This window comes from Nodosilinea sp. FACHB-141 (assembly GCF_014696135.1).
In the GTDB taxonomy this organism is placed as follows: Bacteria; Cyanobacteriota; Cyanobacteriia; order Phormidesmidales; family Phormidesmidaceae; genus Nodosilinea.
This window is the reverse complement of record NZ_JACJPP010000010.1, coordinates 1-57671: the sequence shown is the minus strand read 5'-3', so window position 1 is coordinate 57671 and position 57671 is coordinate 1. Positions and strand designations below refer to the sequence as shown.

The 57671-nt window shown below is 57.1% G+C and carries 51 protein-coding genes, 1 tRNA gene, 1 pseudogene and 1 riboswitch (1 of these 54 running past the window's edge); of the genes and pseudogenes, 42 read left to right on the top strand and 11 right to left on the bottom strand.

The features are described from left to right. From H6F59_RS08265 to H6F59_RS08240, 6 genes are all read left to right on the top strand, one after another. Positions 1 to 442 carry the 3' portion of a DUF3891 family protein gene (locus H6F59_RS08265; protein WP_190520401.1) on the top strand. The gene continues 293 nt to the left of window position 1, outside the view, so the window shows 442 of its 735 coding nt (coding positions 294–735); the start codon falls outside the window, past its left edge; it ends in the stop codon at positions 440 to 442. 338 nt (positions 443 to 780) lie between these two features. Continuing rightward, positions 781 to 1902 (top strand): iron-containing redox enzyme family protein, encoded by a 1122-nt coding sequence (locus H6F59_RS08260; RefSeq protein ID WP_190697600.1) that lies wholly within the window; start codon positions 781 to 783, stop codon positions 1900 to 1902. 45 nt (positions 1903 to 1947) lie between these two features. Then, positions 1948 to 2691: an SAM-dependent methyltransferase gene (locus H6F59_RS08255; RefSeq protein ID WP_190697597.1), complete on the top strand. Its 744-nt coding sequence runs from the start codon at positions 1948 to 1950 to the stop codon at positions 2689 to 2691. 400 nt (positions 2692 to 3091) lie between these two features. Then, complete coding sequence (locus H6F59_RS08250) at positions 3092 to 4207, top strand: acyl-CoA dehydrogenase family protein (RefSeq protein WP_242021357.1); 1116 nt, start codon at positions 3092 to 3094, stop codon at positions 4205 to 4207. Continuing rightward, positions 4201 to 4962, top strand: a complete 762-nt coding sequence (locus H6F59_RS08245) for a PIG-L deacetylase family protein (protein WP_190697591.1) — start codon at positions 4201 to 4203, stop codon at positions 4960 to 4962. Before H6F59_RS08250 ends, H6F59_RS08245 begins: the two co-directional genes overlap by 7 nt. Then, positions 4959 to 5543, top strand: coding sequence for a trans-aconitate 2-methyltransferase (locus tag H6F59_RS08240; protein ID WP_190697586.1), 585 nt, complete (start codon positions 4959 to 4961; stop codon positions 5541 to 5543). Before H6F59_RS08245 ends, H6F59_RS08240 begins: the two co-directional genes overlap by 4 nt. Here the strand turns inward: H6F59_RS08240 and H6F59_RS08235 are convergent. From H6F59_RS08235 to H6F59_RS26980, 7 genes are all read right to left on the bottom strand, one after another. Further along, positions 5494 to 6777, bottom strand: a complete 1284-nt coding sequence (locus H6F59_RS08235) for a glycosyltransferase family 2 protein (RefSeq protein ID WP_190697582.1) — start codon at positions 6775 to 6777, stop codon at positions 5494 to 5496. The genes H6F59_RS08240 and H6F59_RS08235 overlap by 50 nt on opposite strands. Positions 6778 to 6998: 221 nt before the next feature. Next, positions 6999 to 8249, bottom strand: coding sequence for a cytochrome P450 (locus H6F59_RS08230; protein ID WP_190697579.1), 1251 nt, complete (start codon positions 8247 to 8249; stop codon positions 6999 to 7001). A 114-nt stretch (positions 8250 to 8363) separates the two neighbouring features. Beyond that, positions 8364 to 9224, bottom strand: coding sequence for an SDR family oxidoreductase (locus H6F59_RS08225; protein WP_190520393.1), 861 nt, complete (start codon positions 9222 to 9224; stop codon positions 8364 to 8366). A gap of 439 nt (positions 9225 to 9663) precedes the next feature. Next, the gene (locus H6F59_RS08220) at positions 9664 to 11301 is read right to left on the bottom strand and encodes a sodium:proton antiporter (protein ID WP_190697576.1); all 1638 of its coding nucleotides are present in this window, start codon (positions 11299 to 11301) and stop codon (positions 9664 to 9666) included. Between the two features lie 85 nt (positions 11302 to 11386). Beyond that, a riboswitch (Fluoride riboswitch) is annotated at positions 11387 to 11463 on the bottom strand. A gap of 211 nt (positions 11464 to 11674) precedes the next feature. Next, positions 11675 to 12166: a phycocyanin subunit alpha gene (gene cpcA, locus H6F59_RS08215; protein ID WP_190697573.1), complete on the bottom strand. Its 492-nt coding sequence runs from the start codon at positions 12164 to 12166 to the stop codon at positions 11675 to 11677. A gap of 170 nt (positions 12167 to 12336) precedes the next feature. Then, the gene (locus tag H6F59_RS08210) at positions 12337 to 12858 is read right to left on the bottom strand and encodes a phycocyanin subunit beta (RefSeq protein WP_190697570.1); all 522 of its coding nucleotides are present in this window, start codon (positions 12856 to 12858) and stop codon (positions 12337 to 12339) included. A 470-nt stretch (positions 12859 to 13328) separates the two neighbouring features. Then, on the bottom strand, positions 13329 to 15638 hold the full coding sequence (locus H6F59_RS26980; RefSeq protein ID WP_190697567.1) for an FAD/NAD(P)-binding protein: 2310 nt from the start codon (positions 15636 to 15638) through the stop codon (positions 13329 to 13331). A gap of 162 nt (positions 15639 to 15800) precedes the next feature. On the opposite strand from H6F59_RS26980, the gene H6F59_RS08200 reads away from it, so the two are divergent. From H6F59_RS08200 to H6F59_RS08095, 22 genes are all read left to right on the top strand, one after another. Next, complete coding sequence (locus H6F59_RS08200; RefSeq protein WP_190697564.1) at positions 15801 to 16718, top strand: TauD/TfdA family dioxygenase; 918 nt, start codon at positions 15801 to 15803, stop codon at positions 16716 to 16718. A 214-nt stretch (positions 16719 to 16932) separates the two neighbouring features. Continuing rightward, positions 16933 to 17127, top strand: a complete 195-nt coding sequence (locus H6F59_RS08195; protein WP_190697560.1) for a DUF2795 domain-containing protein — start codon at positions 16933 to 16935, stop codon at positions 17125 to 17127. A 162-nt stretch (positions 17128 to 17289) separates the two neighbouring features. Then, on the top strand, positions 17290 to 18933 hold the full coding sequence (locus H6F59_RS08190; protein WP_190697557.1) for an ATP-dependent DNA helicase RecQ: 1644 nt from the start codon (positions 17290 to 17292) through the stop codon (positions 18931 to 18933). A 150-nt stretch (positions 18934 to 19083) separates the two neighbouring features. Beyond that, positions 19084 to 19860 (top strand): class II glutamine amidotransferase, encoded by a 777-nt coding sequence (locus H6F59_RS08185; protein WP_190697554.1) that lies wholly within the window; start codon positions 19084 to 19086, stop codon positions 19858 to 19860. Between the two features lie 450 nt (positions 19861 to 20310). Further along, positions 20311 to 21387 (top strand): sulfonate ABC transporter substrate-binding protein, encoded by a 1077-nt coding sequence (locus H6F59_RS08180; protein WP_190697551.1) that lies wholly within the window; start codon positions 20311 to 20313, stop codon positions 21385 to 21387. Positions 21388 to 21422: 35 nt separating this feature from the next. Further along, positions 21423 to 22535, top strand: coding sequence for a sulfonate ABC transporter substrate-binding protein (locus H6F59_RS08175; protein WP_199325703.1), 1113 nt, complete (start codon positions 21423 to 21425; stop codon positions 22533 to 22535). 122 nt (positions 22536 to 22657) lie between these two features. Then, entirely contained in the window at positions 22658 to 23800 is a 1143-nt protein-coding gene (ssuD, locus tag H6F59_RS08170) for an FMNH2-dependent alkanesulfonate monooxygenase (protein WP_190697549.1), read from the top strand. An 11-nt stretch (positions 23801 to 23811) separates the two neighbouring features. Beyond that, positions 23812 to 25113, top strand: a complete 1302-nt coding sequence (locus H6F59_RS08165; protein WP_242021354.1) for an acyl-CoA dehydrogenase family protein — start codon at positions 23812 to 23814, stop codon at positions 25111 to 25113. 24 nt (positions 25114 to 25137) lie between these two features. After that, positions 25138 to 25743, top strand: a complete 606-nt coding sequence (locus tag H6F59_RS08160) for a peroxidase-related enzyme (protein ID WP_190697545.1) — start codon at positions 25138 to 25140, stop codon at positions 25741 to 25743. A gap of 174 nt (positions 25744 to 25917) precedes the next feature. Beyond that, complete coding sequence (locus H6F59_RS08155; RefSeq protein WP_190697732.1) at positions 25918 to 26916, top strand: aliphatic sulfonate ABC transporter substrate-binding protein; 999 nt, start codon at positions 25918 to 25920, stop codon at positions 26914 to 26916. Positions 26917 to 27034: 118 nt separating this feature from the next. After that, complete coding sequence (locus tag H6F59_RS08150; RefSeq protein WP_190697542.1) at positions 27035 to 27859, top strand: ABC transporter permease; 825 nt, start codon at positions 27035 to 27037, stop codon at positions 27857 to 27859. A gap of 148 nt (positions 27860 to 28007) precedes the next feature. Beyond that, on the top strand, positions 28008 to 29072 hold the full coding sequence (locus H6F59_RS08145; RefSeq protein ID WP_190697540.1) for an ABC transporter substrate-binding protein: 1065 nt from the start codon (positions 28008 to 28010) through the stop codon (positions 29070 to 29072). An 11-nt stretch (positions 29073 to 29083) separates the two neighbouring features. Next, the gene (locus H6F59_RS08140) at positions 29084 to 29920 is read left to right on the top strand and encodes an ABC transporter ATP-binding protein (RefSeq protein WP_190697537.1); all 837 of its coding nucleotides are present in this window, start codon (positions 29084 to 29086) and stop codon (positions 29918 to 29920) included. A gap of 128 nt (positions 29921 to 30048) precedes the next feature. Further along, positions 30049 to 30855 carry an ABC transporter permease gene (locus tag H6F59_RS08135; RefSeq protein WP_190697533.1) on the top strand — a complete coding sequence of 269 codons (807 nt, stop codon included), beginning with the start codon at positions 30049 to 30051 and terminating at the stop codon, positions 30853 to 30855. A gap of 160 nt (positions 30856 to 31015) precedes the next feature. Further along, positions 31016 to 31765, top strand: a complete 750-nt coding sequence (locus H6F59_RS08130; protein ID WP_190697531.1) for an ABC transporter ATP-binding protein — start codon at positions 31016 to 31018, stop codon at positions 31763 to 31765. A gap of 82 nt (positions 31766 to 31847) precedes the next feature. Beyond that, positions 31848 to 32396: an NADPH-dependent FMN reductase gene (gene ssuE, locus H6F59_RS08125; protein WP_190697528.1), complete on the top strand. Its 549-nt coding sequence runs from the start codon at positions 31848 to 31850 to the stop codon at positions 32394 to 32396. Positions 32397 to 32439: 43 nt separating this feature from the next. Next, the gene (locus tag H6F59_RS08120) at positions 32440 to 33645 is read left to right on the top strand and encodes an acyl-CoA dehydrogenase family protein (protein ID WP_190697526.1); all 1206 of its coding nucleotides are present in this window, start codon (positions 32440 to 32442) and stop codon (positions 33643 to 33645) included. 65 nt (positions 33646 to 33710) lie between these two features. Next, a complete protein-coding gene (locus H6F59_RS08115) occupies positions 33711 to 35090 on the top strand; it encodes an LLM class flavin-dependent oxidoreductase (protein WP_190697523.1) in 1380 nt (459 codons plus the stop codon). Continuing rightward, positions 35087 to 36151 carry an aliphatic sulfonate ABC transporter substrate-binding protein gene (locus H6F59_RS08110; protein ID WP_190697520.1) on the top strand — a complete coding sequence of 355 codons (1065 nt, stop codon included), beginning with the start codon at positions 35087 to 35089 and terminating at the stop codon, positions 36149 to 36151. The genes H6F59_RS08115 and H6F59_RS08110 overlap by 4 nt, the downstream gene beginning before the upstream one ends. A 62-nt stretch (positions 36152 to 36213) precedes the next feature. After that, positions 36214 to 37023 carry an aliphatic sulfonate ABC transporter permease SsuC gene (ssuC, locus tag H6F59_RS08105; RefSeq protein ID WP_190697517.1) on the top strand — a complete coding sequence of 270 codons (810 nt, stop codon included), beginning with the start codon at positions 36214 to 36216 and terminating at the stop codon, positions 37021 to 37023. Positions 37024 to 37201: 178 nt separating this feature from the next. Continuing rightward, positions 37202 to 37957 carry an ABC transporter ATP-binding protein gene (locus H6F59_RS08100; RefSeq protein ID WP_190697514.1) on the top strand — a complete coding sequence of 252 codons (756 nt, stop codon included), beginning with the start codon at positions 37202 to 37204 and terminating at the stop codon, positions 37955 to 37957. 83 nt (positions 37958 to 38040) lie between these two features. After that, positions 38041 to 38178 (top strand): hypothetical protein, encoded by a 138-nt coding sequence (locus H6F59_RS08095; protein WP_190697511.1) that lies wholly within the window; start codon positions 38041 to 38043, stop codon positions 38176 to 38178. Positions 38179 to 38357: 179 nt separating this feature from the next. Here the strand turns inward: H6F59_RS08095 and H6F59_RS08090 are convergent, their stop codons facing one another. Continuing rightward, the gene (locus H6F59_RS08090) at positions 38358 to 38987 is read right to left on the bottom strand and encodes an RraA family protein (RefSeq protein WP_190697508.1); all 630 of its coding nucleotides are present in this window, start codon (positions 38985 to 38987) and stop codon (positions 38358 to 38360) included. 726 nt (positions 38988 to 39713) lie between these two features. Between H6F59_RS08090 and H6F59_RS08085 the strand changes: the two genes are divergently transcribed. The 4 genes from H6F59_RS08085 (at position 39714) to H6F59_RS08070 (ending at position 41842) form a co-directional block, all read left to right on the top strand. Next, positions 39714 to 40562: an aldo/keto reductase gene (locus H6F59_RS08085; protein WP_190697505.1), complete on the top strand. Its 849-nt coding sequence runs from the start codon at positions 39714 to 39716 to the stop codon at positions 40560 to 40562. 373 nt (positions 40563 to 40935) lie between these two features. Next, on the top strand, positions 40936 to 41226 hold the full coding sequence (locus tag H6F59_RS08080; protein WP_190697502.1) for a hypothetical protein: 291 nt from the start codon (positions 40936 to 40938) through the stop codon (positions 41224 to 41226). A gap of 74 nt (positions 41227 to 41300) precedes the next feature. Then, on the top strand, positions 41301 to 41621 hold the full coding sequence (locus tag H6F59_RS08075) for a DUF4258 domain-containing protein (RefSeq protein WP_199325702.1): 321 nt from the start codon (positions 41301 to 41303) through the stop codon (positions 41619 to 41621). Then, the gene (locus H6F59_RS08070) at positions 41618 to 41842 is read left to right on the top strand and encodes a type II toxin-antitoxin system MqsA family antitoxin (RefSeq protein WP_190697499.1); all 225 of its coding nucleotides are present in this window, start codon (positions 41618 to 41620) and stop codon (positions 41840 to 41842) included. The genes H6F59_RS08075 and H6F59_RS08070 overlap by 4 nt, the downstream gene beginning before the upstream one ends. 117 nt (positions 41843 to 41959) lie before the next feature. Here the strand turns inward: H6F59_RS08070 and H6F59_RS08065 are convergent. After that, positions 41960 to 42033, bottom strand: a tRNA-Pro gene (locus tag H6F59_RS08065). Between the two features lie 362 nt (positions 42034 to 42395). On the opposite strand from H6F59_RS08065, the gene H6F59_RS08060 reads away from it, so the two are divergent. Together H6F59_RS08060 and H6F59_RS08055 are read left to right on the top strand one after the other, a co-directional pair. Beyond that, on the top strand, positions 42396 to 43859 hold the full coding sequence (locus tag H6F59_RS08060; protein WP_190697496.1) for a phosphoglucomutase/phosphomannomutase family protein: 1464 nt from the start codon (positions 42396 to 42398) through the stop codon (positions 43857 to 43859). Positions 43860 to 44050: 191 nt separating this feature from the next. After that, positions 44051 to 45055 carry a protochlorophyllide reductase gene (locus H6F59_RS08055; protein ID WP_199325701.1) on the top strand — a complete coding sequence of 335 codons (1005 nt, stop codon included), beginning with the start codon at positions 44051 to 44053 and terminating at the stop codon, positions 45053 to 45055. A gap of 315 nt (positions 45056 to 45370) precedes the next feature. Here H6F59_RS08055 and fusA read toward each other — a convergent pair whose 3' ends face one another. Next, positions 45371 to 47464 (bottom strand): elongation factor G, encoded by a 2094-nt coding sequence (gene fusA / locus H6F59_RS08050; protein WP_190697489.1) that lies wholly within the window; start codon positions 47462 to 47464, stop codon positions 45371 to 45373. Positions 47465 to 47970: 506 nt separating this feature from the next. Here fusA and H6F59_RS08045 point away from each other — a divergent pair. The 5 genes and pseudogenes from H6F59_RS08045 (at position 47971) to H6F59_RS08025 (ending at position 50897) form a co-directional block, all read left to right on the top strand. After that, a complete protein-coding gene (locus H6F59_RS08045; protein ID WP_190697487.1) occupies positions 47971 to 48276 on the top strand; it encodes a hypothetical protein in 306 nt (101 codons plus the stop codon). A 271-nt stretch (positions 48277 to 48547) separates the two neighbouring features. After that, complete coding sequence (locus H6F59_RS08040) at positions 48548 to 48775, top strand: hypothetical protein (RefSeq protein WP_190522502.1); 228 nt, start codon at positions 48548 to 48550, stop codon at positions 48773 to 48775. A gap of 20 nt (positions 48776 to 48795) precedes the next feature. Further along, entirely contained in the window at positions 48796 to 49257 is a 462-nt protein-coding gene (locus H6F59_RS08035) for a hypothetical protein (protein WP_190697484.1), read from the top strand. Between the two features lie 479 nt (positions 49258 to 49736). Next, a pseudogene (locus H6F59_RS08030) lies at positions 49737 to 50081 on the top strand (DUF2267 domain-containing protein); the annotation flags it as partial. Positions 50082 to 50261: 180 nt separating this feature from the next. Continuing rightward, entirely contained in the window at positions 50262 to 50897 is a 636-nt protein-coding gene (locus H6F59_RS08025) for a DUF4142 domain-containing protein (RefSeq protein ID WP_190697481.1), read from the top strand. Between the two features lie 88 nt (positions 50898 to 50985). Here the strand turns inward: H6F59_RS08025 and H6F59_RS08020 are convergent, their stop codons facing one another. Continuing rightward, complete coding sequence (locus H6F59_RS08020; protein WP_190697478.1) at positions 50986 to 51459, bottom strand: hypothetical protein; 474 nt, start codon at positions 51457 to 51459, stop codon at positions 50986 to 50988. 412 nt (positions 51460 to 51871) lie between these two features. Here H6F59_RS08020 and H6F59_RS08015 point away from each other — a divergent pair, with 412 nt between their 5' ends. The 3 genes from H6F59_RS08015 (at position 51872) to ggt (ending at position 57496) form a co-directional block, all read left to right on the top strand. Continuing rightward, positions 51872 to 54763, top strand: coding sequence for a response regulator (locus tag H6F59_RS08015; RefSeq protein ID WP_190697476.1), 2892 nt, complete (start codon positions 51872 to 51874; stop codon positions 54761 to 54763). Next, positions 54747 to 55763, top strand: coding sequence for a PleD family two-component system response regulator (locus tag H6F59_RS08010; protein WP_190522490.1), 1017 nt, complete (start codon positions 54747 to 54749; stop codon positions 55761 to 55763). The genes H6F59_RS08015 and H6F59_RS08010 overlap by 17 nt, the downstream gene beginning before the upstream one ends. Before the next feature lie 140 nt (positions 55764 to 55903). Further along, the gene (gene ggt, locus H6F59_RS08005; RefSeq protein ID WP_190697473.1) at positions 55904 to 57496 is read left to right on the top strand and encodes a gamma-glutamyltransferase; all 1593 of its coding nucleotides are present in this window, start codon (positions 55904 to 55906) and stop codon (positions 57494 to 57496) included. Positions 57497 to 57671: the final 175 nt, after the last annotated feature.

Below are 57671 nucleotides of genomic sequence, written 5' to 3'. Positions count from 1 at the left end.
TTCTATGCACCTGTGTTTTTTAAATCAGGCCAAGGGAGAAGAAGACCCAGAAATGGCGAATTTTTTGAAGGAGCAGCGCCAGCGTCAGGCCCAGTGGCAGGCTGAACTTGGCGTTACCCAAGAAGACGCTGAAAAAGCTTATACCTTCATGCGGTGGTGCGATCGTATGTCGCTGATTTTGTCTCAGCGCCAGATACCCGCAGCCGGCCGTCAGCTTGAGATCACCAAGGGCCCTGATGGCAAGCAATACAACGTTCATGAGCTAGACTCTGGCGATTTGTGCGTTACGCCGTGGCCATTTTCCTGCGACAAGTTTACGGTTATGGTTGATGCCTCCTACCTATCACAGCTTCAGTTCAAATCTAATGAAGAATTAACTAAAGCTTTAATGGAGGCTCCACGCAAAACCTTAGCCTGGACTCTAAGGAAATCTGACGATTGATAAAGGCAAGGTCTTAAAATAACTTTGTAGCGTTCTGCTATCTTTCATCACTGAAGAAAGATAGCAGAACGTTTTCGGCAAAAATTGGATTTATAGAAATGTCTTTAGGTTAGATTGAGCTTTAGAGATTGAGAATATCTCAACCTCTAAAGCCATACCTTAGAAGACAAGTAGTCTTTCCCTTAAAAAAAGGGAAAGACTTTATGCTGAAAAAATGCCTTTGTACCGCGTCAAGGACAGATGAAACAGACAGAACAAGATTCTGCCCAGAGACGGATAGGTTATTTTCACTTGATCGTTAAAGTTTATGTATAAGATAGAGATTCTTAAGGAGATCCATGTTTTCCGTTATAAACAATCGCGACTTGAGGACAGAAAACGAAGTACATGGCTCCTCAACAGTCAAAGATTTTAACTTTGTCGCCGCTGAAGAACAGCTAATCAAGCTGCTAAACCTGGAAAATCTTGATCAGCAGGTCACCCAAGTTCCCAACTGTACCCAAGAGCTAGAAGCTGCTATTTCGGCGGCGCTTCCCCTAGCCTATGGGGATCCTTCTGAACCTGGTGATGACTCCGCCCATCTGTTTTTACAGCGCGTTTTGTACCGAATTAATCGCCTCAATCTTTTTTGGTACGACGATTTATCTCACTACAAAAACGAGCGCTCTCTATATTTGCAGTGGGTGCGCGATCGCATTGAGTCGATCTGGCAAGCTTGGGAGTTAGGGCAAATAGATGTCAAATCTCTTCAGCAACAGAATGTAGAGCAGACCCTGCGAGATTGGTATGAGGCAGACTTAAATCCACCCGTTACCGAAAACAGACGCTTCCTGCGAGAAGATCTAGACCGAGAGGGCTATCGACGTTTGCTGGCGATCGCTTCTTTAGATGGCTTAGTGGAAGCTAGCCGCATGTCTCGCATTTTAGGCGGGGCGAGTAACGAAGTTCAGGCCATGCTGATCCGTGTTTTGATGGAGGAGTACGGCAACGGTCGCCTGGCCCGAAAGCACTCGACCTTTTTTGCTAAAATGATGGCCGAAATGGACCTAAACACCAAGGCGGAAGGGTATTTTGACCTTGCCCCTTGGCAGCTCTTAGCCAGCATTAACCACAATTTTTTGCTAACCGAATGTAAGCGCTATTTTCTGCGTTACAACGGCGGGCTCACCTACTTTGAAATTGTTGGCCCTTCAATTTACACTGACTATCTGATAGCGGCTCAACGGTTGAGCCTCAGTGAAGAGTCATCGGGATACTGGGAATTGCATATTCGCGAAGATGAGCGTCACGGTCTGTGGATGCTGCAAGATGTAGCGCTCCCCCTAGCAGAGCAGTACGCCGACAATGCCTGGGAAATTTTGCTGGGTTATGCCCAGGAAAAATTCATTGGAGACCGGGCTGGCGATGCGATTATTCAGTGCATCAAACAGGCAACTGCTCCTTTGCCCAAATTTCTCTAGCCTGACGCTTCAATCTACTCCTCACCTACTTATCCTTTTCTTGCTATGAACAAAACTGTGTTAGCCTCTGATGCTGCGATCGAGGTTAAGTCTCCTAATCAGGTGTTTTTCTGCCCTGAAGAGTCTCAATTTTATGCCCAGTGTTTAGAGAAGATGGTGCTATCGCAAAGCACTTCAGCGGACACCATCATTGAATTTGGTTCCGGCGATGGTAGCCCTGTAATTCAAGCCCTGCTCAGAAGTGCCTTTGATGGAACAATTCAAGGATATGAGCTAAATGCAGACTCCTATAAGCTGGCGAAGCTTAGAATTGAGCAGTATGGTCTAACACCTTATTATCAAGTTCATAACAACTGCTTCTTTAACAGCTCCCCAGAAAAAGCGCGTTATCTGATCGCAAATCCTCCTTACCTGCCAGCTCCAGACAACAATTTGTATATGCCGTCTCTGCACGGTGGTGCCGATGGGGCAGGTATTACTAATCAGCTCTTGACGTTAGGTTGTGAGCAGGTGATGTTGATGATTTCAGCCTATTCAAACCCCGTTGACACTATTAACCACGCTAAACAACTTGGTTATGATGTGGTCGACTTTATGGTCACTCCCCTCAAGTTTGGCTACTACAGCTCAGAACCTAAGGTCAGGAATACCATCACGGAGCTTCAGCGCCGTCGCCAAGCATTTTTCTCAGAAAGAATTTACTTCTTAGCCGGGGTACTCTTCCGTCAGAAGAGTGCATTGACCTCGTGCCTGTCAGAGGAATTCTTGAAGGTAATGACCGCGCTGTAGCGCTATCTGCATTCAAGCTCGCCTAAAGCACCTCAAACTCTTCTAAGAAGCAGTTCGAGGTGCTTTGCTGCACAGTTTAGTCAGTCTTAGAAGTTCAATTACCCTGTTCTACAAAGTTGGTTGCAAGAATTTGCTGTCTTGTCTTCGCACTATTGGCAGCTTTTTGACGGCCTCTTGTCTGTTCAAGTTGGCCTTTGAAGGATTTAGACATCAATCTTTACAAATATCTCAAAGGGTAGAGGGGCACAAGTCAGGCCATCTGCCATTCTTAGGAGCATTACCAGCGTCGTAGCTGCTTACAGTGCCTTTCCCAGGAGGTGTCCCTATCACTGCTGAACTTTTAACCCTGCCGCTAACGCCTAAACCTGCGATCGCAGAGCTACTTCAACTGGCTGTACAGATGGCCGATGACTTTGCAGCTCAGGCGGCGGCAGTCGACGAGCCGGGGGCATTTCCAGCGAATGAGTTTGAGCAGTTGGCCAAGGCAGGGTTTTTAGCTGCTCCCCTGCGCGTTACCCTAGGCGGCTATGGCCTTGGCATTGAGGCCGCTTCGATCCACGATCTGCTGAGGCTGCTCAAACACATTGGCCGAGGCAATTTGGCGATCGGGCGGGTGTATGAGGGGCATGTGAATGCACTGCAGCTGATTCAAACCTTTGGCACGGCGGAGCAAATTGAGCGCTACGGCCGAGAGGCGCGAGATCAGCACAAGCTGTTTGGCGTTTGGAATGCGGAAGATGCCGAGGGCCTGCATTTGGTGCCTATTGGCCCAAACCGCTACCGGATGGAGGGAGCTAAGACCTTTTGCTCGGGGGGCGGCTACGTGGAGCGCCCCTTTGTGAATGGCAAGCTGCCCGATGGGTCGTGGCAAATGTGCATTGTGCCTATGGATGAGGTGAGAACGGCCTGCGATCGCACCTGGTGGCAGCCCATGGGTATGCAGGCCACTGCCAGCTACAAGATTGACTTTACCGGCGTAGAGCTAGGGGCCGAGGCGTTGATTGGCCAGCCGGGCGACTACCTGCGACAACCCTGGCTGACCGCCGGGGTAGTGCGCTTTGCTGCGGTGCAGCTGGGCGGTGCCGAGGCGCTATTTGACCTGACGCGGCAGTATTTGCAGGGTCAGCAACGCACCGAGCATCCCTACCAGCAAGAGCGGCTGGGCCAGATGGCGATCGCCTTGGAAAGCGGCAATCTCTGGCTGCGCGGAGCCGCCGATCGCTTAGCTGATTACGACGTGCAGTTTGGTGGCACCCCCCAGGTAGTGCATCCTCACCAGGCGCGGCTGGTGGCTTATGCCAACATGATGCGCACCGCCATTGAGCAAATTTGCATAGACACCATGCAGCTGTGCCAGCGTTCGGTAGGCACCCGAGGACTACTGTCGCCCCACGCTATGGAGCGGGTGATTCGCGACTTGACCCTTTACCTGCGGCAACCCGCTTTTGACGCCGCCCTGGCGGGGGTAGGAAGCTATGCCCTAGCTGAAACGACTCCGGCCAGTCGTCTATGGTGAGTCTGGATGTTTCACCGGCCTCGTCGCCTTTTGCGGCGGCGGCGCTACCTCTGCAATTGTTTAGTCTCAAAGCGCCGGTACTGGTGGTAGCCCCCCACCCCGACGACGAAACCCTGGGCTGTGGTGGTGCTATTGCCCAACTGCGAGCCATAGGTTGCCCGGTGTATGTGCTGGTGATCAGCGACGGCACCCGTTCCCACCCGCGATCGCAGCAGTATCCGCCTCCAAGGCTACGGCAGGTGCGCCAGGCCGAAACTCTGGCAGCCCTGGCGTTGCTCCAAGTAGACGCCGACTGCGTCACGTTTTTAGGCCTGCCTGACGGGGAGGTACCCCATTTATCGCGCCCCGGCGATCACCCTGTCGCTCAGGCAGCCCTAGAGCTGTGTCAGACCTACCTGCGGCAAACAGCTCCCCAAACGATTTTTGTGCCTTACCAGTTTGACCCTCACCGCGACCATCGGGCGAGTTGGCAGCTAGTGCAAGGAGCGATTGCTAACCTTCCCCAGCCGCCTCGACGGCTCGAATACCCAATTTGGGACTGGGACCCTCGCCAGCGTCAGCCCCTGGCCGAGGGCTACCGGGCCTGGCGGCTCGATGTGGCGGCCCAGGTTGAGCTCAAGCGGCAAGCCATCCACTGCTACCGCTCCCAAACCACCGATCTGATTGCGGATGACCCCACCGGGTTTCGCCTATTGCCCGAGATGATCGCCAACTTTCTCCACCCCTGGGAAATTTATCTAGAGCAAACTCCATGACCGAGCAATCCCTCGCCGCCGACTTTTTTGACACCCTCTACCAAGCTGACCCCGACCCCTGGCGGTTTGAAACCAGCGAGTATGAAGCGGCCAAATACGCTGCCACCTTGGCGGCTCTGACCAAATCGCGCTACCGCTCGGCCTTTGAAATTGGCGGCTCCATTGGGGTGCTCACCGAGCAGCTGGCCCCCTGCTGCGACGCGCTGCTGTCAGTAGAGATTTCTGCCCTGGCTCAGGAGCGGGCCATAGAGCGTTGTCAGCACCTCCCCCAGGTGCGCTTTCAGCTGATGAATGTGCCCCACGAGTATCCTGACAACAGCTTTGATTTAGTCTTGCTGTCAGAGGTGGGCTACTACTGGTGCCAAGCCGATCTGCTCAAGGCTCAACGGCGCATTTACGAGTCGCTGGAGCCCGGCGGACATTTGCTGCTGGTGCACTGGCTGCATGACGCTCCCAGCTATCCCCTGCGGGGTGACGATGTGCACAATGCTTTTCAAGACTTTGCGGCGATCGCACCGCTCAACGCTGTGTTCAGTCAGCGCACGGCCGACTACCGCCTAGACCTCTACGAGCGTCCGTAGCTAGAGCCTGCTGGCGCTGCTGGTGCAGACAGAGGCGCAGATCGGCGATCGCCATTTCGATCGGTACCGCTGTCCACTGCTGTTGCCAGAGACCCATCGCCTGCTGACGGTGCTCAACCCGCTGCACCAGCTCCCCAAAGGTTGCTGACTGCTCGATCGCCTCGTGTAGCTCGGCTAGGGGCACTGTCAGCCGTTTCGCCAGCTGGGTCAAGCGCTGGGGTGCCAGCCCAGCGTGCTGCTGGTTGCTGGTGGCCTGCACCCAGCAGCGGCGCAGATCGCGACGCACCAGCAGTTTTGCCCTAACCTCGGCCGCCGATGCCACCAAAAAAGACTGCTGCCGCTGCCCTAGGGTTTGAAACTGGCTGAGGCGATCGGCTAGGCCCTGGGTCGCTCGCCCCTGGCGGCGCGCCGAGGTGGTCACCCGCATCAGCGTGCTGTGGCGCACCTTGGCTCCCACTTTGATAATTGCCCGGTGAAAGGCCACATCCTCGGAGGTGGGCAGCAGGGGCATGCCCCCCGCTAGGGCATATATCTCGTGGGTGACTGCAAAGTTAGCGCCAAAAAACTGGTAGTGCCGCGGCGCCCGATCAAAGGGGTCAGGATCGAGATAGTCTTCCAGCTGCTTGATCAGGTATCGATACCCTACAAAACGCAGGTAAGAAGTTTTAGTCGCCCGATCTAAGGCCGCTCGCTCGGCTCGGTGAGTCACTGTGCGCCCGCCCACGGCATCAGCGCCTTGAGCGATCTCGTGCCGCATGGCCGCAATCCATTGGCGATCGACCTGGCTATCGCCATCGGTAGAGGCGATGATGCCGTGGCGCTGCCCTAGCCCTTGGAGCCGTCGATGAGCTTCATCCATCAGCATGCGGCGCACTCGCCCAATGTGAGCTGTCTCTGGTGGCAGAGTCTGTTCCACCACATGCAGCTGAAACTGGGGATGCTGTTGGGCAAACTGGCGGGCGATCGCCGCTGAAGCGTCAGTGCAGTTGTTGGCCAAGACGATCACTTCGTAGCTTTTAGCATCCAGGCAATTGCCCTCAAAATCGATCTGATCTGCCAGGGCTTGCAGCGTCTTGGGCAGCATTTCTGCTTCATTGCGAACCGGCACAATCACAGAAACTTGCATCTGGGGCAGCGGCGGTTTAGCAATTAGTGAAAAGCGGGGCTGAAGCGCATCATAATCCAGTTGCTCAGCGACAAAACTGGGAATTGCTGTTAAGCAATTGCCTTGCATAGCGATCCCTTTGAAAAGAAAAACTCAAGATGGTCCTTTAGACAGATAACCAAAGCCCATCACATCATCAATGATAATTTCTTGCTACGCAGGAAAAAATCACTCTTCTGGTGGAGCTGGAAACATTCTGAAGAGAGATAAATAAGCCTAGAACCACGAAAGCGGTAGTTTAGGCTATGGGCTCGGACGGAGCGATCGCCCCCTACCCTCTGTAATTGTCCCTAGTTCTTAAACCGGACGTTCTCCATCACAAAACCGCTTTCCGGCAGCGTCGGAAAGCGCGACAGTTTGACCTCTAGGTTTTGCGGCGGTACGTCGTACTCAAGCTCATCGACTAAAAAATTTAGGATCTGCTCCATCAGCTTAATCGTCAGCCATTCTCCCGCACAGCGGTGGTTTTCGTTGTAGTTGCCGCCTCCCTGAGGAATAAAGTCAAAGGCACTTTCTTGCCACTGGCTAAATCGTTCTGGCCAAAAGCGATCGGGCTCTTGCCAATGGTTGTCATCGTGGTTGGTGCCGTAGAGGTCCAGCAATACCAACGTATCTTTGGGAAAGTGATACTCTTGCCAATCAAACCCTTGACAAGTGCGCGCCGCAGCGAAGGGAAAGAACGGGTAAAACCGCCGCACTTCTTGAGTGAATAGAGTGGTGTAGTCAGGGTCATCACCTGCAAGTTTTGAGGCACAGTGGGGGTGCTGATGCAGGGCTAGGGCGGCAAAAACCACGTAGCGACCAATGGCCACAGTAGGGCGCAGCACGTTGATCAAATCCACCGCCGCAACGGCGGTGTCTAGTCGGTTGCCGTTGGCGTCGCGGTGAAGGGCAAACGCGGCCAACGCCGTCTGCTCAGGCACCTGAATCTGCTGTGACCGCACTTGCTCAATCACCTCTGCAATCCAGGCCTCGACTCGCTGGCGGGCCTGAACACCCCGCAAATATCTCAGTCCCAGGCCACCCACACCGTCAATCATGGCGCCCAGTTCTAGGGTGCGCCGGGCAACATCAGTTTCAGGTAGAGGCACCCCCGACCATTCGCAAACAGACCGACAAAGAATTTCGTTGATTTGCTCAAACAGCACCACCTGATCCTGCTGCTGCCACCGTTGCGCATACTGGCGACAGTGGTGCAGGGTGAGATCGCTGAGCTGCTGTAGCCGCTCAGGGGTCATCAACCCCATGAAAATTTGCTTGCGCTGGCGGTGGCTAGCTCCGTCTAGCCCTTGCACGCCGCCTTCGCCCAGCAGGGTCTTTTTGGCCCGCGGCGGAGCCGCATTTTTGCGAGAAAATTTGGCGTTGTCATAGAACACTTCAGCCGCGGCCGCGCCTCGCATGCAAATGGTTTTTTGAAGCCGCAGCCGGGTTTGAAAAATATTGGTCCCCATGCGATCGCACCGGTTGCCAATGAACTTGTAGCCGTCGCGCAGCAGCCACAGCGTACTGTCAATACTCGGTTCGACAGGAATATTAGCCATAGCCTTTGCCTCAATTGCTGGCCCAACCCAGGGTTAACCAGAGCACTATAAAGGGAGAGGCTGCGATCGCAACATCTCCCTTGGGTTTATATCCGATCTACCACTAGCTTTGCCCTATCCGTTGACCACAACGCCGCCATTGGGGTGCAGCACCTGACCCGCCATGTAAGACGCATCTTCAGAGGCCAAAAAGACAAAGCTAGGCGCGACTTCCTTGGGTTGGCCCGGCCGCTGCATCGGTACCTGTTTGCCAAAGTTGGCGACATCATCGTCCGAAAAGGCGTCGGGGATAAACGGCGTCCAGATCGGGCCGGGGGCGACGCCGTTGACGCGAATGCCCTTTTCTAACATGGGGGTAGCCAGGGAGCGGGTAAAGGCCAAAATCGCCCCTTTGGTGGTGGAATAGCTCAGCAGGCTGGGGTTGCCTTTGTAGGCATTAACCGAGGTGGTGTTGATGATCGAGCTGCCCGGCTTCATGTGAGGAGTGGCCGCTTTAGCAAAGTAAAACATGGAGAAGATGTTGGTGGCAAAAACATCCCCCAGTCGGGCCGCATCAATGTCATCGAGGCTAGGCTCTTGGTACTGCACCGCCGCATTGTTGACCAAAATATCAAGCTTGCCAAACTCCTCAATCGTTTTTTGCACGGCTTCACGACAAAAATCCTCACCGCGAATATCGCCCGGAAGCAGCAAACAGCGGCGGCCGTAGTCTTGCACGGCCTGCTGAGTTTCTTTAGCGTCGTCGTGCTCATCGAGATAGACAATGGCGACATCGGCCCCTTCTTTGGCGTAATAAACCGCTACGGAACGGCCAATACCACTGTCGCCACCCGTGATTAGGGCAACTTTGTCTTGCAGTTTACCGCTGCCCTTGTAATTGGGGTCGTCATACTGCGGCCGGGGCACCATTTCTGACTCTAGGGCAGGGGTGCGCTCTTGGTGCTGGGCAGGAATTTGGTCAGGGGTGATAGTCATGGATTCTGCTCCTTTTAACTAATTACGAATGCAGCGTACCGTTGTGCTAAACCGAGTTTCTAATACACAAAACTAGCCGCCGGTCTGGCTTAAACCTGGAGAGCGACTTGGAAGAGATTCCCTTGTTTTTGCTCTACAAAAATCTGCAAGCGCCGTAAAAAGGAAAAAATCAGGGTCACCTTCTCACTTAAAAAAGCAATTTGAGGGGGTCTCATCCTGGCACTGCAACGCACAGACTCTTCATGGAAAATATCTAAGCGAAATATCCGCCTTATTGAGAGTCTGGCCCTACTGTAACGACCGAGATCGGTAGGGTTATCTTTCTATGGGGTGAACCCAGTTTGGAGGAGAACTCTACTGCCAGCGCCAGACGTTTGGAGGCTATTTGAATCGAGATCTGGCGTAACTTTGCGGCCTTAAAATGCCTTCTGTACCTAACTCAGCGATCTTCTAGCACTAAGGCGCTGTCTTCAACCACAACAACTGGTAACAGACTGGTTTCCAACACCGCCTGACACACTGAACCTACCAGCACCCTATCTGAGGTGCGATCGCCGCGCTTGCCCACTACAATCTCAGCCGCGCCACACTCTTGGGCAGCCCGCACAATCTCCTCCGGCACCGAGCCTGAAGTAGTGATAAACCGATGGCGAATGTCGGCTAAACACTGCCTCACCCGCTGGCGCAGCTCCTCCACTACCGCCGGATCGTCAACTCGCACCACGTGCAACACCACTACGTTGGCATCGCTGCGGCGGGCGAGTTCGGCGGCTTTAGCCAGCACGCCTGTCGCCAGCGATGACGTATCCACCGCTGCCAGCAGGGTAAGCTCGCGGGCCACCGAAACCTTGGTCGGGTCTACCTCGCCGCGCTCTAGCAATTTCGGGGCAAAGGTAGGAATCGCCCAGGCCCCCAGGGGAGCCGTCACCAAAATTGAGAGGGCCGACAGCGCCAAAATAATCTCGCCACCCTCGACCCCCTGGGTCAGCGGAATTGCGCCGATCGCCGCCTGCACCGTAGCCTTGGCCGAATTTCCCGGCAGCAAAAACAACCGTTCCTGACCGGTCCAGTTGCTGCCCAGGGTAGACAGATACCAGCCCAGCGATCGCCCCACCAGGGTGCCAATAGCCAGCACCAGCAGGCCGACCAGCAGCGTATCACTCAGCACGCTGAGCTCAATGCTCGCCCCCAGCAGCACAAACAGAATGATCTGGGCAATCGTCCACAGGCTGTCGAAGCCACCTCGCAACCGTCGCGCCAGCGGAGCATCTAGCTCGACTAGAAAAAAACCAGCGGTCATCACCGCTAAATAGCCGGAAAACATCGGAAAATCTTCTGCCAACACCACCAGCAACAGGGCGAAACCCGCTGTCACCAGAGCATCCTGCACTGCGTTTTGGGTCCAGTTTTGCCGGGCCAGCAGCGACACCAGCAAATGAGCGGTCAGCCACCCCAGCAATACCCCCAAGGCAATCTGGGCAATAATTTGAATCGGCAGTAGCTGAAGCGGGCTCAGAGTGACACCGCCGGGTAGAGTAACCGCGATCGCATTCTGGGTCAAAAACGCCAGCAGCAGGCTAAACACCAGCAGCAGCAGCACATCCGAGAGGGCGCTGCCCGTCAAAATCGCGTCGGGAATGCCTTTTTTAACGCCCCAGCCCAAGCTTTTGAGCCGTAGCATAGCAGGCACAATCACCGCCGGTGACTCAGCCCCCAGCACACAGCCCAGCAGTAGCCCAGTAGCAAAATCAAACTGAAATAGCCACACAGCGGCAATGGCAATGGCGATCGCCTCACAGGCGGCGGGCAAAAACCCCAGCCGCAGCGCCACCGACCCCTGCTGGGCCAGCTTGTCGCGATCGAGGCCCAGCCCCGCCTTCATCAAAATCACCATGACGGCAATGGTGCGCAGCTCGTCTGCCGCGGCCAACACCCCTGGGCTAATTACATTGCCCATTTGGGGGCCAAGCAAAATACCCACCAGCACCATGCCCACCAGGGCGGGGAGCTTTAGCCGTCGAGCCATTTGCCCGACGAAAAAGCCCATCAGCAAAATCCAAATCACGCTTTCTAACATGTCGCCACGCCCAGGTTGAATCGGTTACGTGGCCTGGGGCATTGGTTAAAAGACTCCACAGCCCCTACCCTTCCGCCCCAAGCCGGAATAAGTAGGAGCCATCAGCCCTTTCAGCATCGACAGCCTAGGGCGGTTTTGGCGAGCTCCACCGCCGTCTTTATTGTTTATAGCAGGCCAGGAAGCTTCGAGTTGATCATGGGCATCTGCTATTCCCCACCCAACAAAAAAATCACCTGTGTAGCACCTGACTTTGACCGCAGACCCATAAAGAGCAGGGCCAGGTCAGAATGCTACACAAATGATTGTTTGACGCATTTAGATTGGTTGTTAAACAGGCATTTGGGTAGGAGAGCCCGCCGCCTAGATTAATGCCCTAGCTAAGGGCATTAATAACGTAGTCAATGTAAGTATTGACCTCTACGGCAGGATCGCCGCTGAGCCCATGGTTGGCTTTGATATGTTTCAAAGCCTCAATGTACCAACTGGGCGATAGCTCAAAGGTGCTGTTGATTTCAGCTAGCCCAGCCACCAGATAATCATCGATGGGGCCAGTGCCACCTACGATCAGGCCATAGCTAATAATGCGCAGATAGTAGCCGATGTCGCGTACACATTTGGCTTTGCCGCGATCGTCAGCGGCGTAGTTCGGCCCCTGCAATTGGTTGGTGTAGGGAAATTTTTGGTACACCGCATTAGCGGCGGCCTGGGCTAGGCTGTCAGCTTTGCTGGCTAAGGTTTTAGCTGCCGTTAGGGTGTTTTCGGCCTGGCGAAAACGGCCAAAGGCCACCTGAAACTCGGCACTGCTCAAGAACCGCCCCTGGGAGTCGGCAGTGTTGATCGCCTCGGTTAAGGGTGTTTTTGTCATGGAAAAATTACCTCAAACGTAAATAAGTGAAGGGGTAAAACAGAATTTGATCGTGGCAAGCTAGATTTGAGCCCCTGGAGCAAAAGGTGTAAAAGATTAAGGCTCATGGCATGCCTCACGCTTTGTACCTAAACCTGGCCCGTAACCTGTCACTTTTGCTGGGTAAAGCACTAGACTACCGCCGCCGCCGCCCGATCAAAATATCCCGACAATTCAGAAACAAGCGAGCTGCAATCGCCTTGGGTGATGTTAGCAGGGTCGTTAACAATGCGAATGGAAGCTTCTTTGAGTTTTTCGATGCCGGCTGCTACCGAAGCGCCAGGGGTACCTAAAGCCACGTAGGTTTCACGCAGACCATTGAGGGCGCGATCTTCTAGAACGCTAGCATCACCGGCAAAAGTAGCGTAGGTCACGTAGCGCAAAATAATTTCTAAATCGCGCAGGCAGGCTGCTGCCCGTCGGTTTGTATAGGCGTTGCCGCCGGGAGCAGTGAGCTGAGGCTGCTCAGCAAATAATTCGCGAGCGGCACTGGCGACAATGGCTGACGAATTGCTGGTAATGCGGTTAACAGCATCGACGCGCTTATTGCCGTCTTTGACCAGGTTAATCAACGCATCAACCTGATCGTCACTAAGGTAAGAACCTCGGCTATCGGCTTGGGAAACTACCTTAGAAAAGACATCAAAGGCCATAACACGGATCTCCTAAAGACTGATTTCATCAATACGTAAATTGGTTAGTTTTGATACCCAAAGGTTACGGCTAAACTACTTTGCCCAAGCTCCGCAAAAACCAGGCATAGTTAAATGTCCAAGCAAAGCCTAGGCGTGCAGACTGTTGCCTGCACTTGTATTAATTGTTAGACAAAACCTATGGGCTGAACCTAGCGAATCCTCGTCAGCTCTAGTTGACAAAGACTGCTTACAAAACCAACCTGAATTATTTATATAGCAAAACCGAAGGCTATTTTGTTACAAAAAATTTAGCGATTGCCGTTGTTTCTGCAACTACAAAAAATTCTCTAAATCGCTATTTATTTGTTTCTGCAACTACAATCAATTCACCTTTTAGCTATTAGCTATGGAGCGCCTTGTAAGGCTTAGTAACAATTGTTGTTTGAGCTACAGCCTCAATGTGGTGTCTAAATGCTTTACCTCAACCCTCAAATATACATAGCGAAGTAACCCTCAAAAATTTCGGCATTGGTGGTCAGGTTTTGCTCCGTCTGGTCGCGCTCTGCCTGACTATTTGGGTTAGCGTCTAGATCGCTGGGAGGAATGAAATCGCCGCAGTGTTCGTTGGCAGGCACAGCCTGATTGATCTTTTTGGGATAACTCAGACCCAGGTGGGCCATCAAGGTGATGAATTGGTCGCGGGTGCGATAGCCCGAACCCGGCCCTTGACCATCGGTAAACCGAGGATTCAGCCGCCTCTCTTCGCCAATGGTAGAAACTGTGCGGCCCTGGTAATCGTGGGCGGGGTAGACCAGGGTGGTGTCAGGCAGGGTAAAAAACCGCTGAGTTACAGTGTCATACAGGGTGCCGGCATCGCCAGATTGCAGGTCAGTGCGGCCACAGCCGCGAATCAGCAGGGCATCGCCTGTGAGTAAGTGGGTGTTATTGATTAGGTAGGCCATATGACTACTGGTGTGCCCTGGGGTGGCGATCGCCTCCAGTCGCACTGTCCCCAAAGTGAGTATTTCACCATCGGCCAGATTGTGGTCGGCGGAGCGGGCAGCGTTTTGGGGTACTAACACTTGGCAACCGGTCTGCTGCCTGAGCTTGCCCGCGCCAGTGATATGGTCGGCGTGAATGTGAGTTTCGAGGCAGTAGCGCAGGGTCAGACCCAGGTCTTGCAGAAGTTGCAGGTCGCGATCGCTCCGCTCAAGCACAGCATCGACCAGGGCAGCCTCCTGGGTTTGGCTATCAGCGATTAGATAGGTGTAGGTGCTTGACTCCGGGTCAAACAACTGGCGAAACACCAGGGTGGACTGAGGCAGTACAGGGGCAGGTTCGCCGCAGTCTTGGGCAAAGGCCACGCGCTGGGAAGTGGCGTAGACCCGAGTGGGCAGCGGGCGCACCCGCACCGGCAGCGATTGCAGCACCGTCGAAGCGAGCCGTTGGGCCTGCTCCCGCAGCTCTGGCACGGCGATAGATTCCCAAAGCTGGCCCTTGCGAGGGGTGCCCAACGTATAGAGCAGGGCAGAACGGCGACCCTGGGCATCGAGCACGGCCCCGTCAGCGGCGGTATCAATGCCCTGGCCCAGATCGCAGGGGCGAATGAGCTGCTGCTGACGCAGACTGGTGATTAGGGGCTGGAGCGATCGCCGGTAGTCGGCCTGCACCCCTGTGCAGTTGACCACGCGGCTCACCTGGAGCGTCTCCTCCAATTGAGATCCACGACAACGAAAGGTAACGGCCACGCCGTCAGGGATGGCTTGGTAACCCAGAATGCGCCCAGCGGCGATCGTCAACTGCCCAGATTGCTGCAAGGCTTTGAGCATCTCGCCAATCGTTGGCGCAATCCGGTGGCGGTGCACATCCCAGTAGGGGTTAAGGTGGCGCAAAAAACGTCGCTGCTCAGGGCGGGGGAGTCGCTGCCAAAGCTCCTGAGTGATGGGGCGCAGCGAGTCGATCACTGCTCGCCAGTCGTAGCCGTAAGCCTTGGCTGTTTCAACCTCGCGCCGCAGCCGCTGGGTCAGGCCGCGCAGGGTAGTCGGAGCGATGTCTGGGGTCAAAAAGGCTGGGTAGGGCAAAGTCGATTGGTGCGGCAACGGGGCTAGCCCGCGCCGAGACAGCGCATAGATGGGGCCACGGTGGCGGCGGCTGTGCAGCGACACCACCATATCCACCATGGTTAGCCCGGTGCCCACCAGCAGCACCGGCGCATCGGGGGCCAGGTCATCGAGGGCATTCGCTGCCCAGGCGTGGCGGAGGTAGGGGCGATCGCTGTCGGTTTCGACCCCCGCCGGGGCATTTCCCAGCGCCAGCACCAGCCGGTCAGCGGCAAAACTCTGCCCGCTGGCTAACGACACCACCGCCCCCTGGCCCTGGGGCGCGATCGCCACCGCCTCGTCTTCTACCCGCTCTAGCCGCACAGTGCTGGGGGCCGACGCCTCGGCCTCCTCTAAAATGGATTGGATATAGAGGCCAAAAACCTGTCGAGGAATAAAGGTGCTGGCATCAAAATCTTTGGGCAAAAAGCCGGTTAGGGCGCTGCGGTTGTAGTTGAGCCAGCGCAGCAGATGGCCTGGTTCATCGGGAAAAGCACTTATCTTCCCTGCCGAAACATTCAACAGGTGGCCGTTGGTTGTGGTGCTGTAGGCCACCCCTTTGCCCACCTCCGAACGACGCTCCACCAGTTTGACAACGAGGGGGCGGTTGGCTGTTTTGAGTAGGTGAGTCGCTACCAGAGACCCGCTAAAGCCAGCCCCAATGATGGCGATCGCGGGGGGAGAATTGAAGAATGACATAGAGCAGTCAAATTAAAATGTAATTTGTTTGCAATTGTAATTCAGTTAATTTATGTTCTCTGTAGCCTGTGGCATACTTGGCCCGCCGTAACCGCCGATCGGGCCAATTAGGCCGATCGAATTTGTGGGTGCTAGCGGCGAGTTGTTCACAATTCCCTTGCCATGAGCTTTGTATCTCTCAACCTGCGTCCTGTTGCCGGGCGTATTGGCGCTGAAATTTTTGGCCTAGACCTCAGCGATGCCCTCAGTGACGACACCATTCAAGCCCTGCGACGGGCCCTCGTAGAGCACAAGGTAATTTTCTTCCGCGACCAGCAGCGGCTTGACTCAGAGGGTCAAATCGCCTTTGCCCGCCGGTTTGGCCCCCTCACCGCCGCCCACCCGACCCTGCCACCCTTAGAGCAGCGCCCCGAGGTGCTCGACCTGCACTACGGTCAAAACCATCTCTATGCCAACTACTGGCACACCGATGTCACCTTCGTCGATCGCCCACCCCTAGGTTCAATTTTACGGGCGGTAGAGCTGCCGCCTGTGGGCGGTGATACCATTTGGGCCAATACGGTCACCGCCTATCAAGATTTGCCTGCCCCGCTGCGGACCCTGGCCGACCAGCTCTGGGCGATCCACAGCAACGCCTACGACTACAGCACCGGGGCCGTGAATCTGTCTGACTTTTTTAAGCACAACCGCGCGGTGTTTGAATCGACGGTGTTTGAAACTCGCCACCCGGTCGTGCGCATTCACCCCGAATCGGGAGAGCGAGCCCTGGTGCTCGGTGGCTTTGTGCGCCGTTTTCAAGGGCTTTCCCAAACCGAGTCGGAGGATCTGCTACGCACCCTGCAAAGCTATGTCACTCGCCCTGAAAACACCGTGCGCTGGCAATGGCGACTGGGCGACGTGGCCTTTTGGGATAACCGGGCCACCCAGCACTATGCGATCGCAGACTACGGTGACTACCCCCGCCGCGTGCAGCGGGTGACCGTCGTTGGCGATCTGCCCGTTAGCCCCAGCGGAGCCCATAGCACCGCCCTCAAAGGTGATTCTGCGGCCTACAACGGACTGGTGGCCGTCGCTTTTTAATTGAAGGGAAAAACGACAGGATTCAAGCGCGCCAGACATGCCCAGCTTCGCCTGGGTAACACTGGCGCGCCTTGACGCTTCCTGCTTTTGCCATCTATGCCGAGCGATGCCGTGGACGGATGGGAGGTTGTACCTGGGGCAGAGGAAACTCTAGCGCAGGGGGCATTAGCTTGAGGACAGCCAACAACCCAACGCTGCTACTCAAGGAGGGAAAATGGCTAAAGTTAACCCGATCCAGGTACAGAAGTTTTTGAAGGGGATGGACTATCCCGCCAGCAAGCAAGACGTGGTCGACCATGCCAAGCAACAGGGGGCCAATGAGAACGTTTGCGCCACCCTAGAGCAAATGCCTGACGAAGAGTTCGAAACCTCGGCTGATGTCAGCAAGGCCATTGGTGAGGTTGATTAAAGCACTATGGCCTAGACCTAGCGCGATCGCATTGCACAAGCGCCAAGAACCTTTTATCGCTGTTGTCACTTCAGCCAAGAGAAGCTAAAAACAGCAGACTTGAAGTGGCAATGGCAAGCCAGATAGCGGCTCAATTGTTTTTATCAACAGGTTTCAAGCCGCATGGCTCAACCACCCAAATCGGTGTCTAAGGAAAAAATTCGTCAGACGGCGCAGGCAAAGCTCGGTTATGCAGACCTGCGGGAGGGGCAAGAGGAGGCGATCGCCGCCCTGATTGAGGGGCACGATGTCTTAGCCGTCATGCCCACCGGGTCAGGAAAATCAGCTATCTACCAGCTGGCGGGGGCCATGATTTCTGGCTGCACCGTTGTGATCTCTCCCCTCATAGCGCTCCAGCGCGACCAGGTAGACTCGATCGCCGAGCAGGAAGTGGGCGAAGCCGCAGCGGTCAACTCTACCCTGAGTGCATCGCGGCGAGAGGCGGCTTTTGAGTCGCTGGCCGATGACGAACTAGAGTTCATCTTTTTGGCACCCGAACAGTTCAACAACCCCGAGACCCTAGACCGATTGCGCGCGGCTAAACCCTCGCTGTTTGTGGTTGACGAAGCCCACTGCATCAGCGAGTGGGGTCATGACTTTCGGCCCGACTACCTCAGGCTGGGCGCGGTAATCGATGCCCTCGGCCATCCCAGGGTGTTGGCCCTAACGGCCACAGCCGCCCCGGCGGTGCGAGAAGAAATTGTCAAACACCTGGCCATGCAAGATGCTCAGGTGCTGGTGCAAGGGTTTGACCGACCCAACATTTGGCTAGAGGTGCGGCGCTTTGAGACCGAAGCCGAGAAGACCGAGGCTCTGATCGACCAGGTAGTGCGCGCTAAAAAACCGGGTATTGTCTATGCGGCCACTCGCAAAAATACCGAGGCGCTAGCTGAGGCGCTAGAGGAAGCCGGTGTCGCTGCGATCGCCTACCACGCTGGCATGAAAGCTGCCGATCGCGAGGCCGCCCAGGCCGCCTTTATGGACGACGAAGCCGAGGTGATGGTCGCCACTACCGCCTTCGGCATGGGCATCGACAAGCCCAATGTTCGCTTTGTGATTCACCACAACATCAGCGATTCCGTCGATTCTTACTACCAAGAGATTGGGCGGGCGGGGCGCGATGGCGAAAAAGCCTTTGCGCTGCTGTTCTACTGCCTCGACGACCTGAATATTCGACGCTTTCTGGCCAGTGGCGGCCAGGTGGATGTGGAGCAGGTGACCCAGGTGGCCACTGTGCTTCAAGAGCAGGATGACCCGATCAAGCGGCAGGATTTGCAGGCCAAAACCGAGCTTTCCCGAACCAAGGTGGCTACCGCCCTCAGCCATTTGGAGGCGGTAGATGTCGTCGAGACCTTACCCACAGGCGAAGTGGTTGCCCGTGACTTGGCAGATGTGGAGGAAGCTTCTCAGGCCGCCGTTGAGGCCCAAGAACGGCATCAAAACCACGTGCGATCGCGCCTAGAAATGATGCGAGGCTATGCCGAACTGCGCGACTGCCGCCGCGGATATTTGCTCAACTACTTTGGTGAAACCCGCGACCAGCCCTGTGGCTTTTGCGATAACTGTCAGGCAGGCATTGTGGTCGAAGACGAAGATACCTGGCAGCCCTTTGCGTTGAACAGCCGCGTGGTTCACCGAACATGGGGCGAGGGCACGGTGATGCGCTATGAGGGCGACAAGATCGTGATTTTGTTTGATCAGATGGGCTACAAAACCCTGGCTAGGCAGTTGATCAGAGAGTACCGATTGCTGGATCAGGTCGATTAGCCACTAACCCCAGCCCGCCATTTTATGGCGACTGCAATTACATATGAAGATTAATGCCACCCCAAGGCGTTGTTTATTGGTGACGTATCGATCGCAGAGGTAACGGAGGTAGCCTTAGAGCTACTGAAAGATTCGTGAAGATACGTCATTATGTGCCAGCTGTTGGGGATGAACTGCAATGTGCCCACGGATATCTGCTTCTCCTTTGAGGGGTTTTGCGCGCGCGGGGGCAAAACCGACGACCACAAAGACGGCTGGGGCATTGCCTTTTTTGAAGGCCTAGGCTGTCGGGTGTTTCTCGACGACAACCCGTCTAGCTCATCGCCCGTGGCCGCCTTCATTCGGCAGTACCCGATCAAATCGATGAATGTGATTGCCCACATTCGCAAGGCCACCATCGGGCCAGTCAAGCTAGAAAACTGCCACCCCTTCAAGCGAGAACTGTGGGGGCGCTACTGGGTGTTTGCTCACAACGGCGACCTGCCGACGCTGCCCTTTGACCACCAGGGCATCTACCGCGCGGTGGGGCAAACTGACAGCGAGCAGGCCTTTTGCCTCATGCTCAACCACATTCGGCAGCGGTTCCCCGATCGCAAACCCCCCATTCAAGACCTGTACCTGGCTCTGCGAGAAATCACGGCAGCGATCGCCCCCCACGGCATCTTCAACTATCTGCTGTCGGATGGTGAACACTGCTTTGCCCACTGCTCCACCAAGCTCTGCTACATCGTGCGCCAAGCTCCCTTCGCCGCCGCCCACCTGATCGACGAAGACATTACGGTGGATTTTCAAGAGCTGACCACCCCGAGCGATCGCGTTGCCGTCATCGCCACCACTTCTTTGACCGACAACGAGGCCTGGACCCCCATTCAGCCCGGTGAACTGTTGGTCTTCCAGGACGGCTTACCGCTCCATCTCACTCCTTAAGCAGGAATGCCCTTTTCCCTTTATCTATTGAACGGTCCTAGCCTAACTTCACCATTACAAACACCCACATTTAGGACAGGTTCGACGTAGGGGCATTGCAGTGCAATGCCCCTACCAGAGGATTTCGCCTGTCAAAGTGTCCTAACTAAATCAACTGCGGCAATACATCCAGATTTGGCAGAGCTCAGACACCGGTAAGTCTTTTGCCAACCATGCCTTGCACCCAAAGCTTTATACCCAACGTTTCAACTCGATCAAAATATTGAATGAAATTTAATTTCATTTGTAACTGAGTTTACTTGAACTTCACTCAGCCCCCATGCCATACTGCGCCAGCAAACAGCGGTATTTCTACCGACTTACCGTAGTTTCCTGGGTTGGCTTCGGCTTTGTGCAATTGCTGCAAGGTCAGGTCCGCGCCAGGAACAGATCATTTGTGGAGGCACAGCCATGGCACAGCATCGCCCTAGAGCTTGGGGGCTTACCCGACGACAGTCGCTAAAGTCGTTTGCCTATCTATTTGCCAGCGGCATGGGGTTGAGCGCAGCGGTCACCGCCTGTAGTAGCGACTCTACCACCAGCACCGAACCTCAGCCCGCCGCCACTGAAGCCAAGGCTAAGGTGCTACGCATTGGCCACCAAAAGTTCGACCCGTTCATTTTGATCAAAGCGCGGGGCGGGCTAGAGGAGCGGCTAAAAACCTTCGGCACCCGCGTCGAGTGGATTGAGTTTCAGTCGGGGCCGCCCCTGCTGGAGGCTTTGAACGTCGGCAGCATCGACATTGGCCGCACCGGCGATGCCCCACCGATTTTCGCCCAGGCGGCGGATACGCCCTTTTTTTATGTCGGTAGCGGCGCACCCCGACCCAAGAGTTCGGCCGTTGTGGTGCAGGCCGATTCACCGGTGCAAACCCTGGCCGATCTCAAGGGCAAAAAAGTGGGCTTTCAGCGCGGCTCCAGCGCTCACTTTTTGGTGGTGCAGGCGCTCAAAAAAGCCGGGTTGGCCTGGTCAGATATTGAGCCGGTGAACCTCACCCCCGCCGACGCCCGCTCCGCCTTTGAGCAAAACAACATCGATGCCTGGGGCATTTGGGACCCCTTCTATGCGGCCTCAGAAAAACAGGTGGGGGCGCGCACCCTAACTACCGGGGAAGAGCTAGCCCCCAACCGCGAGTTTTTCTTGGCCTCCAAAGCCTTTGTAGCCGACAACGAAGCGCTACTGGTGGCCCTGCTCGAAGATACCGCTGAAGTTGCCCAGTGGGCCGACAACAGCCCCGCCGAGGTGGTGGAGGTGCTGGCCCCCATCACCGGCCTGGAGCCAGAGATTTTAGATGTGGTGACCCGCCGCCGCAGCTGGATTTTTGACCCGGTACAGGCCGATGCGATCGCAGAGCAGCAGCGCATTGCCGACGCCTTCTATGAGCTAGAGCTGATTCCCAAAGCGGTGCGTGTGCAAGACGTGATCTGGACCCCCAGCTCAGCTGCCTCGGCCCGGCTGAAGCGGCCTGCTGCCAACCTCCTCGCCTAACTCCCCATTGCCATTCACCAAAGTTGAGCCCACCCATGAATTTTGAAAAGACGGAGTTTGAAAAGTCTTTGCAGATTGCGCCTCGCTATAACCACTCCCATAGCCAGGCCCAAACCTCAGCGTTGTGGGGGTCAACCTCTCGCCGCCGGTTTCTGCGCCGAGGTGGCATGTTCTTGGGGGGCATGGCCTTGGCCGGGGCCGTAGGGGCCTGCAGCAGCGAGTCTGCGCCTCTAGCCGAGACCGGCGCGACCCAGGCCAGTGCAGGTGGTGCCGCCCCCGCTGCCACTAAGCAGTTGCGGGTGGGCTACCAAAAGTCATCCACCGTGCTGAATCTGCTCAAGAACCAAAAACTCCTCGAAAAGCGCTTTGAGGCCGAGGCTTTCCCCATCACCTGGAATGAGTTTGCCGCTGGTCCTCAAATGCTCGAAGCCCTCAACGTGGGCAGCATCGACGTTGCCTACACGGGCGAAACCCCGCCGATCTTTGCCCAAGCCGCCGATGCTCCCCTGGTCTACGTCGCCTGGGAAGACGTTGGTTCGCTTGCCGAAGCCATCCTTGTGCAGAAAGATTCGCCCATTAAGAGCGTCGCCGAGCTAAAGGGTAAAAAAGTTGCCCTCAACAAGGGTTCCAACGTCCACTATCTGCTGGTCAAAGCCCTAGAAGAAGCGGGTTTGCAGTACAGCGACGTCGAGACTGCCTACCTGCCCCCCGGCGATGCCCGCTCGGCTTTCGAGCAAAATAGCGTCGATGCCTGGGTGATCTGGGATCCCTTCCAGGGAGCAGCAGAAAAGCAGCTGGGAGCCAGAACGCTGCGCGACGGCAAAGGTATCGCCCGCAACCGAGGCTTCTATCTCGCCACCAAATCTTTTGCCGATAGCCAGCCCGACGTGCTTAAAGCGGTTTTAGAAGAGGCTGAAACCATCAGCACCTTTGCCAAAGAAAACCCGGCCGAGGTCTCCAAATTTTTGTCCAACGAGCTGGGCATTCCTACCGACGTGCTGGATCTGGTGGAAAGTCGGCGCGGCTACGGCATTCAGCCCATCACCGACGAGGTGGTGACCTACCAGCAAGATATTGCCGACACCTTCTACGAGCTACAGCTGATTCCCAAAGAAATTGATGTCTCCACCGTCATTTGGAACGGCTAGGTGATGCTCACTAGGGCACTCAAGCTTGACGTAGGGCCGATACAGCTCTAACGCTGCGCATGCGCTTCTGACTCTCTCCTACGTCTTTTCTCTTCGTTGTTCTCTCTGCGTTTTTCATTGCTATGAGCCTCGACATTCACTGGTTTATACCGACCCACGGCGACGGCCGCTATCTGGGCACCGCTGTAGGGGGGCGCGCCATCACCGCCGACTATCTACGGCAGCTGGCGGGTGCGATCGATCAGCTGGGCTACGCTGGGGCGCTGCTGCCCACCGGCAAATCCTGCGAAGACGCCTGGATCACCGCCGCCTCATTGATCGCAGCCACCAAGCGCATGAAGTTCCTAGTGGCGATTCGTCCCGGCATTTCTTCTCCCGGCATGGCGGCCCGCATGGCAGCGACCTTCGATCGCATCTCCAATGGCCGACTGTTGGTCAACGTTGTCACTGGCGGCGACCCCTACGAGCTGGCAGGCGACGGCTTGCACCTCGACAAGCAACAGCGCTACGAACTCACCGACGAGTTTCTCGAAGTCTGGCGCGGCGTCATGCAGCAGGAAGTCGTGGATTTTGAGGGCCAGCACCTGACAGTGAAAGGCGCAAAGCTGCTGTTTCCCCCCGTGCAAGACCCCTACCCACCACTGTATTTTGGCGGTTCTTCGCCGATCGCAAAAGAAATTGCCGCCAAGCACGTAGACCTGTACCTCACCTGGGGCGAACCCCCCGCCCAAGTCGCCGAAAAGATTGCCGAAGTGCGCCAGCTGGCTGAAGCCCACGGGCGCACCCTGCGCTTCGGCATTCGCCTTCACGTCATCGTACGCGAAACCACTTCCCAAGCCTGGGATGCCGCCAACGACCTGATTCGCTATCTAGATGACGACACCATCGCCGCCGCTCAAAAGGCCCTAGCCCACGCCGACTCCGAAGGCCAGCGCCGCATGGTCGCCCTCCACGGCGGCCGCCGCGACAGCCTCGAGATTAGCCCAAATCTCTGGGCCGGCGTCGGCCTGGTGCGCGGCGGCGCCGGCACCGCCCTAGTCGGCGACCCCGACACCGTCGCCCAACGCATGCAGGAATACATCAACCTCGGCATCGACACCTTTATCTTCTCCGGCTACCCCCACCTCGAAGAAGCCTACCGCTTCGCCGAACTCGTATTTCCCAAACTGCCCCTGGAGAACCTGCCCACGGCAGCCCCCAGCCGCTACGTCAGCCCCCTTGGCGAGATTATGGCCAACGATAAGGTACCTGCTCCAGCGAGTTAGGTGGGGAGTAGATGAGTGGACGGGTGGATGAGTTAGTTGCTTGCGCACCCGCCTACCCATCTACCCCCTACCCATCCACTCCCTACCCATCCACTCCCTACCCATCCACCCCCTACCCCCTCACCCCCATGCCCGTCCTCGAACGTCTCGACCAATCCAGCATTCTCGCCACCGCTGCGACCCTGGCTCAGGAGCTAGCGGCTAGTGCGGTGGAGCGCGATCGCACCGCCGGCATCCCTACGTTAGAAGTGTCTCGCCTGCGAGACCTCGGCCTGTTGTCCCTCGTTGTGCCCCAGGAATACGGCGGGGCCGGAGCCGATTTAGTCACCCTATATCAGGTGGTCAAAGAACTTGCTAAAGCCGATGGCTCCATTGGCCAGCTCTACGTCAACCACATCGGCCTCGTCACCCTGGCCCATTCCCTCGGCACCGTGGCGCAAAAAGAGCGCGACTATCGCGGCACCGCCCAGCACCAGTGGTTTTGGGGCAACGCCATCAACACCCGCGACGAGCGGCTCAAGCTTACCCCCGACGGCGAGGGCTTTCGGCTGAATGGCGAAAAGGGGTTTGGTACCGGCATTCCTGCCGCCGATCGCTGGGTGTTTTCGGCGGTGCAAGACGGCGTTGAGCTGCCCTTGTTTTTGGCAATTCCGAGCGATCGCGAGGGCGTCACCATCCAGGACGACTGGGACAATGTTGGCCAGCGCCGCACCGCCAGCAACAGCCTCAGCTTCAATAACGTGTGGGTGGCACCCGACGAAATCTATGGCCCCGCCCCCGATCCTGAAGGGGCCTTTGCCACCCTGCCCGGCCCCGTGGCCCAGCTTGGCAAAACCCACGTCTACCTGGGCATTGCCGAAGCCGCGCTCCAGGCCGCCCGCCAATATACCCAAGCCAAAAGCCGACCCTGGATCACCTCTGGGGTCAGCGGCATCACCCTCGACCCCTACGTGCTACACCACTACGGCGATCTGTGGGTGCAACTAGAGGCCGCCAACCAACTGGCCGCTAGCGTGGCCCCACTGGTCCAGGCCGCCTGGGACAAAGGCGATGCCCTCACCCACGAGGAGCGGGGAGAAGTGGCGGTGCGGGTCGGAGCCGCCAAAGCCTTCGCCAGCAAAGTAGGGCTAGAAATTGCCAATCGCATTTTTGAAGTCACCGGCAGCCGCGCCACCGCCACCGCATACGGGTTCGATCGCTACTGGCGCGACCTGCGCACCTTCACCCTCCACGACCCCGCCGACTACAAGCTGCGCGACACCGGCAACTGGTTCCTCAACGGCGTCTACCCCACCCCCACCCAATATTCCTAACCCTACCCATTCAGGAAACTTCCCATGACTCAATCCCTCACTCCACCCGCCCCAACCCTGTCCTCAGCTAACCCCACCTCCTGGCTGAACGTGCCTGATGAGGCCAGCTTGCCCGCCGATATTCAGGCCATCTTCGCCGATCAGCGGAAAAAGCTTGGCCTGGTGCATCCCTACTTCAAAGGGTTTTCGCTGATTCCTGAGCACCTGCGGCTGTGGTTCAACTACTACCGCGAGCTGATGTATGGCGAAGGCGAACTCTCTGCCAAAGAGCGCGAAATTATTGCCGTCGTTTCTTCCGCCACCAACCACTGTCAATCTTGCGTCACCACCCACAAAGCGGCGCTGCGAGAAGTGACCGGCGATGCCGCCTTTGCCGATGACCTGGTGACCAATCGCGAAAATCTGGAGCTGACCCCGCGCGAGCAAGCCCTGGCTGACTTTGCGGTGCTAATCAGTCAGCTCGCCCGCGACCTAGATCCATCAGAGCTAGAGCCATTAAGGGCGGTCGGATTGAGCGATCGCGCCATCCTCGAAGCCGCTGAAATTGCCGCCCAGTTTGGCCTTTCTAACCGACTCACCAAAGCCTTCGGTTGGCAAGTCGGCCCCGAGTACGACCAACTCTTCCGCTAGGGGTAGCGCTAGCTCTACTGCCGAGAATTCATTTCTCAGCCTCGGCATTTTCTAATTCGTTTTCCTTTTTGACTCAGCGTAGGTATAGCAATGCTCCGTTTCCGTAGTCTTCGATTTTCGCCCCTACAGATTCGTCCCCTCAGCCGGGTGGGTAGGCGGCAGTGGCTGCGAGGCATGTTAGCCATCACTACCGCCTTTTGCATAGCGGTGCTGAACGGTTGCGCCCAACCCTCTCCCAGCAGCAACGCCACTAGTTCAGGGGCTACCGCTGCCGCAGCGCCCAGCGCGGTGCGAATCGATTTTGCCTACTACAACCCCGTTAGCCTAGTGCTCAAAGCCAAAGGCTGGCTAGAAGAAGACCTGGCCAAAGACAACGTCAACGTGGAATGGGTGCAAAGCCAGGGCAGCAACAAAGCCCTAGAACTGCTCAACAGCCGCAGCATTGACTTTGGCTCTACCGCCGGGGCCGCTGCTCTGCTGGGCAAAGCCAACGGCAACCCGATCAAGTCGGTCTACATCTACTCCAAACCTGAGTGGACGGCCCTGGTCACCCGCCCCGACACCGGCATCAGCAAAGTCGAAGACCTGAAAGGCAAAAAGGTCGCCGCCACCAAGGGCACCGACCCCCACATTTTCTTGCTGCGCGCCCTCGACCAAGTCGGGCTCTCTGAAAGCGATCTCGAAGTCGTGCAGCTGCAGCACGCCGATGGCAGAACAGCCCTAGAGCGCGGCGATGTCGATGCCTGGGCTGGCCTTGACCCCCACATGGCCAAAACCGAGCTAGAGCAGGGGTCTAAACTCTTCTTCCGCAACCCCGACCTCAACACCTACGGCTTTCTCAACGTGCGAGAAGAGTTTGCCAACACCCACCCCGCCTACGTAGAGCGCGTGCTAGCCGCCTACGAAAAAGCCCGGCAGTGGTCCCTCGAAAACCCGGCAGAACTCGAATTGATTCTGGCCGAAGCAGCAGGGCTCGAGAAAAATGTGGCCGCCAAACAGCTTGAGCGCACCGACCTGTCAAATAGCGTGATTGGCACCGTCCACAAAGACACTATCGCCGCCGCCGGAGACGTGCTGAAAAAGAGCGGTGTAGTGCCCGCTAACACCGACGTGAACGCCGTCGTAGATTCTCTAGTCGATCCGCAATTTATCGAAAAAGTCGCAGCCCGGTAGGAAGAAAGTTTTAAGTTTTGGATTTTGAGTTTTGAGTTTATGCCTTGAATTAAGCACTCAAAACTAAACACTCAACACTTCTCTCCCCCACCCCCTGACCCATCCACCCCCCACCCCAATGATTTCTCCCGCCTCCCCAACCTCAATCACCTCAGCCCGCCCCATTCGGCGGCGGTGGTTGGCTGGTGACGGCTGGATTTCTCTGGCCTCGGTGGCAACGGTGCTGGGGTTGTGGTGGGTGGCGAGCCACGCAGGCTGGGTGAGTCCGTTATTTTTGCCGACCCCAGAGGCAGTGTTGAAAGCCTTTGTGGACATTGTGGTGAATGGCTACAAAGGCGTGCCGCTGCTCTTTCACATTTGGGAAAGCCTCTATCGGTTGGGGGTAGCGCTGGTTTTGGCGGTGCTGATTGCGGTGCCGTTGGGTATGGCCTGCGGAGCCTTTGACAAACTGCGAGCCGTAGTTGAGCCGCTGATCGAGTTCTATCGCCCCCTGCCGCCCCTGGCCTACTACACCCTGCTGGTAATCTGGCTGGGCATTGAGAATGCCTCGAAGATTGCTCTGCTCTTTTTAGCGGCCTTTGCACCACTATTTATTGCGGCGGTGGCGGGGGTGCAGCGGGTGCCCCGCGATCGCATTCTCGGCTCCCAATCTTTGGGGGCCAACCGCTGGCAAATCTTTCGCTATGTGATCTTTCCCTCGGTGCTGCCAGATCTATTCACTGGGCTACGCACCGCGATCGGCTTTGCCTACACCACCCTGGTCGCCGCCGAAATGGTCGCCGCCGTCTCCGGCATCGGCTGGATGGTGCTCGACGCCAGCAAATTCCTGCGCAGCGATGTCATCTTTGTCGGCATTTTCATCATGGGCGGCATCGCCGTGGCGTTGGACTGGCTGCTGCGCTGGGTGATGCGATCGCACCTGACCTGGGTGGGTAGGGAGTAGGGGGTGGGGAGTGGGGGTAGATGGGTAGGGAGTAAGTTTTGAATTTTGAATTTTAAGTTTTGAATTTACTCCCCTACCCCTCACCCATCCACCCACCCATTCACTCTCCCACCCATCCACCCCCTACCCCTCAAAAAGGACACACGCCATGCCCCTCAGACGACGCCATTTTCTCTACGGCTTAGCCGGTGTCAGCCTGCCGCTGATTGCGGCAAGCTGCGCGCCCACCACTACCACTCCGACTGATAGCGCCGCTGATTCGGCGAATGCTGAGGGTAGCTCCGGCGTCGCGGCTCCGGCAACAATTCGCATCGGTTACCAGGTAATTCCCAACGCTGAGCTGTTAGCCAAGGCCCTGGGCTTGACCGAAAAAGCCTTTCCCAACAGCAAGGTTCAGTACTCCAGCTTTGACTCGGGGCGGGATGTCAACACCGCCTTTGCCGCTAACGGCATTGATTTTGGGCTGGCGGGGTCGGTGCCTGTGGCCGTCGGCATTTCCCAGGGGTTGCCCTATGAGGTGTATTTCATTCACGACGTGATCGGCGATGCCGAGGCGCTAGCGGTGCGCGACGGCATCGCCAGCACAAAGGATTTGGCGGGCAAGAAGGTGGCGGTACCCTTTGGCTCTACCACCCACTTCAGCCTGCTGGCTCTGCTGGGGCAAGACGGCGTTGACTCAGCCAGTCTCACGCTGCTCGACCTGCAGCCCCAGGATTTGGTGGCTGCTTGGCAGCGGGGCGATATTGATGCCGCCTACGTGTGGGAGCCTCACCTCACCCGACTGGTCAGCGATGGCGGCCAGATTCTTACGACCTCTGCAGATTTGGCCGATCGCGGCGTACTCACCGCCGACGTGGGCCTAGTGCACAAAGACTTTGCCCAAAACCATACCGATGCGCTGCGCCAGTACATCGCCGTGCTGGATGAAGCGGTGGAGTTTTATCGCGCCAACCCTGATGAAGCGGCTGAGGCCCTAGCCAAAGAGTTGGGTTTGACGCCAGAAGAATCGCTGGCCAGCTCTAAGGGCATCATCTGGCTCACTTCCGCAGAGCAGGCTGACGCGAAGTTTTTGGGCACTCCCGACCAGCCTGGTGACTTTGCCGATGTGCTGAAAGATTCTGCCGAATTTTTGGTGAAGCAAAAAGCGATTGATCGGGCCGCCGATATCACTACCTTTCAGCAACACCTGCGCAACGACACCCTCAAGTCTTAAGGCAACCAACCATGGCGTTTTCTAGCCGCACCACCAGCCCAGTTACTACTCAAAGCCCGTCTTTGTCTCAAGATGTCGTCGTGGCCCTACGGGATATTAACCTGCATTTTGGTCATGGGGCTCAGCGGGTCGAGGCCCTGCAAAACATTAACCTCGACCTCATTGCCGGGGATTTTGTCTGCGTGCTGGGGTCATCGGGCTGCGGCAAAACTTCGCTGCTGCGGGTGCTGGCGGGCTATCAGCCCCCCACTGCCGGGGCGGTTTATATTGGCGGCAAATCTCACAGCGCCCCCACTGCCGAAGTGGGAGTTGTGTTTCAGCGACCCAACCTGCTGCCCTGGCTCTCCATTGCCGACAACGTGGGCTTTGGCCCTAAAATGCAGGGCGAACCCGACTTCACTCTCAGACAGCGAGTTGCATACTATCTTGACTTGGTGGGACTCACCGAGGCCAGCCAGCGTCTGCCCCATCAGCTCTCTGGAGGTATGCAGCAGCGAGCCGCGATCGCCCGCACCCTAGCCGCTACTCCCCGAGTTGTGCTTATGGATGAGCCCTTCGGTGCCCTCGACGCCCTCACCCGCGAATTGATGCAGATGCACCTGCACAAAATCTGGCAGCAGACTCAAAAAACCATCTTTTTCATCACCCACGATGTCGAAGAAGCCATGATTTTGGCCACCCGCATCGTCGTAATGCATGCTCACCCCGGCCGTATCGTCCAGCAAATTTCCAACCCCTTCCGCGACGTGCTCAAATCCATGAGCATTAGCGACTTGCGCACCATGCCGGAGTTTATCCGCCTACGGCAGCGACTCGTGTCGGCGATTCACTCGGTGGAAGGAGGGTAGGGGGTAGATGAGTAGATGAGCAGGGAGTGGATGAGTAGTGAAATCTGCTTCACCCTCTACCCTCACCCCCCTACCATCCACCCCTTACCCCCTACCCATCCACCCCTCACCCTCCACTATCCACTCCAATGTCCTCCCTCTCCCTCCGTCGCCCGACCAAACAGCGCCTCGCCATTCCTCGCTCTCTCCAGGGCTGGCTACTGCCGATCGCACTGGTAGTCGCTTGGGAACTGCTCTCTCGGCTCGGGCTAGTAGCCCCCAATCTGCTGCCTGCCCCCACGACGGTGTTGCAGACCATTTTGACGATGGCCCGCAGCGGCGAGCTGTTGCGTCACGTGGGCATTACCCTTTACCGAGTCGTGCTCGGGTTTGGCATTGGCACCCTGGTGGCGACGGTGCTGGGGGCACTGACGGGCTACTCCCGCACGGCCCATGCCTATTTAGACCCGCTGTTGCAGGCCCTGCGCAACATCCCCTCGATCGCCTGGGTGCCGCTGTTTATTCTCTGGCTGGGCATTTATGAAAGCTCGAAGGTGACGCTGATTGCGGTGGGGGTGTTCTTCCCGGTTTACCTCAACCTGATGAGCGGCATTCAGGGAGTCGATCGCAAGTTGGTAGAGGTCGGCAAAATCTATCGCCTCAGCCAGCTCCAGCTCGTGCGCCGGGTATTCCTCCCCGCTACGCTGCCAGCTTACTTAGTCGGGCTCCGCAATGGTTTAGGGCTGGGCTGGATGTTTGTGGTCGCCGCCGAACTCATGGGAGCCAGCCAGGGACTGGGCTACCTGCTGATCGACGGCCAAACCACCGGCCGTCCCGCCGTGATCATCGCCAGCATTGTGCTGTTTGCGCTGCTAGGAAAACTCACCGATTCAGGACTGTCGGCGATCAGTCAGCGCCTGCTGTACTGGCAGGACTCCTATGGAGCAAGAGGATGACAAAAGTTTTGAATTTTAAGTTTTTAGTTCCTAACTCAAAACTCAAAGTTCCTAACTCAAAACTCAAAGTTCCTAATTCAAAACTTAAACCCCTACAGCCTTACCCCATCACCCTCCCACCCATCCACCCCCTACCCATCCACCCTCTCCACCCTCGCCCATGCTTTACATCGAGAACGTCCACAAGCAATTCGACAACGGCCTACTGGCCCTAGAGGGCATTGATCTGGCGATCAAACCGGGGGAAGTGGTCAGCCTGGTGGGCACCAGTGGGTGCGGCAAGAGCACGCTGCTGCGTATTGTTGCGGGGCTAGATTTTCCCACCCTGGGGGCGGCGTTGATCGACGGGGAGGTCATTACCGCTCCGCACCCAAAGGTGGGGCTGATTTTTCAAGAGGCTCGGCTGATGCCCTGGCTGACGGTGGCCGAGAATATTCAGTTTGGCCTCAAAGATTTGCCCCGGCTAGAGCAACAGTGGCGCACCGCGCAGGTGTTGCAGAAAGTACATCTAACCAATTTTGCCGAGGCCCTGCCGCGACAGCTTTCGGGAGGGATGGCGCAGCGGGTGGCGATCGCCCGCGCCCTGGTCACCCAGCCCAACCTGCTGCTGCTCGATGAGCCCTTCAGCGCCCTCGATGCCTTTACCCGCACCCAGCTGCAAGACCACCTGCTGGATATTTGGGCTGAAGACCATCCCACTCTGCTGCTGGTCACCCACGATGTTGAGGAGGCGCTGGTGCTGAGCGATCGCATCATCGTGCTGCGGCCGCACCCAGGCCGCATTCACCGCGAGCTGGTGGTGGATTTGCCCCGCCCCCGTCGCCGCACCAGTCTCGAGTTTCAGCGGTTAAAGGAGCAGCTGATTGGTGATCTCGATCTGACGCCAGAGCTGGATTTGGTGGAGCTGTGAAGTTGGTAGAGGGGTAGGGGGTGGGGGGATGGAAACAGCCGAAAGTTAGCGTTCATTGTCCAAATTTTTTTGAGGTTTAGGTATGACAAAAGTTGTTGCGATCGCCGGTAGCCCCTCCCATCCCTCCCGCTCCTACGCGGTGCTGGAAGAGGCGCAGAAAATTTTGAAAACCCAGGGGGTTGAGCTAGAGATTCTGCTGGTGCGCGATCTGCCCGCCGAAGATTTGCTCCACGCCAGGTTTGACAGTACGGCGATCAGTGCGGCATCGGCCCAGGTTGCTGCCGCCGATGCGGTGATTATTTCTACCCCCGTTTACAAAGCGGCTTACACCGGCATTCTCAAAGCCTTTCTCGACCTGCTGCCTCAAAAGGTGCTGGTGGGCAAGCCGGTTTTGCCGATCGCCACTGGAGGAACTTTGGCGCATTTGCTGGCGATCGACTACGCCCTCAACCCGGTGCTGGGGGTGCTCGGCGCTACCCACATTCTCCAGGGCGTGTATCTAGTCGATACGCAATTTCAGCGGCTAGAGACGGGCGGCATTGAGTTTCACGACCCCGATTTGGAAGCGCGCCTGCGGAGTTCGCTAGAGGGATTGGTGCGATCGCTCCCCGCCGTGCTCACGGCCGTCTAGGCCAATGGCCATACATTAAGTTTATTGTTCAACATCTTTACCTATGCCGCTGCTCACCTCGCCTCCGCTTCAGTCCCAAGTTCACGCTAACGCGCAAGCTATCGATGCCTGGGTTGATACCCTGGTCGATGAATTTGCCGCCACGGCGGTGGAGCGCGATCGCCAGGGGGGCACGGCCCAGGCAGAGCGCGATCGCCTGCGCCAGAGCAATCTGCTGAAGCTGGTGATCCCAGCCCAGTATGGCGGCCTCGGGGCAGATTGGGAAACAGCTATGCGTATTACCCGCCGCTTTGCCCAGGTGGATAGCTCTATTGCCCACCTGTTTTCATACCAGCATTTGGGGGTAGTAGCACCCCAGGTGTTTGGCAACCCCGAGCAGGCGGCTCACTACTATAGCCAAACCGCCCAGCACAACTGGTTTTGGTGCAACGGCTTCAACCCGCTCGATCGCCGAGTCATTCTCACTCCCGATGGAGCGGGCTTTCGCATCAACGGCACCAAGAGCTTTTGCTCCGGCTCCGTCGATTCCGATGTGATTCCGCTCAGCACGGTGCAGGAGGGTGTAGAGGGCTTTCGGATTGCGATCGTGCCCACCCAGCGCGAGGGCGTTGAGGTGCAGGGCGACTGGAACAACATGGGCCAGCGGCAAACCGACAGCGGCAACATTCGCTTTAGCAATGTGTGGGTGGCCGCCGATGAAATCTTGGCTCCTCCCGCAGGCAATGAGGTGTTTCGCACCTTTCGCTCCTGCCTCACCCAAATCACCTTCACCAACATCTATCTGGGGGTGGCCCAGGGGGCCTTTGAGGCGGCGCGATCCTATACCCGCAGCCAGACGCGGGCCTGGCCGGGGTCTAAGGTCGAATCGGCCACCGAAGATCCCTACATTCTGCAACACTACGGCGAAATGGCGATCGCCCTCGAAGCCGCCACCCTGCTTACCGATCGCGCCACCGCGTTAGTGCAGGCCGCCTGGGAAAAGGGCTATGCCCTCACCGCCGAAGAGCGGGGCGAATGCGCCGTGGCCATTGCCACCGCCAAAGCCTTTGTCACTCAAAACGGCCTGGCCCTGGTCAACAAAATTTTTGATGTCATGGGCACCCGCGCCACCTCTGCCGACTACGGCTTTGACCGCTACTGGCGCAACCTCCGCACCTTCACCCTGCACGACCCAGTCGACTACAAAATTCGCGCGGTGGGCAACTGGGCGCTCAACCGAGAGCTACCCACCCCCGATTTTTACGGCTAGAGCTGCGCAGATTTCGCCAGACCTTAGGTTTATAAGACTCAGCAGGATTTAGCAGGCCAAAGCCCATGCGCCAACTCCATCTAGCGGCATTTATGATTGCGGGGCCTGTGGCCCACAGCCACGCGCTATGGCGGCACCCTCGGTCGCGCTTCGACTTTTTGCGGCCCGAGGCGTATCAGCAAATCGCCCAGGTGTTGGAGCGGGGCAAGTTTGATCTGCTGTTTTTTGCCGATCGGCTGGCGGTATCTGAGAGCTACGGCCACAGCTTTGATGTGGGGGTGCGCTACGGCGATCAAGATGCTGTGCGGCTAGATCCCCTACCGCTGCTGGCAGCGATCGCCCCTACTACCCAGAACCTGGGACTGGGGGCCACCGTCTCCACCACCTATGCTCACCCCTACAGCGTGGCCCGCAGCTTTGCCACCCTCGACCACCTCACCTATGGCCGCGTCGCCTGGAATATCGTCACCTCAGTGAACGATGGCGAGGCCCAAAACTTTGGCGTCAAAACCCACCTAGAGCACGACCAGCGCTACGATCGCGCCGATGAGTTTCTAGAGGTGGCCTGCCAACTGTGGGAAAGCTGGCAGACCGATGCCCTGGTGCTTGACCGGGAGCGGGGCATCTTCGCCGACCCCGACAAGGTGAGCTACATCCACCACCAGGGCGACTGGTTTCAGTCGCGGGGGCCGCTGAATGTGCCGCCTGGCCCCCAGGGAAAGCCGGTGCTAATCCAGGCGGGAGCGTCGGGTCGGGGGCGCGAGTTTGCCGCCCGCTGGGCCGAGGTGGTGTTTGCCATTCAGCCCACCCTGGCCCAGGCGCAGCAGTTCTACAGCGATCTCAAGGGGCGCGTGCAGGCCCAGGGGCGATCGCCCGAGCAGTGCAAAATCTTGCTGGGGGCGATGCCCTTTGTGGGCGAAACCGAGGCGATCGCCCGTCAAAAGCAAGCTGAACACAACAACCTGGTCAACCCCCTGGTAGGTCTCTCGACCCTCTCTAACCATCTCAACTACGACTTTTCCCAGCATCCCCTCGACCAGCCCTTAAAAGAGTTAGATATCCAGGGCATGCGCGGCATTTGGGATTTGGTACAGCACCTCAGCGCCGAAGGCACCACCCTGGCCGAGATTGGCCAGCGCTACGGGGCCAGCGTACTCATCCCCCAAATCGTAGGCACCCCCACCCAGATCGCCGATCAGCTCGAAGCCTTCTTCCAAGCCGATGCCTGCGACGGGTTTATGATCTCCCCCGCCTACTTGCCCGGTGCCTTCATCGACTTTGTAGAAACGGTCGTGCCCGAGCTGCAGCGGCGGGGGCTATTTCGCCAGAGCTACAGCGGCAATACCCTGCGCGATCACCTGGCATTGCCCAGGGCACCGGGTGCGGAGTTGTCTGCTCCAAAATTATTTGCTCCAGAGTTTTATACCCCAGGAGTTTCCGTATGACCCGCTATCACCGACCGACCGTTTGGCTACAACAGTCGACCTTCAAAACCCTGGCCGCTGTCGTCGTAGCAGGACTGGCGATCGGGGGATGTGCGGCCTCGACCGACAACGCCACCCAGCCCTCAGCCTCCACTGCCGAATCTGCCGCCGCCCCGACCAACGCTGCCCCTGAGACCATTCGCATTGGCTACGTGCGCTGGGGGCTGTTACCCATCATTCGCCAACGGGGCGTGCTAGAGGCAGAACTCGCCAAGCAAAACATTCAGGTGGAATGGGTGGGGCCATTTCCCGCCTTTGCCCCGGTGTTAGAAGCCTTCAATGCCAACTCTGTAGACATCAGCGCCGGAGGCGATATCCCCGGCATTTCAGGATTGGTAGGGGGTACCCCCGTCTGTGTGCTGGCCTACCAGGCTCCCATTCCTGAAGCTGAAGCCATCCTGGTCGCTGCCGACTCGCCCATTCAGTCGCTCCAGGACCTTGTGGGCAAAAAAGTTGCGGTTAATCGCGGTGGCTGGGGCGAGCACCTTTTGCTGCGAGTTCTAACCGATGCCAACGTTCCTGTGGAACAGGTTGAGCGGGTTTACCTTGGCCCCACCGATGCCCTACCCGCCGTCACCCAGGGCCATGTCGATGCCTGGTCAGTGTGGGAGCCCAATGTGGCGATCGCCGAAGTAGAGCATGAGCTGCGCTCCATCGCCTCCGGCGAAGCCGCCTCCCACTACGGCCTCTACGTGGTACACCAAAACACCCTAGCCCAAAAGCCTGCGGTAGTTGAGGCCACGTTTGCCGAAATTGTCAAAGAGGCCGACTGGGCCGCCAACAACCCCGAAGAAGCTGCCAAGGCCTTTGGCGCATCGACAGACCTCGCACTTCCCGTCGTCAATCAGCTCGGCACTCGCAAGCAGGTTGAAACGATCCATCCCCTTACTGACCAAGTGCTAACCGACCTACAGGACCGTGCCGACTGGATGTACTCCCAAAAAGCCATCCCTAAAGAACTAGAGGTCAGTGAAGTTCTCTGCCCCGCCACAGCAGGGTTAGAAACCTATACCCAACGCTAGTGGGTATAAACACCGCATTTTCCGGCCCCGGTTGTTACTCATACTCTGACAACGCTTGAACCATGCAAACCATCCACCGTAGAGATACACCTTCTGATCTGCTCGCCCGGGTTCCCTGGGATAACATCATTCCCTGGGTGGTGCCCATCGCCCTAATTCTGCTGTGGCAAGTCTTGGCCCAGATCGGGTTGATCAACAGCCGCATTTTGCCCGCCCCGACCGAGGTGGTGCAGGCGGCCATTCGCCTCACCCTCAGCGGCGAACTGTTTAAGCATGTGACCATTAGCGCCTGGCGGGCCGTGGTGGGGTTCTTGATCGGCGGCAGCATTGGCCTCTTTTTTGGCGTTTTGAACGGCGTCTCTCGCCCCGCCGAGTTGCTTGCTGATAGCTCCATTCAAATGATTCGCAACATCCCCCACCTGGCGATGATTCCCCTGGTGATTTTGTGGTTTGGCATCGGCGACGAAGCCCGCATTTTTTTGGTGGCCCTGGGGGTACTGTTTCCCATCTACGTCAATACCTTCTACGGCATTCGCGCCATCGACCCCGGGCTGATTGAAATGGGCCGCGTCTATGGCCTCAGCCGCCGCCAGCTATTCTCGCAAATTATTTTGCCCGGTGCCCTGCCCAGCATGCTGGTGGGCCTGCGCTACGCCCTCGGCAACATGTGGCTCACCCTGATTGTGGCCGAGACGATTGCCGCCAGCTCCGGCATTGGCTATATGGCCATGAACGCCCGCGAATTTATGCAGACCGATGTGGTGGTAGTCGCCATTTTGCTCTACGCCCTGCTAGGCAAACTCGCCGACTCCTCCGTGCGCTGGCTAGAGAAGATCACCATCGCCTGGCACCCCAGTCAGAACTTGAAGTAGAGGGGTGGGAGAGTGGATGGGTAGGAGGGTGGATGGGTGGATGAACTGATTTATCGCCCAAGTGCACTCCCCTACTCCTGCACTCCCCTACTCCCCCACTCCCTACCCATCCACTCATCCACCCATCCACTCCCTACCCGCCTACCCGCTACCCCCTACCCTCCCACTCCCCACTCCCATGACCTACACCCAAACCCCCTCAACCCACTCCCAAACCACCTACGGCAGCCACATTTGGATCAACAACTTGACCAAAGCCTTTGGCGACCTGACGGTGCTCGATCGCTTTTCCCTGGAAATTTCGCCGGGGGAATTTGTGGCCATTGTCGGCAAGAGCGGCTGCGGCAAGAGCACGCTGCTGCGGTTGCTGGCTGGGTTAGAAGACCCTTCCCACGGCGAGATCAAGCTCGATGGCCAGCGGTTGGCCGGGCTGAACGCCAAGGCGCGGGTCATGTTTCAAGACGCGCGTCTGCTGCCCTGGCGCAATGTTTTAGAGAACGTTTCTCTGGGTCTGAGTTCGCAGGCGCGCCCTCGCAGCCACTGGGCCTTGCAGCAGGTGGGCCTCGACAACCGCGCCAAAGACTGGACGACGGTGCTGTCGGGGGGGCAAAAGCAGCGGGTGGCCCTGGCGCGGGCCTTGGTGACGCAGCCCCATCTCTTGCTGCTGGACGAACCCCTGGGTGCCCTCGATGCCCTCACCCGCATAGACATGCAGCGGCTGATTGAAACCCTGTGGCAAGAGCAAAGGTTTACCGCCCTGCTGGTGACCCACGATGTCGAAGAGGCAGTGGTGCTGGCCGATCGCGTCGTGGTGATTCAAAACGGTCGCATTGAGCTAGATGTGGCGGTCAATTTGCCTCGCCCCCGCGACCTGGCTAACCCAGAGTTGATTCGGCTCAAGCAAGAGATTCTCCACCGGATTCTGAAGAAGTAGGGCTGATTGCACCCCAGGTTTGGGGCAAGACCGAGAGCATTCCGTTTCTCCGCTGTACTGTTTACCCATCGGTGTTTATAGCCATGAACGATGCCAGGCTGCTTCAGGATTCACCGCGATCGCACAACGACGCCCGTAACCTCTTGTGGGTCACTCTGCCCAGTGTGCTGGGGCTAGTCGGTCTGCTGGGGCTAACTCTGTTTCAAGCCGCTTCTCTGTAGGAGGGGCGGCAAGCCGGGTGAGGGGCTAACCAACGCGACTACGGCTGTTGGTCACTTAACTTCGACGCGGTTGACCAGGGTAAAATCTGGGGCCGCTTGGGCGACTTTGAAAACATCAACTTTCATGGGGTTAGGTCAGCCATTGCGGGATTTGCATGGGTGGTGCTTGAGGAAAGGGTTTACCCCCCTGGCTCAAAACCCAGGTCCTGCAACATCCGCTCGACTTTGGCGCGGTGGTTGGTTTCCCAATCCGCTAGCGACTGGGCGGCATCCTGGTCGGTGCGCTGCTGAGCCATCTGCCAAACCGCCGCCTGCTGAGCCGCTGGAATCACAACAATACCCTCTTCGTCGGCCACGACAATATCTCCGGGGTTGACCCACACTCCCCCACAGACGATCGCCTGGTTCAGCGTGCCCAACTGCTGCTTTTTCCCCGGCACTGGCATTACCCCTCGCGCAAATACCGGAAACTGAGCCTCGCGCACCTCAGCCAAGTCGCGAATCACGCCATCGACCACAAAGCCTGCAATGCCTCGATTTTGGGCGATCGCACAAACATTACCTCCCGCCATGGCGTAGTCAGCGTCACCCGCCTGCACCACTATCACCGCACCAGGGGCGGCCCGGTAAATGGCGGCGTGCAGCATCAGGTTATCGCCCGGTGGGCAGCTAACGGTGTAGGCGGGGCCAGCCAGCCGGGGAATGCGGGGCCACAGTTCTCGAATGCCCCTATCCATACAGTGCTCACGCCCCAAGGCATCGGCGTAGGCGGTGGGGGAGAGGGCCGCAAAGTTTAATGGATCGTTCACCGGGGAGTTGCCAAAACATTGCTCAAATACTACCGGTAACCGTTGCGCCTAGCATTAGTCAGTACTGGTTTTAGAATTTAAGGCACCTACTCCCTAATGCTGATTTGGTGAACCTTAGCTAACGAGCAGAATAGGTGAATTAGAAAGTTAGTTTTCTTTAGTAAAAGCTTGTAAATTTACTTCGTAGATTTCAACCCTTACGCGCTTTTTTATCAGCTGGCAATCACAGAACTGGTGCGGGATCTTTCTGGTTGATGCCTAGGTTAGGCAAAGGTCCAAGATAAGCCCATCAAGATAGGCCCATTGAGAGAGGTGGTGCTTGGTACATCCGTTGAACATGTTTGAAAACCCAGCGCACTGGCTCTCACTTTTCTAATAGTTACTTGCGCATGGCAGAGTCAACGTGGTGTTAAGACCAAAGTACTCATAGGAAGCAACTATTGTGAGCCAAGGCATCAAAGTCGAAAAGACAGTAACGATATCAAGACAGTGCTCAGGCCCGGTCAAGCGGCTGCCAAAATTGGGGCTCTCGGAATTTGATGGGATTGCTTGTGGTTGAGTCGGATAGCCGTCTCGGCTGTCCTCCAAGTCCAGGATGGCCAAGATGGCTATCCCACGAGATATACAAGGGTTTTGGCCGAACCGCCGGTCATAAACTTACCTAGGATTGGGCCATGATCGAACGGTTTAGCCAAGCGGGATAGCAATATTGAGAGCATCCAGATCATGAAACTTGTGAGTTTACCCTCAGGACAATCGGTACCTGCATTGGGACAGGGAACCTGGAAAATGGGCGAAAACCATGCCCAGCGCCAGGCAGAGGTGGCAGCGCTGCGCCTTGGCCTCGATTTAGGGATGACGCTGATTGACACTGCAGAGATGTACGGCGAGGGGGGTGCGGAAAAGGTGGTGGGCGAAGCCATTGCCGGACGGCGCGATGAAGTCTTTTTGGTCAGCAAAGTCTATCCGCACAATGCCACTCGCCAGGGGGTGGTAGAGGCCTGCGATCGCAGCCTAAAGCGGCTTCAGACCGACTCCCTCGACCTCTATCTGCTGCACTGGCGGGGGGCAGTACCGCTGACAGAGACGCTGGCGGGGCTTCAATCCCTCAAGCAGGCCGGCAAGATTCAGAGCTACGGGGTCAGCAACTTCGATCGCAACGACATGGAAGAGGCGATCGCGTTGCCCGGCGGCGATGAGATCGTCACCAATCAAGTGCTGTACAACTTAATGAACCGTGGCATCGAGTGGGATCTGCTGCCCTGGAGCCGCGATCGCAATATCCCAACCATGGCCTATTCCCCCGTTGGGCATTCCCCGGCTGAGCAAAAGGGCCTGTTTCAAAATTCTCAGCTCAAGGCGATTGCCGACCGTCATAGGGCTACGCCGACCCAGGTGGCTCTGGCATGGCTGCTCCATCAGGAGGGCATGATCGCCATTCCAAAAGCCACCAATCCAGACCACATTCAAGAAAATCGTGCGGCTCTAGAGCTGACGCTTACCACCTCAGATCTGACAGAGCTCGATCGCATCTTCCCACCGCCCCGTCGAAAAACGTCACTGGCCATGCGATGACCTTATATAGACGAGCGCTGTCGCTAATCAACCCCCACAATAGCCCTGGCTCAAGATTTCAAGGAAGCCGGGGGGCAGGCCCAACGATGGCATCTAAGGTTTCTAGAAGACGGTAACAATTCTTACTTGCGTCTGGTGCGCGATTGGATTAAATTACTCTGCTAAAGCTGTGTGCGTGCAGTCTGAACGTCCCAGAAATTTGGTCTAACGCCACTGGAAGGTGCTGCGAACACCAACCAGCGGCTAACCCCGTCGACAGGTACTGCTGTCTCGGAGGCTAAGGTGATTTTACCTGGCCGTCCTTAACTGCACATGTCTGGGGCGGCCAAGTTTTTGGGATTCCTACCCATCGTTAGTAAGGAATCCCTGAATTATGTTGTGTTTGCCATATTTGGTGTCGTCTGCCCAGAACCGGCAGGCGACCAATCCGCTGCTGCTGGCGAATCCTGAAGTGCAGCCGGGGCGCGAGCGATTGCGCCATCTGGTGATTGGCTCACCGGAAGGGGTGCGCGCCACCATCAACCAGCTGCATGTGCTGAACTACGCCGACCAAATGACCTGGAGCCAGTTGATTGCAATACCGCGGTCGGGAATTTTGATTACGCCGGCCCAAGGCGAGGTGTTTAGTCTGCTGAGACGCGATGGTCAAAGACCGACTCTTTAGAACCATCGCTAAGTGAGTTAACGTAAATCTAGATTCTTGGGTTCCAATAGAACCCAAGAATCTTTTCGACAATCGTGAAGCTAGTTCTATCTAAGAGCCAAATCGGGGTGGATTACCAGAAAGTCGTTTTTTCAGGTCATGCTGTTAAGCAAATGTTTCAGCGCAAAATTAGCCGAGACGAGGTGAAAGCAGTTCTAGACTATGGGGAAGTGATTGCTGAATATCCTGAAGACCGCCCTTATCCTAGTTATCTAATGCTGAACATGGTCAGCCAGCGTCCGATTCATGCTGTGGTGGCGAAGGATGCAGAGACGCAAACAATATATGTTGTAACTGTCTATGAGCCAGATGTAGAGCTATGGCAAGCTGACTTCAAAACTCGGAAAAAAGTATGAACTGTGTAATTTGCAAACAAGGTACGACTCAAACTGGCCTGGTTACGGTCACTCTGGAACGAGAAGGTGCAATTGTCGTGTTTAAACGGGTGCCTGCGGAGGTCTGTGATAACTGCGGCGAATACTACCTCGGCGATGAGGTAACTGGGAAGTTATTGGAACGAGCAGAAGCGGCGATCGCTAATGGTGCCGAGGTTGAGATTCGTAGCTATGCCGCTTGAGAGGCTAATTGTTGTCTAGTAACAATCTAGTTAAAACGACACTAACTCCGGAACGATGACAAATAGTTCCGGAACGTACAAGTGTTAGCAACGACAGCTAAACCGTTACTTGACAAATCGGGATGGCGGGATTCGAACCCACGGCCCCTTCGTCCCGAACGAAGTGCGCTACCAAGCTGCGCTACATCCCGTTTTTACTCAACTAGGGTAACACGACAGCCCCCCACCGTTGGCAAATTTTAGGTCAGCAACGACGATTCGCAAGCCCTGTAGCCTGAGGCCCCCCACAAACACCAACCAACCCAGCCCAAGCAGCCCCTCCAGAGCGGCCATCATTTCCCTCAAGCAGCCGCGCTACCCCACAACGCACCTAGCATTTGCGCCAAAGCCGCGATCCCATCAGGAGAATTCGCCAATCTTTTCAGACTTTTCGGCAAAACCAGCCGGTTGGGTAAATTGTCCGTAGTGCCGCTGCCACGACCGTGTCACCGCCGAATTAAGCGGGTAAACTCAAGAAAATCCGCTCTTTATCCCCCGACATTTGGAATCTGCTATGGCAGCACCCTCAGGCCCCATTCCAGCTACCCCGAAGCCCATCAAATTTGGCACCGATGGCTGGCGCGGCATTATCGCCGCCGACTTCACCTTTGAGCGCGTAGCTCAGGTAGCGGCGGTGTCTGCCCACGTGCTGCACCAGTGCTTTGGGGTCGAAACTGGCAGCCGCACCATCGCCGTCGGCTTCGATCGCCGCTTTCTCGCCGCCGAATTTGCCCGCACCGCCGCCGAGGCGATCGCCGCCCAGGGCTTCGACGTGCTGCTCTCCCAAGACTTCGCTCCCACCCCCGCCTTTAGCTACGCCGCCAAACATCAAAATCTGCTCGGGGCGATCGTCATTACCGCCAGCCACAACCCCCCCACCTACTCCGGGCTCAAAATTAAAGGAGCCTTTGGCGGCTCCGTTTCCCCTGAGGTGACTAAACAGGTCGAGGCGCTGCTGCCCAATCCCCCCGCTCCCCTCGGCAAACCTGGCCAGATCGAAACCTTCGACCCCTGGCCCGACTACTGCACCGCCCTTCAGGCCGAGGTCGATGTCGCCGCCATTCAGACCGCCATCTCCAGCGGCAAGCTGACGGTGTTTGCTGATGTTATGTATGGCTCCGCCAGCGGCGGGCTGCCCCGACTGTTGGGCGAAGGCAGCATCCACGAGTTGCACAGCGAGGCCGACCCGCTGTTTGGCGGCAACCCACCCGAGCCCCTGCCCAAATACCTGGGCGAAATGCTGGAGACCGTCAAAGAGTATCCCGCCAAAGAAAGCGTAAAAGTGGGCCTGGTATTTGATGGAGATAGCGATCGCATCGCCGCCGTCGATGGCCAAGGCAACTTCCTCAGCTCTCAAATTCTGATCCCCATTCTGATCGACCACCTCAAGTCGCGGCGGGGCTACAGTGGCGAAATCGTCAAAACCATCAGCGGCTCCAACCTCATCCCAGCCGTGGCCAAGCTCAACGGCCTAGAGCTATACCAAACCCCCGTCGGCTACAAATACATCGCCGATCGCATGCAGGATGCCAAAGTGCTGCTGGGCGGCGAAGAATCTGGCGGCATCGGCTACGGCCACCACATCCCCGAGCGCGACGCCCTGATGTCGGCCCTCTATGTATTAGAAGCCGTAGTCGCCTCCGCCCTCGACCTCAGCGACTACTACCGCAGCCTGCAAGAGAAAACTAACTACTTCTCCGAATACGATCGCATCGACCTGCCCCTAGCCAGCATGGCAGTGCAGGCCAAACTGCTCGACGCCCTCGCCACCGCTCCCCCCGCCGAAGTCGCAGGCAAAGCCGTCACCCACATCCTCGATATCGACGGCTACAAGCTCACCCTCGCCGACGACAGCTGGCTCCTAATTCGTTTCAGCGGCACCGAACCCGTGCTGCGCCTCTACAGCGAAGCTAAAACCCTCGATGAGGTGCACAAGCATCTGCACTGGGCGAAGGACTGGGCGAGTTCGTTTACCTAGGTTATAGGGAGTGATGGGGTGCTGAAGTGCTAATCCATCACTCCCTTACTCCCCTACTCCATCACTCCCCTAACCCCCTCTCCCTTACTCCGTGTAACAACACCTCAAAAAACGTTAAGACAGTGCTGCAATGCGTGTGCAATCCTTAAGACTGGAATGCTAGAAGCGATTTTTCAGTCTTAAAGATGGTTATGGAACAGCAGAAAACAGTCATTGTGACCGGGGCTTCCTCTGGGGTAGGGCTTAACGCCGCCAAGGCCCTGGCCGATCGCGGCTGGCATGTGGTGATGGCCTGCCGCAATATCGATAAAACGAAGCAGATGGCCCAAGAGCTTGGCATACCGAGCGATCGCTACAGCATCATCCACCTCGACCTCGGCTCCCTAGCCAGCGTGCGCCAGTTTGTCAGCGACTTTCGGGCCACGGGCCGCAGTCTAGAGTCGCTGGTATGCAACGCCGCCGTCTACTACCCGCTGCTCAAAGAGCCGATGTACAGCGAAGACGGCTACGAAATTAGCGTCGCCACTAACCACCTGGGCCACTTCCTGCTGTGCAACCTGCTGCTGGATGACATTAAAGCCTCCCCCGCCGCCGACAAGCGCCTGATCATCCTCGGCACTGTCACCGCCAACCCCAAAGAGCTGGGCGGCAAGATTCCCATTCCCGCACCCCCCGATCTCGGCAATCTAGAGGGATTTGAGGCCGGGTTCAAAGCCCCAATCTCGATGATCAACAATAAGAAATTCAAGTCGGGCAAAGCCTACAAAGACAGCAAGCTGTGCAACGTGCTCACCATGCGCGAACTGCACCGCCGCTACCATGACGAAACCGGCATCACCTTTAGCTCACTCTATCCCGGCTGCGTGGCCGACACGCCCCTATTCCGCAACCACTTCAAGGCGTTCCAGACCATCTTCCCTTGGTTCCAGAAGAACATTACCGGTGGCTACGTCACCCAAAAACTGGCAGGTGAGCGGGTAGCTGACGTGGTCACCGACCCTGAGCTCAAGGAATCCGGCATGTACTGGAGCTGGGGCAACCGCCAAAAGCCCGGTCGCCGCTCCTTCGCCCAGGAGGTGTCGAACGAGGCCCTAGACGACGCCAAAGCCCGCAAGCTGTGGGATCTCAGCGCTCGCCTGGTGGGGCTAGATGACGAAACCGCGCGGAGCGTCCCTGCCGCCGCTGGTTCGGTTTAAGAGGGCAAACGCTTAGGTGCAAACGCCGTTTGCACCTACCTAAATACCCCGGCGTTGCTGAATGTAGACATGAATTGCCCACCCTAAGTGAAAGAGCAAGCTCTACGTCCCCCAACCATTCCCCCAAAGGAGAAGGGAGCCGAAAATCCTGTTCCCTCGCCCTTTGGGAGAGGGCTAGGGAGAGGGCGGATCGGGCAGGGTCATCCCAGGATTCAGCAACACCAATACCCAAACACAAAACGCCCCGGCCAAACTCTGGCCGGGGCGTTTTACTATCCGAAGAGGTAGGGGCACAGCATGCTGTGCCCCTACTGCCTACTTAGCGGCAGCTGCCTGGCGCTCCTTGGCTTCCTTGATCACTTCCTCGGCCACATTGCTGGGGCAGGGGGCGTAGTGAGAGAACTCCATGGAGAACTGGCCCCGACCCGAGGTCATGGTGCGCAGGTCGCCAATGTAGCCAAACATCTCGCTCAGGGGCACATCGGCCTTCACCCGCACGCCGGTAGCGGCGGGATCTTGAGACTTGATCATGCCGCGACGGCGGTTGAGGTCACCAATGACGTCGCCCATGTAGTCGTCGGGGGTAAACACGTCGACCTTCATGATCGGCTCCAGCAGCTGGGGACCAGCCTTGGGTAGCGACTGGCGGTAGGCAGCTTTGGCGGCAATTTCGAAGGCGATCGCCGACGAGTCAACCGCGTGGAAGCCGCCATCGGTGAGGGTGACCTTGAGGTCAACCACGGGGTAACCGGCCAGAGGGCCACGGTCAACGCTGGTGGCAAAGCCCTTTTGCACCGCGGGCCAAAATTCCCGAGGTACGTTACCACCGGTCACTGCCGACTCAAACTGGAAGCCAGTGCTGGTTTCGCCCGGCTCGATGACGTAGTCGATCTTGGCGTACTGACCCGAACCACCCGACTGCTTCTTGTGGGTGTAGCTGTCGGCCAAGCGCTTGGTGATCGCCTCGCGGTAAGCCACCTGGGGCTTGCCCACTTCCACTTCGACGCCGTGGGTGCGCTTGAGAATGTCGACTTTGATGTCGAGGTGCAGTTCGCCCATGCCCTTGAGGATGACTTCGCCGCTCTCTTCATCGGTTTCCACCTGGAAGGAGGGGTCTTCGGCCACCATCTTGCTGATCGCCATGCCCATTTTCTCGTTGTCGCCCTTTTTCTTGGGATACACCGCGATGGAGATCACCGGGTCAGGGAAGACCATGGGTTCCAGGGTAGCGGGATCTTTGGGGTCGCAGAGAGTGTGGCCGGTCTGCACGTTCTTCATGCCGATTAGCGCCACGATGTCACCGGCCTGGGCCGATTCCACTTCTTCGCGATCGTTAGCGTGCATTTCGACCAGGCGGCTGATGCGCTCGGTTTTGCCGGTGGCAGTGTCGAGAATGGTGTCGCCCTTCTTCAGGTGACCCGAGTAGATGCGGGTGAAGGTGAGCGCACCAAAGCGGTCGTCCATAATTTTGAACGCCAGTGCCCGCAGGGGCTTCTCGGCATCGGCGTGAGCCAGCTTGCCGGTGGGGTTACCCTCTAGGTCGACTTCGGGCTGGGCAGGCACTTCGAGGGGGTTGGGCAGATAGTCAACTACCGCATCTAGCACCAGCTGCACCCCTTTGTTTTTAAAAGAGGAGCCACAGTAGGTGGGGAAGAAGGCCAGCTCGCGGGTGCCCTTGCGAATGCAGGACTTGATCTCGTCAATGGAGATCTCTTCACCCTCAAGGTACTTATTGAGAATGTCGTCGTCCTGCTCAACGGCTAGCTCGATCAGTGCCTCGCGGTATTCTTCGACCTGATCTTTCATGTCCTCGGGGACTTCTTGGATGGTGTAGTTCTCAGGCTTGCCCGACTCATCCCACACCCAGGCCTTGCGGGTGAGCAGGTCAACCACGCCTACAAACTCGGTTTCGGTGCCGATGGGCAGCACCATCACCAGGGGCTTGGCCGCCAGAATGCCGTCAACTTGCTTGATTACTCGGAAGAAGTCAGCACCGGTGCGATCGAGCTTGTTGACGTAGATGACCCGAGCCACCTTGGAATCGTTGGCGTAGCGCCAGTTGGTTTCAGACTGAGGTTCTACACCGCCAGAGCCGCAGAAGACACCAATGCCGCCATCAAGCACTTTGAGGGAGCGATACACCTCAATGGTGAAGTCAACGTGGCCCGGAGTGTCGATGATGTTGAGCTGGTGCTCCTTCCAGAAGCAGGTGGTGGCCGCCGACTGAATCGTGATCCCCCGTTCTTGCTCTTGCTCCATGAAGTCGGTGGTGGCGGCACCATCGTGAACCTCACCGATTTTGTGGATGCGGCCGGTGAGAGCGAGGATGCGCTCGGTGGTGGTGGTCTTGCCCGCGTCTACGTGGGCGAAGATACCAATATTGCGATAACGGGTGATGTCTTTAGCCATAACTGCTTCTCCGGATTCTGGGCGATGGACCGCTGGTGACCATCTTCATGGGTTACTCAGACGGGGTCTGGGTTGTCGATTTGGTAGCCTTGACAACAGAAAACTCTATCACGAGACCATGACGGGGAGTCTGAGCTGGGGCCGAGGCAACAACACCTAATATGAACTATTGTAAAACCCCCTGACACATCCGTGAAAGGGGGGAGATCGATTACTGAGTTCTTTTCCCAGGATAGCCGCCATTGGGGCTGGAATGAGTGGGGAAAACCCATCATTTGCCGACAGCGATCGCCCCTAGGCTACTTGTTCCGAGTCGGGTCCTGTTTTTGCGATGCCGTAGGCTTTATGCTCCACAAATCGCACCGGTTTATTCCAAGTAGTGTCCCAGAGCTAACACCGTTTGACCCACTGCAGTTTTGCCCCAAAATAGCCGGAGTCAGCGGCAAAGTTAGAGCCGATTCTTCCTACAATGATGGCCGAGCGTTTTAGAGCAAGGAAGATAGGCTATGGGCAGCGTCGTTGGGACAGACAGCCATACCGCTAGCGGTTATGTAGGAGCTGCCATTGTGGGCAGCAGCATCACCCTATCGCTAAAGGATTTCACCACCACTGCCGAAGGGGAAGCGTTAGAGGCGTTTTTGACCATCAACGGCAATATGGCCAAACGCCCCATTGCTCTGGGGGCGCTGCCGCAGACCAGCGGAGCCTTCGATCTATCGGTTCCTGAGGGGACCGACATTAGCCTATTCAATACGTTGGTAATTCGTCCGGTGGGGTCTGAGAGTGCTGTTGCCACAGCATCGGTGCCATAAGCCTGAACCTTGGGGCAGCGTTGGCTTTCGGCTAGATATTGCTCATCGCGCAAGGTATTCCCGCCCAAGCAATGCCCCAGTTAAAGGGGACTCTGTCTGGGTGTTGCAAGAACACTCTCGGGACAGATTGCGGGCGATTGAGAAGGCTAAACAATCGTATCAGGGGCGATCGCTCGTCCATCAATAACTTGGAAAATTAGTACAGGGGTGATGGTCGCTAGCGATCGCGCTCCATCTCCGCAGCGCATACTTTCTGAAGAGAACAGCTTTTATGGATAAGTCAGACGACCAGGCCCGTGAACGACTGGCTCAACAGCGTCAGCACGTCGACCACAACCACGACAACTTGCTCAGCCGCACCGATGGCGAACTCCACGAATCACCCGCTGCATCGGTGGAGGAAAAAGCTCGTCAGGCCATGGCCAAGCAACGCCACCACCAAGACCACACCGCAGACACCCTGCTAGAGCGCAGCGAAGAAGAGGTGCACGAGCCCTAATTAGCAACGGAGGCAAAGTGATGCTCGCACCAAAGGAACAACCATCGTTTGCCGTCAAAATTGTTGCCCTGTGGACGGTGTTTTTGCTGGGCACACTTTTTCACACTCAGCTAGCACTCATGCCGTTGTTCCATGGCCTGAGCGTGCTAGCACCCCACGGCCACGTGGCTACCGACATTGGCGAAATTTCTGCTATTTTATGGCTGATGCTGGCCTTCTTTGTGGTGCCGCTGATAGCTATCACCAGCACCTGCCTGATTGATTCACGATGGTATCGGATAGGCCACTTTTGGGTAACAGTAATTTATTCGGTGCTGAACCTAGCTCACTTAGTGGTTGACTTGACTATTCCTCCTGTAGCTTGGTACCAGGTAGCCCTAATGGCATTTCTGTTTTTGATTGGGTTATTGCTTAACCTAGTTGCCTATCAGTGGATTAAAGAATCCCACGGTCATGGCCATCGATTGCAGTCGGCTCACTAATATATCTGAGCAGCATTTAATATGCGATCGCCGAGGGGAAAATCTAGCGCCAGAGCGACTAGGGCAATGCCCAATTTGACAACGTATTTGAACCAAAAGTTCTCCCCGTGTGTGAGGTGAATAGCTGCCATTGATGAGCCAAAACCTGCCAACCACACAACTTTTTCGCTGGCCTTCTACCTTGCGATAGACCCCTTTTGACTGAGCAAACCTTTAATATGCCAAGGGTTGTTCTATAGTTATAGCGTCAATTCACTACCTTCGAAGTGGTGAGGGCGTCATTGCGTCGCTAATAATTTTGGCTAATTTTCGGCTGCCTGGAAATGCTTTGCCGCATTACTGATCCATAGCAGTTTCTACGGATTAGCTCTGAGGCGTTCAAACAAAAACTCATGGAGATTCTTATGGAAACATACCAGGACTTTTTAGAGAAAGTTAGAACAAAAGGCAACCTGAAGGATTTATAGGAAGCACGCAACGCTACGGAAGTGGTGTATCGGACCATGCGAGATGTGATGAGCAATGAAGCGATCGATCGCGTTGCCGATGAGCTAGACGACAATGCTCCCGACAAAGTAGAAGATCTTTGGGAAGATACCAATCCCCTGGTGAGTTTTCTCAGCCATATTCGTCCCAATTTGCATATTAGCCCCGACAATTTTTTAGTGCGCCTACGGCAGGAAGGCAACCTGCCAGGAGCCGATGCAGAAACAATTATCATTGCCGTCTTTTCTGCCACTAAGGACGAGTTGTCCCAGGAGCGGGTTCAGGAAGTGGCTGAATTTCTGCCCGGCAAAATTTCTGAGATGTGGCAGGCGGCCTAATTTCTGCGATCGCGGTTTCCGTTTCTTTTCTGCTTAGTCATCTCTGGGTTTAGATCAACTCTTTAGGCGGCGTTAATTGACCCTGTGACAGACGGCTCTGTTGAAGTGGGCTTCTACGCTGAAGCAATGGTTAGTAATTAACCACAGAGCAGACTAAGCAGGAACAGGAGATCTAAGACCATGACTCGATTAAATTACAACTTGACCCAGCGTTTGATGGGCGCTGCTGGTGCTGCCGCGATCGCATCTCTGGTAGCGCTACCGAGTTTTGCTGAAACCACGCGCGTCGGCCAAGCGGGTACCTCTACTCCAGCCGAGCAGACCTCTCAAGGCGCTCAAAGGGCAGCTGTCACAACGGTGGATCAGGAGTTTTTCAAGCTCGCTTACCAAGGCAACAATGCTGAGATTGACACCTCCCGCCTGGCGCTAGAGAAATCCCAAGATCAAGCGATTCGTCAGTATGCTCAGCGCATGATTGATGAGCACACTCGCGCTAATGAAGTTCTTACTCAACAGGCCTCTGAGCAAGGCTTTGAGCTGCCCAGCGAGCGCGTTGATCCGCTTGATCAGGCGATCGCAGCACAGCTGACCCAGCTTTCTGGTGCTGAGTTTGATCAAGCTTATGTTGGCGTACAGGCAAATGCTCATCTAAAGGCGATCGCGCTGTACCGCACTGAAGTGGCACAAGGTGAGTCGCCGAGCTTGATTGCTTACGCGTCACAGCTGTTGCCCAGCATTGAAGAGCACTACGAAATGGCCAACGCTATGCTGCCTGACTACACTACAAACAATTCTCAGCCACCGGCAGACATGTAGCCGTTAAAAAGTAGGGGTTGCTCTAGGGACTGATGACTCACTCCCTAGAGCAATCATAAACAGAATTTATCTTTAACCTACCGTCACTTTAGAAGGTGGGGTCGTGGTCAAAATCAAGGCAGTCGCCTTCTCGCCAGGTACGACCACTTTCTTCACAACTGGTGCGGTCTGCCTTAAAGGGAACACCCGCTGGGGCCGCTTTAGGGTTTAAGACTGCGGGTAAATCGGCGTTGGTAATCTGCAACATGGCCAACAGCGCGAAAATGCCTAGGCCAATAGTGCTGGCTATCACCAGCAAATTTATCGGTGTCCACAAAGGGTGCTGAATGGTCTCCTGACGACGGCGAGATTCCGATCGCCCTTCAGTACCGGCCAGCAGCACTAGGTAAACCCGCGTTATGCCCAGCGGCAGCGATAGACGAATATTGACTGGATGGCAGCGCGGCGTTAGCGCTGCTTGCAGCGCCTGAACCTGAGCAGGGCTAAAGGTCACAGCCATTTCGGGAGCCATGCGAGCCAGCACATTGTCGCTGCTAGCGGGGGCAGAATTGCTGAGTTTCATCACCAGTCCTTAGGAAAAAACACTCCAGACGCACCTGGGTATCTAACGGCTGACTTAACCGCAGCGATCGCAGTTCGATTGCTCCATCAGCAAATCCCTAAGTTTAAGATTCCCACTGGCCGAGATTAGGGGCGATCGCCCCATCCACCCCCGTTCTCACAGCCTCAGAGCAGTCAGGAATATCTTGGTAATGGTGCCGTACCAGCCTCAACCCTTAGGCCTGGGCGAATTCAGCTTCGGACTGACCGTAGACAACTGCCTAAGTCAGTATCTTTGCCGACCCCAATACCGCCGAAATTGTAAAACCCGATACATCTAACTGGGTACTCTGAAGGATATGTCGCTTCCCTCAAGTGGGGTGTGGTTGCGAGACCAGCCTCGCCCTGCGTCTTTGTCCTGAAGGGCCATGGCCATGCAACCCGCACTCCTACCCATCCACGAAGCCTGTCGTTTGCAGGCGCTGCACGACTACCACATTCTTGACACGCCTCCCGCCGAGGGGTTCGACAATCTGACTCGACTGGCGGCAATGGTGTGCGATGTGCCCATTGCCCTGGTTAGCCTCATCGACCAACATCGCCAGTGGTTCAAAGCCCGCGTGGGTTGCGTTGCTGTACCCGAAACCACCCGCGACGTGGCTTTTTGCGCCCACGCCATTTTGCAGCCGAAGTTGATGGAGGTGCCCAATGCCCTAGAAGACAAACGTTTCTTTGATAACCCTCTAGTCACTGGGGAGCTGAATCTGCGCTTCTACGCCGGTATGCCGCTGATCACCACCGATGGCTATGCCCTCGGCACTCTCTGCGTGGTTGACCATGTACCTCGCACCCTCACCGCCTTGCAGCGGCAGGCCCTAGAAATACTGGCTGCTCAGGTGGTGGCCCAGCTCGATCTGCACCACCAGATCGAACAGATGCAGCAGGCTGACCTAGAGCGTCAGCGACTGCGGGAAACCCTGCGCCTGCAAGAGCGGGCGATCGCCGCCAGCAGCAACGGCATCGTGATTACCGATGCCCGCCAGCCCGACAATCCAGTAATTTACGTTAACCCTGCCTTTGAGCGCATCACTAGCTACGCCGCCGCCGAGGCCCTGGGGCGCAACTGCCGCTTTTTGCAGGGGGGCAAGCATGATCAACCTGGCCTAGAAACCCTGCGTCAAGCCATGGCCAGCGGCCAAGGTTGCACCATAGAGGCAATCAACTACCGCAAGGACGGCCAGCAATACTGGAACCAGCTCAGTATTTCACCGATTTACGACCCTCAGGGCCAGCTGACTCACTTTGTGGGCATTCAGACCGATATTAGCGATCGCAAGCTTGCCGAAGCCCAGCTACACCAGCACCTGCAAGACCTCGACCAGGCCCGCTGCGCGGCCGAGGCGGCCAACCAGGCCAAAAGCGAGTTTCTAGCCATGATGAGCCACGAGATTCGCACGCCCATGAACGCCGTGATCGGCATGACCGGCCTGCTGCTTGACACCCCACTCACTGACCAGCAGCGCGACTTTGTCGAAACCACTCGCAACGCCAGCGATGCGCTGCTGACCATCATTAACGACATCCTCGACTTTTCAAAGATTGAGTCGGGCAAGCTCGATCTAGAAACCCAACCCTTTAACTTGCGTACCTGCCTAGAAGAAGCCATGGATTTGCTGGCCGCCAAGGCCTCTGGGAAAGGCTTAGAGCTAGCCTACCTGCTGCCTCCCCAGGTACCCCAACACCTAATGGGCGATGTCAGCCGTCTGCGTCAGGTGCTGGTCAACTTGGTCAACAACGCCATCAAGTTCACCTCCCACGGGGAAGTGATTGTCTCAGTCCAGGCTCAACCGCAGACTACCAGCGACCAAGTCACCCTGCAAGTGGCGGTCAAAGATACCGGCATTGGCATTCCGGCGGCTCGTCTGCACCGCCTGTTCCAACCCTTTAGCCAGGTGGATGCCTCTACCACTCGGCAGTTTGGCGGCACTGGCCTAGGCCTGGCCATTAGCAAGCGCCTGTGCGAACTGATGGGGGGCACGCTCTGGGTGGAGAGCATTGAGGGTCAGGGGTCAACTTTCTACTTCACCCTGCAAGCCACCCTTGACCCCCAACCGCCGCGGCTGGTCGGGTCGCCCCCTGCCCACAGTCTCCAGGGCCGTCGTCTGCTGGTGGTCGATGACAATGCTACCAACCGCAAAATTCTTCAGCTCCAGCTTCAGGGGTGGGGTATGGCTGTGGTGACTGTAGACTCGGGCTTAGCAGCCTTAAAGGCCCTGGAGACCCAGCGCTTTGACCTAGCCATTTTAGATATGCAGATGCCGGGCATGGACGGTCTGGCCCTGGCTGAGGCCCTGCACCAGCGGTCTATGGAGCGATCGCTGCCCCTGGTGATGCTGACCTCCCTGGGCTGGCACCACAGCATCGCCCAGCAGAGCTTGTTTGCCGCCTACCTGACCAAGCCCGTCAAGCAGAACCAGCTGATGACCGCTCTGGCCGCTGCCCTGGCCAAGCAGCCAGAGGCCGTGCGTGTGTCGCCGCGCCCCCGACTGGCTCTGATGGACGTCGACCTAGGACGGCGGTGTCCCCAGCGAATTTTGCTAGCCGAAGACAATGTGGTGAACCAAAAGGTGGCCCTGCAAATTTTGCGGCACCTGGGCTACCGGGCCGATGTAGCCGCCAACGGCTACGAGGTGCTGGACGCCCTCGGCCAACAGCCCTACGATTTGGTGCTGATGGATGTGCAAATGCCTGAGATGGACGGCCTCGCCGCCGCCCGACAGATCGTGCAGCGCTGGCCCACTCGCCGCCCCCGCCTAGTGGCTGTCACCGCAAATGCCATGCAGGGCGATCGCGAACAGTGTCTCCAGGCTGGCATGGATGACTACATCAGCAAACCCATTCGCCTGGAGGAGCTCATTCGGGTGCTAGAGGCTGGTGCCCCCGTCCCCGCCCTCGCGGTCGATTTAATGGCGCTACGCACCTTTGCCACCACCGTAGGCGGCGACCCTAGCTTTATGGCTGACCTGATTGTCAGCTACCTTGGGAGTGCCGACCAGCTCATGGCCGACATGCTCAATGCCCTGGCTCAGCACGACTGGCTCACCCTGCAACGGGCTGCCCACACCCTCAAGTCGAGCAGCGCCTCCGTGAGTGCCGACCACCTCGCGGTCCTCTGCCGAGATCTAGAGGCGACCCTACGTCAAGCCCCCAGTCCGATCGTCGCTAACCAGGTGGAAGTAATTCGCTACGCTCTAGCTGAGGTCAAAACGGCCCTACAGTCTGCCTTGGTTTCCCAGGAGGTCACCAACTATGCCAGTCAATTCTGATTCAGCGGTGATTTTGGTAGCCGACGATGACCCGTTTATCCGCCACATGCTGACCCGCTATCTGGAGCGCGAGGGCTACCAGGTGATCGAAGCTGCCCATGGAGAAGCGGCCCTAAACCTGTACTTTTATCACGTGCCCGATCTAGTGCTGCTGGACGCGCTGATGCCGGTGGTAGATGGCTTTGAGGTCTGCCGACGACTACAGGATTTAACCCAGGGCAACCTGGCACCGGTGCTGATGATTACTGGCCTAGAGGACGAAAAATCGGTAGATCAGGCGTTTGAAATTGGGGTGGTCGACTATGTCACCAAGCCGATTAACTGGGCAGTGCTGCGCCAGCGGGTGCGGCGGCTCATCTTGCAGCACCGCTTAGAGATTCAGCTGCGGGAGGCCAACTACCAGCTCCAGCAGCTGACGATGATCGACAGCCTCACCCAGGTAGCCAACCGCCGCCGCTTCGACGAATATCTCTTGCAGGAGTGGGGTCGGGGTGTGCGCGAACACCTGTCGCTGTCGCTGGTAATCTGCGACATTGACCATTTCAAAGACTACAACGACCACTATGGGCATCAGGCGGGCGATCGCTGTCTTCAAGAAGTGGCCAAAACCCTGAGCCAGTGCATTAGCCGCCCAGCCGACATTGTTACCCGCTACGGCGGTGAAGAATTTGCCATTATTTTGCCCAACACCACTTTGGAGGGGGCAACCGTCATCAGCCAGCGGCTAGTGACAGCAGTTCAGCAACGGGGATTGCCCCACAACACAGCCCCCAGCGCGATCGTCACAATTAGCTGCGGTGTTGCCAACGTGTTACCCATGGCTGATTATTTGCCCTCTGACTTGGTGTTTACCGCCGATCAGGCCCTCTACCAAGCCAAGGCCCAAGGCCGCAACCAGTATCAGGCCATCTACGTGATGCCCCCTAGCCCTGGGCAATCGGTTAACCCAGGCGCTGTTAGCACTACCCCTATCCTGCGAGCTCTTTGGCCCGAGGCTTGAGGGCTCGACCGACAAAAAAGTTGTTTAACGCAGTAGACACCACCAACAGCACGATGGGGCCGACGATAAAGGCCCAAAACCCGTGCACCGCAAAAATGCTAATCTTCTAGGCCCAACGCTGATGTAGTCCTGAGTTAGCTATGGCTCTAGTCTCTGCCCCATCTGCCACCCCCTCCGCGATGGTGGTCTGCCCCCACTACCTGGCCTCCACCGCTGGCCTCAACGTGCTCAGCCAGGGCGGCAACGCAGTCGATGCGGCGATCGCCACCCAAGCGGCCCTATCGGTGGTCTACCCCGCCATGACCGGGCTGGGCGGCGATGGCTTTTGGCTGGGCTACCAGGCTAGCTCAGGCCAGCTCTACGGTCTCAATGGCTCGGGCAGGGCGGGAGCGAGCTGCGATCGCGATCGCTTCACATCCTTAGGTCTAACTGCCATTCCTCAGCGCGGCCCCCAGGCAGTAATCACAGTGCCGGGGGGTGTCTCAGCCTGGGGCGAAATGCACCAGCGTTTTGGCCGTCTGCCCTGGGCTGACCTGCTTCAGCCCGCGATCGCCTTGGCCGAACAGGGTTACCCCTGCTCGAAATCCCAGGCTCGCTGGACGCGGGCCAACGCTGAGTTTCTGCGGGCCTACGGCGGCGAGAACAATCCCTTTTTGCCGGAGGGTGAGGTGCCTACCGCTGGGTCGCAAGTGACTAACCTACCGCTGGGAAAAACCCTACGCCGCTTGGCCGTCGCTGGCTCCCAAGATTTCTACCAGGGAGAGATCGCCGAGCAGATCGTAGGCTACCTGAGCGCTCTGGGCGGCTGGCTGACCCGCGATGACTTTGCCCACCACAGCGCCACCTGGGTAGAGCCGATCAGCACCACCTACCGGGGCCACCAAGTATGCCAGCTGCCCCCCAATACCCAGGGGTTTACGGTGCTGCAAATGCTCAATGTGCTGGAGGGGTTTAACCCGCACACCATCGGCCACGGCACCACCGACTACTACCACCTGCTGGTGGAGGCTACCAAGCTAGCCTTTGCCGATCGCGATCGCTGGTTGAGTGACCCCGACTTTACCGACATTCCGCTAGGAGAGCTGATCTCGAAACCCTATGGCGATCGCCGTCGCGCCCGGCTGAGCATGGCCGTGGCCCAAGGCTACCCGACTCCGGAGATCGGCGGCGACACTGTTTACCTCGCCGTAGTCGATGGCGAGGGCAATGCCGTATCGACGATTCAGAGCCTGTACTTCGACTTTGGGTCGGGGGTAGTGCCGCCTGAGCTGGGCTTTCCGCTACAAAATCGAGGCTCGCTGTTTTCCCTTGCCCCCAACCACCCCAACGCCCTAGAACCCGGTAAGCGTCCCTTTCACACCCTCATGCCCGGTCTGGTGCTCAACGACAGCAGGCCCTATTTAGTGCTGGGCACTATGGGCGGCGAGGGCCAGCCCCAGACCCAGCTGGCGCTGCTGACTAGAATGTTGGACTTTGGCTATGCTCCCCAAGCGGCAATCGATCTGCCCCGCTGGCTGTGGGGTCGTACCTGGGGCGAGGCCTCTACCCGACTGGCAATGGAAAATCGGATTCCTGCTGAAGTTCGCCAAGCCCTAGAGCAGCGAGGACATCAGATCACCGAGGCTCCTGCTTGGGCTGAGCAAATGGGCCACGCCCACGCCATTCAGTTGAACCCGGACGGGCTGCTGGGAGGCTGCGATCGTCGTAGCGAGGGAGCGATCGCCTGCCTGTAGAGCTTAGCCAAGACTAACCAATACGGGTTTATACCGCATCCTAATTTGGTTACAACCGCGTTGTAGGGGCATTGCAGTGTGTCATCCGACGTAAGGTTGTACCCCCAAGGCACGACATAAAGTTGTGCCCCTTCGGCGCCTTAGCGGTAGAACATAAGACGTTATAAAGCTGTCG

Coding starts and splice junctions, on each gene's coding strand:
- cpcA (WP_190697573.1), bottom strand. CDS start 12,166: ATGACAAAAACACCCTTAACCGAGGCGATCAACACTGCCGACTCCCAG.
- H6F59_RS08150 (WP_190697542.1), top strand. CDS start 27,035: ATGATTTCTCCCGCCTCCCCAACCTCAATCACCTCAGCCCGCCCCATT.
- H6F59_RS08120 (WP_190697526.1), top strand. CDS start 32,440: ATGCCGCTGCTCACCTCGCCTCCGCTTCAGTCCCAAGTTCACGCTAAC.
- H6F59_RS08230 (WP_190697579.1), bottom strand. CDS start 8,249: ATGGCTAATATTCCTGTCGAACCGAGTATTGACAGTACGCTGTGGCTG.
- H6F59_RS08210 (WP_190697570.1), bottom strand. CDS start 12,858: ATGGCCTTTGATGTCTTTTCTAAGGTAGTTTCCCAAGCCGATAGCCGA.
- H6F59_RS08180 (WP_190697551.1), top strand. CDS start 20,311: ATGGCACAGCATCGCCCTAGAGCTTGGGGGCTTACCCGACGACAGTCG.
- H6F59_RS08010 (WP_190522490.1), top strand. CDS start 54,747: ATGCCAGTCAATTCTGATTCAGCGGTGATTTTGGTAGCCGACGATGAC.
- H6F59_RS08225 (WP_190520393.1), bottom strand. CDS start 9,224: ATGACTATCACCCCTGACCAAATTCCTGCCCAGCACCAAGAGCGCACC.
- H6F59_RS26980 (WP_190697567.1), bottom strand. CDS start 15,638: ATGTCATTCTTCAATTCTCCCCCCGCGATCGCCATCATTGGGGCTGGC.
- H6F59_RS08185 (WP_190697554.1), top strand. CDS start 19,084: ATGTGCCAGCTGTTGGGGATGAACTGCAATGTGCCCACGGATATCTGC.
- H6F59_RS08045 (WP_190697487.1), top strand. CDS start 47,971: ATGGGCAGCGTCGTTGGGACAGACAGCCATACCGCTAGCGGTTATGTA.
- ssuD (WP_190697549.1), top strand. CDS start 22,658: ATGAGCCTCGACATTCACTGGTTTATACCGACCCACGGCGACGGCCGC.
- H6F59_RS08110 (WP_190697520.1), top strand. CDS start 35,087: ATGACCCGCTATCACCGACCGACCGTTTGGCTACAACAGTCGACCTTC.
- H6F59_RS08100 (WP_190697514.1), top strand. CDS start 37,202: ATGACCTACACCCAAACCCCCTCAACCCACTCCCAAACCACCTACGGC.
- H6F59_RS08025 (WP_190697481.1), top strand. CDS start 50,262: ATGACTCGATTAAATTACAACTTGACCCAGCGTTTGATGGGCGCTGCT.
- H6F59_RS08255 (WP_190697597.1), top strand. CDS start 1,948: ATGAACAAAACTGTGTTAGCCTCTGATGCTGCGATCGAGGTTAAGTCT.
- H6F59_RS08195 (WP_190697560.1), top strand. CDS start 16,933: ATGGCTAAAGTTAACCCGATCCAGGTACAGAAGTTTTTGAAGGGGATG.
- H6F59_RS08020 (WP_190697478.1), bottom strand. CDS start 51,459: ATGAAACTCAGCAATTCTGCCCCCGCTAGCAGCGACAATGTGCTGGCT.
- H6F59_RS08060 (WP_190697496.1), top strand. CDS start 42,396: ATGGCAGCACCCTCAGGCCCCATTCCAGCTACCCCGAAGCCCATCAAA.
- H6F59_RS08250 (WP_242021357.1), top strand. CDS start 3,092: ATGGCCGATGACTTTGCAGCTCAGGCGGCGGCAGTCGACGAGCCGGGG.
- H6F59_RS08220 (WP_190697576.1), bottom strand. CDS start 11,301: ATGTTAGAAAGCGTGATTTGGATTTTGCTGATGGGCTTTTTCGTCGGG.
- H6F59_RS08240 (WP_190697586.1), top strand. CDS start 4,959: ATGACCGAGCAATCCCTCGCCGCCGACTTTTTTGACACCCTCTACCAA.
- H6F59_RS08260 (WP_190697600.1), top strand. CDS start 781: ATGTTTTCCGTTATAAACAATCGCGACTTGAGGACAGAAAACGAAGTA.
- H6F59_RS08070 (WP_190697499.1), top strand. CDS start 41,618: ATGAACTGTGTAATTTGCAAACAAGGTACGACTCAAACTGGCCTGGTT.
- H6F59_RS08015 (WP_190697476.1), top strand. CDS start 51,872: ATGCAACCCGCACTCCTACCCATCCACGAAGCCTGTCGTTTGCAGGCG.
- H6F59_RS08190 (WP_190697557.1), top strand. CDS start 17,290: ATGGCTCAACCACCCAAATCGGTGTCTAAGGAAAAAATTCGTCAGACG.
- H6F59_RS08235 (WP_190697582.1), bottom strand. CDS start 6,777: ATGCAAGGCAATTGCTTAACAGCAATTCCCAGTTTTGTCGCTGAGCAA.
- H6F59_RS08140 (WP_190697537.1), top strand. CDS start 29,084: ATGGCGTTTTCTAGCCGCACCACCAGCCCAGTTACTACTCAAAGCCCG.
- H6F59_RS08130 (WP_190697531.1), top strand. CDS start 31,016: ATGCTTTACATCGAGAACGTCCACAAGCAATTCGACAACGGCCTACTG.
- H6F59_RS08040 (WP_190522502.1), top strand. CDS start 48,548: ATGGATAAGTCAGACGACCAGGCCCGTGAACGACTGGCTCAACAGCGT.
- ssuC (WP_190697517.1), top strand. CDS start 36,214: ATGCAAACCATCCACCGTAGAGATACACCTTCTGATCTGCTCGCCCGG.
- H6F59_RS08095 (WP_190697511.1), top strand. CDS start 38,041: ATGAACGATGCCAGGCTGCTTCAGGATTCACCGCGATCGCACAACGAC.
- H6F59_RS08175 (WP_199325703.1), top strand. CDS start 21,423: ATGAATTTTGAAAAGACGGAGTTTGAAAAGTCTTTGCAGATTGCGCCT.
- H6F59_RS08080 (WP_190697502.1), top strand. CDS start 40,936: ATGTTGTGTTTGCCATATTTGGTGTCGTCTGCCCAGAACCGGCAGGCG.
- H6F59_RS08085 (WP_190697505.1), top strand. CDS start 39,714: ATGAAACTTGTGAGTTTACCCTCAGGACAATCGGTACCTGCATTGGGA.
- H6F59_RS08055 (WP_199325701.1), top strand. CDS start 44,051: ATGGAACAGCAGAAAACAGTCATTGTGACCGGGGCTTCCTCTGGGGTA.
- ggt (WP_190697473.1), top strand. CDS start 55,904: ATGGCTCTAGTCTCTGCCCCATCTGCCACCCCCTCCGCGATGGTGGTC.
- H6F59_RS08035 (WP_190697484.1), top strand. CDS start 48,796: ATGCTCGCACCAAAGGAACAACCATCGTTTGCCGTCAAAATTGTTGCC.
- H6F59_RS08160 (WP_190697545.1), top strand. CDS start 25,138: ATGACTCAATCCCTCACTCCACCCGCCCCAACCCTGTCCTCAGCTAAC.
- H6F59_RS08155 (WP_190697732.1), top strand. CDS start 25,918: ATGTTAGCCATCACTACCGCCTTTTGCATAGCGGTGCTGAACGGTTGC.
- H6F59_RS08135 (WP_190697533.1), top strand. CDS start 30,049: ATGTCCTCCCTCTCCCTCCGTCGCCCGACCAAACAGCGCCTCGCCATT.
- H6F59_RS08165 (WP_242021354.1), top strand. CDS start 23,812: ATGAGTGGACGGGTGGATGAGTTAGTTGCTTGCGCACCCGCCTACCCA.
- H6F59_RS08200 (WP_190697564.1), top strand. CDS start 15,801: ATGAGCTTTGTATCTCTCAACCTGCGTCCTGTTGCCGGGCGTATTGGC.
- ssuE (WP_190697528.1), top strand. CDS start 31,848: ATGACAAAAGTTGTTGCGATCGCCGGTAGCCCCTCCCATCCCTCCCGC.
- H6F59_RS08115 (WP_190697523.1), top strand. CDS start 33,711: ATGCGCCAACTCCATCTAGCGGCATTTATGATTGCGGGGCCTGTGGCC.
- H6F59_RS08145 (WP_190697540.1), top strand. CDS start 28,008: ATGCCCCTCAGACGACGCCATTTTCTCTACGGCTTAGCCGGTGTCAGC.
- fusA (WP_190697489.1), bottom strand. CDS start 47,464: ATGGCTAAAGACATCACCCGTTATCGCAATATTGGTATCTTCGCCCAC.
- H6F59_RS08245 (WP_190697591.1), top strand. CDS start 4,201: ATGGTGAGTCTGGATGTTTCACCGGCCTCGTCGCCTTTTGCGGCGGCG.